Genomic DNA, 56,194 nt, shown 5'->3' with positions numbered 1-56,194 from the left:
TTTATGGAACATTCTGTTTCCAAGAATTCCAATCATGAAAAATGATTTTTAATTAGCCGAATTGTTCGGTATTTAGGTACTCCTATCGTGCTGCAGTCCGTCACCTGTGGCGGACGCGACGCCAGGGCATCGGGGGAATCATGAAGCTTCGTCATTGCGCTTCGTTACGCAGCGGTTCCAGTCTTGCGGGCGGGGGCTTGCGGTCCATGCTTCTCGCCGGCGTTTCGGCGCTGGTGGTGAGCCTTGCCACGGATCCGGCAGCCGCCCAGACCGTGTGGCAGGGCGGTACCGGTTCCTGGAACGATGCCGGCAACTGGAGCGCCGGCGTACCCGATGGATTGTCGATCGTGCAGATGGAGAATGCCGCGACCGCGGGAACGCCGGCATTGCTCGACACCGGCGCCGGGGCGGCGTCCTCGATCCACATGGGCATGGGCAACAGCGCTGTGGTCAGCGGCGCGAGCACGCGACTGGACGTGACGGATCTCATCAGCATCGCCAGGCAGGGAACGGCGTCCGAAACCAGTTTTCTCGTCCAGTCCGGCGCGAGGGTCACCGCCAGGCGCGTCTTCGTGGGCGATGGCCCCGGACCGGGATTGCTCTTGGTGACCGGAGCGGGATCGAGCCTGAGCGTCGCACCGAGCGGGGGCATCTTGGAACGCTTCCTCGTCGGCGGTCTGGGCAGCGGCCGGCTGGTCATCGCTGATGGCGGTGCGGTCAATGTCGGCGGATCGCAGGTGCTCGAGCTGGGCTATAGCGATACCAGTCCTGCCGGGCAGTTGGCCATCGGCGCAGGCGGCGATGCGGGCACCCTCAGCGCCGTCGAGGTGCGCATGAGCAATGCCGTCTCGAACGTCCTGTTCGACGTTGCGACGGACAGTGGCTTCAACACCAGGATCACCGGTAGCGGCTATCTGCGCAAGACCGGTACCGGCACCGTCACGCTGACGGGCATGAACACCTATACGGGCGCGACGATCATCGATCAGGGCACGCTGGCGCTGTCCGGGCAGGGACGCGTCAATGCGTCGAGCGGGGTCGAGGTGACCGGCACCTTCGACGTTTCCGCCGCTTCCGCTCCCGGGGTCACCGCGCTGACGGGCACCGGCTCCGTCGTGCTTGGCGCAAAATACCTCGACATCAACAACGCCTCCGGGACCTTCTCCGGCGTCATCGACGGTAGCGGCGGCATCAATGTCAATGGCGGCACCCAGGTTCTGACGGGGGCCAACACCTATTGGGGGGGTACGGGCATCGGTGCGGGCGCGACCCTGCGTATCGGCGATGGCGGCGCCAGCGGCTCCGTTGAGGGCGACATCCTCGCCGATGGTAGTCTGATCTTCGACCGTTCGGATGCCTACACCCATGCCGGCATTATCGCCGGCAATGGCCCGGTCCGGGTCACCGGCGGCGGCACGCTTACCCTGACAGGCAGCAGCGGCTCCGGTGGCACCATCACCATCGACGCGGGCAACACGCTACGGCTGGGCATTGGCGGCACCAGCGGCTGGATCGGCGGCTCCGGCCTTTCCAGCGGCGGGATCACCAACAACGGCACGCTCGTCTATAACCGGTCGACCAACGTCACTTATCTTGGCCCGATCAGCGGATCGGGCGATCTCGTCAAGGAGGGCAGCGGTTCGCTGCGCCTGTCCGGCTGGCACACCTATACTGGCACCACGGATATCACCGCGGGTAAGCTCATCGTGGATGGAACGTTTGCCGGCCCGGGCCTGACGACCGTCCGCTCCGGCGCCGCGCTTGCCGGTACGGGCACTCTGGGCAGCACACGCGTCGAGACCGGCGCCGTCCATGGTCCGGGCAACTCGATAGGAACCCAGACCATAGCCGGCGACTACACGAACTACGGAACGCTGGCTATCGAGGTAACGCCTGCGGCGGCTGATCAGGTGATCGTGCAGGGCGCCGTTGACATCACTGGCGCCACATTGGCGCTGACCGGCACGCCGCTTTCCTCGTCGGACTGGCCGGTTCTCAACGGTCCCTACATCATCCTCGACAATCAGGGTGCCGGCGCGGTCACAGGCGCGTTTGCCACCGTCACGAACAACCTTCTGTTCCTCGACGAAACGGTCGATTACGCCGGCGGAGACGGCAACGACATCGCGCTCCAGCTCTTCCGCAACGACGTGTCCTTCGGCGATTTCGCCCATACGCCCAACCAGGCCGGCGTCAGCTCCGCCGTCGAGGCGCTGGGCGTCGGCACTCCGCTCTGGCTGGCGATCGTCGGCCTTGCCGATCCCGAAGCGGCGCGCCAGGCCTTCGACGCGCTTTCGGGCGAAGTGCATGCCTCCTTCCAGGGCGCGCTCGGCCGCAGCGGCGTGTTCCTGCGCAACGCCGCCAATGACCGCATCCGCACCGCCTTCGCAGCCGCCGGCACCGCCGCGCCGCTCGCCTACGGGCCGGCCGGCCGCGCTTCGGGCGAGGGCGGCCACGGTCTCTCCTTCTGGAGCGAGGCCTATGGCGCCTGGGCGGATGTGGACGGCGACGGCAACGCCGCCGCCATGGACCAGTCCGCCGGCGGGATGCTGTTCGGCGCCGATGCGCTGGCCGCCGGCTGGCGCGTCGGCCTGCTCGGCGGCTATGGGCAATCATCGCTCGACGTGGCGGGACGCGCCTCCTCGGCCGACAGCCGGGATTATCATCTGGGCCTCTATGCCGGCACGGAGATGGGCCGGCTCGGGATCCGGACCGGCCTCGGCTACACCTGGCACGATATCGAGACGGCGCGCGCCGTTTCCGCTGGCGGGTTCACCGACACGCTGCGCGCGGACTATGATGCCGGCACCTTCCAGGCCTTCGGCGAGGTCGGCTATCGCTTCGACCTGCCCGCCGCCAGCATCGAACCCTTCGCCAACCTGGCGCATGTGCGCCACCGCACCGGGGGCTTCACCGAGCAGGGTGGTGCCGCGGCGCTGACGGTGGAAGGCCAGACCATGGACACGAGTTTCGCCACGCTCGGCCTGCGTCTCGAAAGCACCTTCCAGTTCGCCTCGATGCAGGCGACGGCGAAGGCCATGCTCGGCTGGCAGCACGCCTTCGGCGATGTGACGCCCACTTCGGTCCACGCCTTCGCCGGCGGAACGGGCTTCACCGTCGCCGGCACGCCCATCGCCCGCGACACCGCGCTCATCGAGGCCGGGGTGGATTTCGACCTGACGTCGAAGGCGGTGCTCGGCATCTCCTATCGCGGCCAGATCGCCGGCGATGCGCGCCAGCACGGCGTCAACGGCATGCTGAGCGTCCGGTTCTGACCTCCTTGCAGCTGGGCAGGGGCGCCTGACGTCCGCATCGGCGTCGGGACCTGGAAGACGGAGCGGGGCTTGCCCGCTCCGGTCGCCGGCGCCGGCCGGAACCCGCCTTCGCGGGGGCTTTCCTTTGCAGTCAAGCGGCGTAAACTCCGGGCCATGCGCGCTGTTCTCGCCCTTCTCTGCCTTGCCTGCGCCAGCCTGCCGGCGCGGGCGGAATGGCGTCTCGAGAACGGCGTGGCCATGGCCACGCCGGACGGCGGCAACAGCAACATCACCCGTCTGCTGATCGAGTGCGGAACGCCGTTCAACCTCCTTGTCTATGCCTCGGGCGGTCCGGTCCTGCCGGTCGCGGGCGGTGGCGGCGAGGCGGACTATTTCTACCAGCCGCACCGGATCGAAGCGGAAATCGACGGTCAGCGCTTCCCGCTGGCCGCCGCCGGTTCCGACGACGCCGTGGTGCTGACGGGGCAGGGGGCGGAGGCCAACGGCTATCTTGCCGATCTCGACCGCGCCCTGCTCGACCTGCTGCGGCAGGGCCGCCACCTGACGCTCGCCTTCGACGTCACGCCGGAGCCGAACGCGGAGACCGATTCGCCCTTCGAGACATTCGCCCGCTTCTCGCTCGACGGCGCGGACCCCGTCATCGGATCGGCCCTGCGGGATTGCCCTGGCTCCTGACAGCCTTCTGTCAGGATCGGCCGGGACCGGCGGATTCGTCCCGGCGCACCCCTTTCCATTTGCCGCGGGCGGTTCCATATTCGCTCCATGGCCAAAACACCCGATCACAAGAATGGCGGCTTCGCCGAAGCCCCCCAGCCCGAGCTTTCGGGCACGCCGCTCTCCGGCTCGATCGCCGGTTGGGCCGACGAGATCGCGCGCGAGGCGGAGAAGCCCGCAAAGCCCCGGAAGGCGAAGATCCCCGAGCGTTCCGCCGCGGCCTCGAAGACGGCGCGCGGCACCTCCATGGGCGGGGCGGCCTCCGCCCGCGAGCGCGCCGCCGCCGGCCTGATGCCGGTCTCCGGCCTCGACGTCACGCTGGAGGAGGCCGAGGGCCTGACATCCTCCGGCGTCACCGCCACCGTGGCGGCGCTGTCAAAGCTGATCGAGGGCGGCGACCCGAACCTGAAATCAGCCTGGACGCCGCACCGCCCGGCGCGGCCGGAAAAATCCGAGGGCGGCATCGCGCTCAGGATGACGACCGAATTCGCGCCGTCCGGCGACCAGCCGACTGCCATCGCCGACCTCGTCTCCGGCGCCAGGGAGAACGAGCGCACGCAGGTGCTGCTCGGCGTCACCGGCTCGGGCAAGACCTTCACCATGGCCAAGGTGATCGAGGAGACGCAGCGCCCGGCGCTGGTGCTTGCCCCCAACAAGACGCTGGCCGCGCAGCTCTATGGCGAGTTCAAGTCCTTTTTCCCCGACAACGCGGTCGAGTATTTCGTCTCCTATTACGACTACTACCAGCCGGAGGCCTACGTCCCGCGCTCCGACACCTATATCGAGAAGGAATCCTCCATCAACGAGCAGATCGACCGCATGCGCCACTCGGCAACGCGCGCCCTGCTCGAGCGCGACGACGTCATCATCGTCGCCTCCGTCTCCTGCATCTACGGCATCGGTTCGGTCGAGACCTACACGGCCATGACCTTCCAGATGCAGATCGGCGACCGGCTCGACCAGCGCCAGCTTCTCGCCGACCTCGTCGCCCAGCAGTACAAGCGCCAGGACATCAACTTCGTGCGCGGCTCGTTTCGCGTGCGCGGCGACACGATCGAGATCTTCCCCGCCCACCTGGAGGACCGCGCCTGGCGCATCTCGCTGTTCGGCGACGAGATCGAGACGATCACCGAGTTCGACCCGCTGACCGGCCAGAAGACCGACGACCTGCAATCGGTCAAGATCTACGCCAATTCGCACTACGTCACGCCGCGCCCGACGCTCAACCAGGCGGTCAAGGGCATCACCGGCGAGCTGAAGCAGCGCCTCGCCGAGCTGGAACGCGCCGGCCGCCTGCTGGAGGCCCAGCGGCTCGAGCAGCGCACCCGCTTCGACCTCGAGATGCTGGAGGCCACCGGCTCCTGCGCCGGCATCGAGAATTATTCGCGCTATCTCACCGGCCGCGCGCCCGGCGAGCCACCGCCGACCCTGTTCGAATACATCCCCGACAATGCCCTCGTCTTCGTCGACGAGAGCCACGTCACCATCCCGCAGATCGGCGGCATGTATCGCGGCGACTTCCGCCGCAAGGCGACGCTTGCCGAATACGGCTTCCGCCTGCCATCCTGCATGGACAACCGGCCGCTGCGCTTCGAGGAATGGGACGCCATGCGTCCCGCCACCGTCGCCGTCTCGGCCACCCCCGGCAACTGGGAGATGGAGCAATCGGGCGGCGTCTTCGCCGAGCAGGTCATCCGCCCGACCGGCCTGATCGATCCGCCCGTCGAGGTGCGCCCGGCCAAGAGCCAGGTGGACGACGTGCTGGGCGAGATCCGCGCCACCACCGCCAGGGGCTACCGCACCCTCGTCACCGTGCTCACCAAGCGCATGGCCGAGGATTTGACCGAATATCTGCACGAGCAGGGCGTTCGCGTCCGCTACATGCATTCCGACATCGACACGCTGGAGCGCATCGAGATCCTGCGCGATCTGCGCCTCGGCGCCTTCGACGTGCTGGTCGGCATCAACCTCCTGCGCGAGGGCCTCGACATTCCCGAATGCGGCATGGTCGCCATCCTCGACGCCGACAAGGAAGGTTTTCTGCGCTCCGAAACCTCGCTGATCCAGACCATCGGCCGCGCCGCGCGCAATGTCGACGGCCGCGTCATCCTCTACGCCGACCAGGTCACCGGCTCGATGAGCCGCGCCATGGAGGAGACCAACCGCCGCCGCGAAAAGCAGCTCGAATACAACGCCGCCCACGGCATCACGCCCGAGAGCGTCAAGAAGAACATCGGCGACATTCTCGGCTCGGTCTACGAGCGCGACCATGTGCGCGCCGACATCGGCGGGGCCGGGGCGAAGGGCGAGGACCTGAACAACCTCGTCGGCAACAACCTCGCCGCCCATCTCGAGCATCTGGAAAAGGCGATGCGCGACGCCGCCGCCGATCTCGACTTCGAGGAGGCCGCCCGCCTGCGCGACGAGATCAAGCGCCTGCGCGAGACCGAGCTCGCCATCATGGACGACCCGCTCGCCCGCGACACGGGCGTCGACAACACCCAGCGCTCCCGCCGCGACAAGGCGCGCGGCCGCAAGGGACAGGGCGAAGGCGCCGGGCGCAAGCCGCTCTCCCCCCTTGAGGGGGAGATGCCCGGCAGGGCAGAGGGGGGGGCGCAGGAGCGCGACGGCTCGGCCTCGTCCCTGTTCCGCAAACCCGATCTCGACGAGATGGGCACCTCCGGCGCCCACGCGGTTCCTTCCGGCGGGGGGCTGTTCCGCAAGAACGATCTGGACGAGATGACCGTCGGCCGCACCGAGAAGCCGGTGCGCAAGCCCCTGCCGCAGAAGCCGGACGCCGCCGCCGCGCCCGTCCGGCGCGGCAAGATCGGCGTCGGCTCCTACGAGGACCCCGCCGACGAACGCCGCGCCAAGCGCCGCCCGGGCAAGACGGGACGGCCGGGGCGCTAATCGCCATCCCCGGCGTCATCCCGGAAGCCCGGCAGGGCTATCCGGGACCCATTGGAAGAACGCCATGGAGCGTGGCCCGATCCCTGCTTGGCCGACAGGAATGACGGGAGGGTCTTGTCTGATGCAACCATTGCGCGCATATTTCCGGTTATGGGCGGATATGTGTACATCCTCGCATCGCGCAAGAATGGGACGCTTTACACCGGCGTCACCAGCGATCTCGAGCAGCGCATGTGGGAGCACCGGGAGGGCATCACCGGCGGCTTCGTCAAGCGATACGGCGTTCACAGGCTCGTCTGGTACCGGGATTACGCTGATATTCGCGATGCCATAGAAGACGAAAAGCGCATCAAGCGCTGGCGCCGAAAATGGAAGCTGGAACTCATCGACGGGATCAATCCCGAGTGGGACGATCTCTACGACATCCTCAACCATTAGCCCCACATCATACCAGCACCTGCTTTGCGCAACGATGACGTTGCGTGGTGGCGCTTCCCCCAAATCCGTCATCCCGGCCGACCGTAGGGAGCGCCGGGACCCATTGAGATGCACGGCCGATCTCCGCAGAACGCGCCATCGGCGTTGCCGTGCGCCATGCCGAGAACCGGGCCGTGCTCCATGGCGCTCGTCCAATGGGTCCTGGATAGCCCTTCGGGCTTCCGGGATGACGCGCTGGGGGGCGGGATGGTGCTTACAGGCATGGCGCTTGCCGGCACCCAACTCACACGCCGCCACTGCCCCCGCCGGGACCCATTGAGATGCACGGCCGATCTCCGCAGAACGCGCCATCGGCGTTGCCGTGCGCCATGCCGAGAACCGGGCCGTGCTCCATGGCGCTCGTCCAATGGGTCCTGGATAGCCCTTCGGGCTTCCGGGATGACGCGCTGGGCGGCGCGCCGGCTTGCGGGGAAAGACAGCAGCCGGTTCCAGATGTCTCCATACGCGGCACGACGCACCGGCGCTTCGTCATCCTCGGGCTTGACCCGAGGATCCATGCCGCAACCTTGGAGCGCAGCGTCTGCTTCGCGCGTTCATCTCGACGTTCGTACCACTAGGCCGCGATCGTGAAAACTGCTGGGCCGCCACCGCGACGCCTATGTCTCAGATGGGGGTGGTTTGGGGACCGGCAGGTTTCGGGGCACTGGTCCTGCAAAACAGACATTGAGCGAGGCGGATGTATTCCGCGATGGATTTTTCGTTGCGACGGAAAGAGGTTTACTAATGTATTGTCGGTCTAGAGAATCGAAGACGTCCGCAACAAGATAACCGAGTTGTATCAGGTATGCGCATCAAGAAATTGCAGCTTAAGAACGGCTATAAACGTTTCCACGACCTCACAATAGATTTGGGCGATGACCCCGCCAGAATAGTAGCACTGGTGGGCCCCAACGGCTGCGGCAAGAGTAGCGTTCTCGACGGGCTTCTGTTTCACGCCGGGGCGTATGGGCAAGTCGGTGCAGGGAGCCGCCGGGACAATACCTATCACTCTATGATGGGTTTGCCATTGAGCCACGCGGACATCGACATTGAATTCACTACTGGAAAATACGATGCAGTCCGTGCGCTGAGGCAGCCTACCGGCAGGGAGAATACTATTTTCTCCTTTCGGAGTCCCTACCGCTACAACAGCAAACTGAAAATCAAAGAAACCAAATCGGTACCCGAAATCTGGCGCAATTCTTATGGCGCAGGAGACGCTTCAAGCCTCGATGCAAAAATGGAGGACAACTACAGACGGCTCTATGGCGCATACAATCGCTATCGAGATGACAACGACCTCAAGCCTAGCGAGGCAAAAGCTAAAATAATCGGCGACTTGAACGCTTCAATCAAGAAATGTCTTGATCTAGAGATATCGAGCATCGGTAACGTCGAGGGTGATCAAGGCACATTGTATTTCAAAAAGACCGACCACCCAAAGGATTTCGAATTCAATGTGCTATCCTCAGGAGAGAAAGAAGTAGTCGATCTGCTACTGGATCTCTATCTTAGGAAAGACGATTATTCGGAGACCATATTTCTTATCGATGAGCCTGAGTTGCACATAAACACTGCCATTCAAGGCAATCTCTTGGTGGAGATTGAACGGCTCGTTGGGCCGGAGTGTCAAATATGGCTCACCACACACAGCATCGGCTTTCTCAGGAAGCTGCAGACCACGATGCGAGATAAATGCCAGATCATCCAGTTCCGGCCCGAGTTCAATCTCGCATCCGAAGCGCATACGTTAAAGCCAGTGACGGTTGGCGCAGGAACTTGGCGCGATATCTTTGCAATCGCACTGGACGACTTAGCTCACCTGGTGAGTCCTTCGACGATCATTTACTGTGAGGGCCGCGCAGAATCAGGCCCAGGCGGACAAGAACGGGGCATGGATGCACAGGTGTTCAACAATATCTTCGCCAATTCTTATCCTGATGTACTTTTTACTTCAAGCGGTGGAAACACAGAACCTGACCAACGCAGTACGATAGCCATGGCCGTACTAAGCAAGGTTTTTCCTACGGTGGAGATTTGGGTCCTGAAGGATCGAGACATGGCGTCGGGGAAGGTCACTGATGAGAATGATCGCCAAATCTATCTTCGAACTAATTCAAACAACCATAGAGTTTTAAGGCGGTGGGAGATCGAGAACTATCTATATGACAAGGCAGTTCTGAAGAATTATTGCGAGTGTGAAGGGATTGAATTTGATGAGTCTAGATACGATGCTTTTGTAACCGATATTTTCGATCAAGATCTAAAATCGGATACGGCACGCATTAAGAAAATCTGCGGTATTAAAGGGAGTATAAACAACGATGTTTTCAAGGTAGAGTTATCTAGATACGTCAAGCCAAATATGACCGTGTATCGAGAGCTCGAAGACTGCATTTTTGCTCGAAAATGATAGATGTGGAGAATGTATGTTGGAGGTGGTCGGGCAAGATACTGCCTCTCACTACTTTTTACGGCGAGCACCTGATGAAGCCCGATCATCGATGTCTGTTTCTGTCTTTTGGCGAAGAACGCCGGATGACCGCAATGAGGTCGGAAGCAGTCATAGGCTTCGCTGGGCGGCTGAGCGACAGCTTTCACTGTTTGGAGGCAGCCTGCCTAGCGTCCGGGTCAAACCATCCAGTCAGATACACGTAGGGCAGTTTCCCTGTTTGGTCGCTGATAGATGCTCGCAACGCGGAGAAAGCCGGCCCCCATCCTCCCCGTCAACCCCCTGCAAACCCTGCCTTTCCCAATCCCGCCCAAAAAATCTCCCGCGATTTTATCCCCGCTTCCACAACCGCCCCCATAATCCCCGGACCGCCCTCGCGGGAACCCGGTCCGGACCGGGGGTCGGGGAGGGCGGCGGCAACCTCCCTCCCCGGGAAACGGTATCCGGGGACTTGTGAGGGCCCGCGACAGGCCGGAATTTCCGGCCGGCCGGACCGGCGTTCCCGCCGCAAGCGGGGATGAAGGGCCGGGCGGCCGGGATGCGGAGAAGCCGCGGGGGAGCGTGCCGGGCAGGCGTGGAAGCCGCGGGTCAGGACCCGGGGCGGAAGCGCCGGGCGCGGTGACGGTCCTTCATGACCGGCCGACCGGCGGGACAGCGGCCGGCGGGGCGCATGGGTCGCGCCATGCACATTTCCATCGAGAGGCACGGCCCATGCGCCCCGCTTCCCGGTGCTTCAATGGCCAGACGCTGCGGCGGGCGTGGCGCCGCCGGCGGCCGGGCTGGCCCCGGCGGACCCAGGTCGGCGCAGCCGGCGCCGACGGAGAAAGGACGGAGAATGACCGACACGGTGACGACCCATCTGAACGACATGGTGCTGGCGCTGGAGGCGGCATGCGAGACGCTGCCGGAGCGCGCGGTGCCGGTCGACCTCCTGTTCCGCCCGCCCGAATGGCCGCGCGACGAACTGCTGGTGATGTTCCGCTTCCTCGCCAACGAGATGGAGCTGCCGCGCCGCTGCTCCGGCCGGCGCTGCCGCCGCCTGGAGCGCTGCTGCGGCGGCCCTGGCCGGCACGACGCGTCCTACTGCCTGCCGCACTGGGACGCGGCGGCGATCGACCGGTTGCGGGCGGCCTCGGCCGCCGTGATGCTCTGCTGGATGCGGCGGAGCGCCGAGCATCACGCGCTGATGGGCGGGGAGACGCCCGCGTGACCGTCGATAACGGGAGTTTGCGCGGCGAAACAATTTGTTCCTGCGAGGGCGCGTCTTCCGGCGGCCGGAACGCCGCCCGGATGGCGTTGCGGCGATCGCCGGGCGCGGGGACGGGCGGTTGTCCTCGCCGGCGGGAATGCACTACGACATCGCGCCCGTCCACCGTCCGCCGCTGGGAGTTCTCATGAAAACTGTCCTCATCCTTCTCGCCGTCCTCGCCTTCGCGGCGCCCGTCCTCGTCTGGGCCGCGCTCGATTCGGCCATGTGCGGCCATGCCGGGCGCGTCCGTTGCGGCATCGGCCTGACCGATTTCATGGACGATGAATTCTTCATGATCGCGGCGCTGCCCTGGCTGCTGGCGGCGGCGCTCGGCCTGCTGGCGTGGCGGGTGGGGCGGAAGCGCTGAGACGCGCGGGATGCCGTCCGGCCCGGTCCGTGTTCCGGGGTGGTGTCGGGGCGGCGCGCCTTGCGCCGCAAGGGTTTCTTTCCGTGCGTTGCGGCCTAGGCGTCGAGCCGGGTCCCGCCGTCGAGGCCCGCCTGGACGAGGTTCAGCGGCATGCGCCGCCCGTCGGCCCAGGAGCGCATCACGTGGCCGGCGACCCGCTCGCGGGTCTTGCGGTCGGTTCGCCGCACGCCCAGCTCGCTGCACACCGCGTCGATGGCGTTGCGCATCGCCGTCATGTCGTCGGCATTGTATATGCCGGTACGGATATGTGGTACTCGGGACTTTGCCATCATCCGGCCCTCCTCTGCCGTGCGAAGCCGCGATGGGGTTTTTCTGCTCCCGTGCCGCGCGTCCATCGCGCCTCGCAAAGCCACGGTAGCACGGTTATCTCGGCTTTTCATTATGGCAAATCTTTGTTGCAGCCGTGTAACGTGCGGATTTCGCGGCGTTTCCCGCGTTCTGCGAAAAAATTTCGCCCCTTGCTTGAACCAATCGGCGGCGTGCCGCGACCCATGGTCATCGGACGGCCGGGGTGGCCGGCCAGGTTCATCACAAGGAGGATGACATGACCATCAAACGCACCATCGCCACCGGCCTGCTGGCCGCCACCGTCGCCGTCACCGCGCTTGCGGGCGCCGTCAGTCAGAGCCGCGCCGGCAGCCTGTCGCCGGGCGAGGCCGCGGCCATCGCCGGCGTCGGCGGACTGATCGTCGGCGGGCTGATCGCCGATTCCCGCCACCGCTATTACGGCCCCGCCTATGCGCCGGCCCCGGTCTATGGCGGCGGCTCCTGGCAGCGGCACGTGGCGCGCTGCTATGCCCGCTACCGGTCCTACGACGAATACAGCGACACCTTCCTCGGCTATGACGGCTACCGCCATCCCTGCCGCCTCTGATCGCCCCTTTCCCGAAAACCGGACGAAAGGAGGTTGACCGGACGACGCAGACGCATCCGACGGGTGGCCGCTCCCCGCTCTCCCATATCCGTTGCGGTCATCCCAGGGCCGGCGCATCCCTCGCGCCGGCCCGCTTTCACGCGATGGGCCGGACGGTAACCGGAATTGACCGTCCCCGTCGCCCGCCGCTGCGAGTGAACGCGTTTCGTGATCGCTGTCCGGGGCGATCTGGGCGGGAGTGCAGCACGCCGCCCCATTCGCGCCACACCGGCCCCGCCTTGGCGGGCGCGCGGTTGGCGCGGGGCCTTGCCCGATTGCCGCCATGGTTGCCGGCCGTGGGGAGAATTGCGGCTTCGCTGGGGCATCGTTCGTGTTTGAAACGGTCATCCTGTTTGATTTGAGATCGGCCGGCTCCGCGCCCTACCTTCTGCCTGCCGGTCCGGTTCTCCCGGTTCCCCCAAGCCTCAACGGAGGGCTGGTCCGGCGTCTTGAAAGCCAAAGGAGTTCACTCGATGAAGACCATTCTTGCAGCCATCGCCGCGACCGGCATGCTCACGCTGGCAGCCTATGCGGCTGAGGTAGAAGGCACGGTACAGACGGTCGATCCGGCAACGCAGACCATCGCCCTCGACGACGGCACGGTCTACACCGCGGGCGCCGGCGTCGACCTCACCAGCCTCGCGGCGGGCGCCAAGGTCAAGCTGACGATCGACGACGCCACCAATGAGGTGACCGCCGTCGAAGCCGGGATGTAGCGCTTCTTTCCTCCAGCAGTGTGGGCCGGCTTCCATCGGGAGCCGGCCTTGCCGCGTCCCGCGCCATACTGTTTCGGAACAAACTGTCACAAATCTCTGTTAAGGGGTATTTCTCGAACAGATTCGACGGTTCCCCGCGACCGGAAGCAGATGTTCTTATCGGAGGCAGACACAAATGAAGATTGCAGTTCTCGGCGGCGATGGCTTCGTCGGCTGGCCGACATCCCTTCACCTGTCGGCGGGCGGGCACGAGGTGCATATCGTCGACAATCTGTCCCGGCGCTGGATCGACACGGAACTGGGCGTCCAGTCGCTGACGCCGATGGATTCCATCCAGGAACGCACCCGCATCTGGCACCAGGAAACCGGCCGGCGCATCAGGTTCCACCTGATCGACCTGGCGCGCGACTATGACGTCCTGAAAGCCTGGCTTGCCGAGCACCGGCCGGACGCCATCGTGCATTTCGCCGAACAGCGCGCCGCGCCCTATTCGATGAAGAGCGACCGGCACAAGAACTACACGGTCAACAACAACACGAACGCCACCCACAACCTGCTCAACGCGATGACCGAGATCGGCCTCGACGCGCATCTGGTGCATCTCGGCACGATGGGCGTCTACGGCTATTCGTCGGTCGGGGCGGCTATTCCCGAGGGCTATCTGCCGGTCGGCATCGCGACGCTCGCCGGCGAGACGGCGACGCAGGAGATCCTCTATCCGAGCAACCCCGGCTCGATCTACCACATGACCAAATGCCTGGATCAGCTCCTGTTCCAGTTCTACGCAAAGAATGACGGCGTGCGCATCACCGACCTGCACCAGGGCATCGTCTGGGGCACGCATACCGCGGAAACCCGCCTCCACCCGCAGCTGATCAACCGCTTTGACTATGACGGCGACTACGGCACGGTGCTGAACCGTTTCCTGATCCAGGCGGCGATCGGCTATCCGCTGACCGTGCACGGCACGGGCGGGCAGACGCGCGCGTTCATCCATATCCAGGATTCCGTGCGCTGCATCGACCTGGCGCTGAAAAGCCCGCCGAAGCGCGGCGACCGGGTGGAGATATTCAACCAGATGACGGAGACGCACCGGGTGCGCGATCTCGCTGAGCTGGTGGCGCGCATGAGCGGCGCGAAGGTCGCCTACCTGCCAAATCCGCGCAAGGAAGCGGCGGAAAACGATCTGGTGGTGAAGAACGACAAGTTCCTGGCGCTCGGCCTCAATCCGACGACCCTCGAGGAGGGGCTGCTTGCGGAAGTCGTCGATGTGGCGAAGAAATTCGCCTACCGCGTCGACCGCAGCCGCATCCCGGCCGTCTCCGCCTGGACCAAGGACATCGCGCCGACCATCGAGCGCGACCCGGAGGGCAAGCGGCTGAAAAGCGTCGGCTGAGCGGCGGCGCTCATGTCGAAAAATGCCTATGTGACGCTGGTCACCAATGCCGACTACGCCATGGGCGCGTTGGCGCTGGTGCGGTCGCTGAAACATACCGGCACCGAGGCCGATATCGTCGTGCTCCACACCGGCGGTGCGCCGGCGGAAGCGCTGGAACCGCTGTCGGCGCTCGGCGCGCGGCTCGTGCCGGCGGCGTTGCTGCCGACATCGGACGCGTTCAACGAGCGACACCAGCGGGCGCGGCTGCATGCCGATGCGCCTTTCACCAAGGGCAACAAGCCGGCCTTTCATACGCCGCTCGACAATTTCGCAAAACTCCGCCTGTGGCAGATCACCGGCTATGAGACGGTGGTGTTCATCGATGCGGATGCGCTCGCGGTGCGCAATCTCGACCGGCTGTTTTCCTATCCGGAATTCTCGGCGGCGCCGAATGTCTATGAGAGCCTTGCGGACTTCCATCGCCTGAATTCGGGCGTGTTCGTCGCCAGGCCCTCCGAAGCGACTTTCCAAAGGATGCTGGAACGGCTCGACCGACCCGACGCCTTCTGGCGGCGCACCGACCAGACGTTCCTGCAGGATTTCTTCCCGGCCTGGCACGGCCTGCCGGTGTTTTTCAACATGCTGCAGTATGTCTGGTTCAACATGCCGGCGCTTTGGGACTGGAAGTCGGTTCACCTGATCCACTACCAGTATGAAAAGCCCTGGGAGAAGGATCATCCCAAGGCACGGGAGCTCGCCCCGCTGATCGATCTCTGGAATGCCTATCACGTGGGAGACGGGATCCCGGACACCGACACGCTGGACAATCCCCCTTCGAACGATCCCGCACCATGACGCCGCCGCACAGCATCGTCTCGGGCGGGACCGGTCTCGTCGGACGCTTCATCGTCGGGGCGCTGCTGGAGGCGGGGCACCGGGTGACGGTGATGGGCCGGCAGCAGCCCGTCGATGGGTTTTTTGGCGGGCCGGTTGCCTTTGCGCCGCTCACGCTGGAGCCGCGGGTTGCCTCAACGGGTTTGTTCGAGGGCGGTGACTTTTTCGTCCATGCGGCCTTCGACCACGAACCCGGGAAATATCGCGGCGGCGAGGGGCAGGATGCCGAGGGCTTTCGCCGGCGTAATCTCGACGGCAGCGTGGCGCTGTTTCGCGCGGCGCGGGCGGCGGGCGTCGCGCGCACCGTGTTCCTGTCGAGCCGCGCGGTCTATGGCCCCCGTCCGGCGGGGGAGTTGCTGGACGAGCAGGATGAATGCCGGCCCGACACGCTGTACGGGACCGTCAAGCTGGAGGCGGAGCGGGAACTGGCTGGGCTTACCGGTGCGGATTTCACGGGCGTCAGCCTGCGCGTGACCGGCGTCTACGGGCCGGCCGGCGCCAGCCGGCGACACAAATGGGCGGACCTGTTCGGGGATTATCTTGCGGGTCGGGCCATCGCGCCACGCGTCGGGACCGAAGTGCATGGGCGCGATGTCGGCGCCGCAGTCCGGCTGGTGCTGGAGGCTCCGGCGGACACCGTCGCGGGGCGGGTGTTCAATGTCTCCGATCTTCTGCTCGACCGGCGCGACCTGCTGGCGCTCGTCGCGCGTGCAGTGGGGTGTGGGTATTCGCTGCCGGAGCCAGGTGATAAGGGCAGCGTCAATGCGATGACAACCGCGCGGCTTACCGCCCTTGGCTGGCAGCCAGGCGGGACGGCGCTGCTTCAGCAAACGGTCATACAGCTGTTGGCTTCGCGCCAGGCATCGTGACGCGTTGTGTCGCGTGTCCGTTTGGATGCCGGGATGCACGGGATGGATGAAGTGTTTGACCGTTCACGCATTGATTCAGATTCCTCATGCGCTGAATCGCCCTGTAACGATAACCGTATGAAAACACGGAAATAATCTCCGCCCCATGACGGCGTTCAAAGCGGCGTTTGCGTCATGTCCAGGTGTAGATGCGGTCCGTCATAGGGGTGTGCCTCGGCGACTGCTTCATCGAGTTCCACGCCGAGGCCCGGCTCCTTCGAGGGGATGACATAACCGTCCTCCCACTGGATCCTCGTCTTCAGAAGCGTTTCGTGAAACCCGTCGAAGGTGCGGATCGCCTCGAGGATGAGGAAGTTCGGCAGCGTGGCCGCGATCTGAATGTTCGCCGCGGCGACGATCGGCCCGCAATAGCAGTGCGGTGCGATCTGGATGTGATGCGCTTCGGCCATGGCGGCGATCTTCTTTGTTTCGAGGATGCCGCCGGCCCGACCGAGATTGGGCTGCAGCACGCCGGCTGCGCCGAGTGCGATCAGGCGGGCGAATTCGTAGCGCGTCGTTAGCCGCTCGCCGGCGGCGATGGGGATCGATGTGCCTCGTGCCACCTCGGCCATGGCCTCCGGCATGTCGGGCGGCACCGGCTCCTCGAACCACAGGGGATCGTAGGGTTCCAGCGCGCGCGCCATGCGACGCGCGCCCGAAGGGGTGAACTGGCCATGCGTGCCGAACAGGATGTCGGCGGCATCGCCGACCGCCTCGCGGACCGCGGCGACCATGCGGACGGACAGGTCGATGTCGGCGCGGCGCGGCTGCCGTCCGCCGAACACGGTGTAGGGGCCGGCGGGATCGAACTTGACGGCGGTGAAGCCCTGCCGGACGCAGGCCCGGGCGGCCTCCGCCGCGAGATCGGGATCGTTGTAGACGTTGCGGGGGCTGTCGGTTTCGCCCGGGTAGACGCTGCCGGTCGCCGGGTAGAGATAGGTATAGCTGCGCAACCGTTCATGCACCAGGCCGCCGAGCAGCTTGTGAACCGGTTGGCCGGCCTCCTTGCCGATAATGTCCCAGCAGGCCATTTCCAGCGCCGAGACGCAGCCCATCAGGGTCGGGTCGGGACGCTGGCTGAAGCCGGAGGAATAGGCGCGGCGAAAGAAGGTCTCGATGTCGTGCGGATCGTGGCCGATCAGGTAGCGCTCCGCCACGTCCTCGATCAGCCTTGCGGTGAGGTGCGGTCCGAAGGAAGCTGCATAGGCTTCGCCATAGCCCACCACGCCGCCATCCGTCACCAGCTTGACGAAGATGAAATAGCGTCCACCCGCCTGCGGCGGCGGGTTTGCGGTGACGAAGGTCCTGATCTCTCGAATCTTCATGAGAGCATCTTCAGTCAAAGACCAGCACGTTGCGCAGCGCCCGGCCTTGCTTGACGGCGGCGATAGCCTCGTTGATCTCTTCGAGCCGGTAGCGGGCGGTGACCAGCTCGTCGAGCTTCAGGCGGCCCTTTCGATAATGCTCGACGAGGATGGGGATATCGTGGGCGATGCGCGTCTCGCCCATTTTCGAGCCGATGATCTTCTGGTTCCAGGCGGCGAGCTTTCCGGGATCATAGGGAATGCGCACGCCGTTCGGCGGCATGCCGACGACGATCACCGCGCCGTTCCTGGTGATGTAGCGAGGGGCGCTGGCAAGGGCCGCCTCGACCCCGACGGTGACGAAGACGAAATCGACGCCGCGCCCCTGGGTCAGGTGCCTGATCTCCTTTGCATGATCCGGGTCGGCCGGGCTGAAGCCATGGGTGGCGCCAAATGTCTCTGCCGCCGCCAGCTTGTCGGGGCTCAAGTCGATGGCGATGACCGGGCTTGCCCCGGCCAGTGCCGCGCCCTGGATGCTGTTCAGGCCGACGCCGCCGCAGCCGATGACCGCCACCGCGTGGCCGGGCGCGACCTTCGCCGTGTTGGCGACCGCGCCGTAGCCGGTGATGACGCCGCAGGCGAGCAGCGATGCCACGTCGAAGGCGATGTCTTCGGGGATCTGCGCGAGCTGGCTTTCATGGACGACCACCTTCTCGGCAAAGGCGCCCGTCCGCAGCCCCTGTTCGCAGGCCTCTCCGGTTGAGAGGGTGAGCGGCCCCTTCTGGTCGAGCGGAAACACCTCCTCGCACATCACGAGGCTGTGGCGGACGCAATAGTGGCAGTGGCCGCAGGAGCGGATCAGCGTGACGACCACATGGTCGCCGGGTTTCGCCGTCCGGACGTCGGGACCGACGGCGGAGACGACGCCCGCCGCCTCGTGTCCGTAGACTGCCGGCAACGTGCCGCCCCAGTCGCCGTCGGCATAGGAAATGTCCGAATGGCAGATGGCGCAGGCCTTCACGTCGACCAGCACCTCGCCGCGACCGGGCGGCGCCAGGTCCAGGGTTTCGATGCTGAGAGGGCGGCCGAACTCCCGGCAAAGGGCGGCTTTGATCTGCATGAAGGCCTCGCTGGCATGGCAGGGAAGGGGATTTAAGCCGGAAAATCCGGTTCTGGGCAATGGAAAGCCGACATCCGCCATCACGCATCCGCCAGCGGCAGGCTTGCCATGCGTCGGGCATTGTTGACGCGCGGTGGGCTGCCAGCTAGGCCGGGATAACGACAACAAGGGAACATCCGCCATGAACGAACAGTCCGCGCAGCCCGCCGGAGACTTGACGCTGCGCACCCAGGCCATGCCTGGCGACGCCAATGCCGCCGGCGATATCTTCGGCGGCTGGGTGATGGCGCAGATGGATCTGGCGAGCGGCATTCGCGCCGCCGAGCGCGCGCGGGGCCGCGTCGTCACCGCAGCGGTGAAGGAGATGGCGTTCGCCAAGCCGATGAAGGTCGGCGACACGCTCTGCGTCTACACCCGCATCGAGGGCGTCGGCCGGTCATCGATCATGCTCAAGGTGGAGGCGTGGGCGCAGCGCTATCTTTCGCAGACCATGGAAATGGTGACGCATGCCGATTTCGTCATGGTGGCGCTGGATGGCACAGGAAAGCCGACGCCGGTGCCGCCGGAGTAAGGGCGGCCCCGTAGGGTAAGGATCAGTCCCCGGCAGTCTCTGCCGGCGCCACCGGTTTGGAGGCGAGCACCCGGTCGATCCGGCGACCGTCCAGGTCCATGATCTCGAAGTGCCAGCCCATCGCGTCGATGCTCTCGCCGGTCTTCGGCAGGCGGGTGAACTCGGCGAGCAGGAAACCTGCCAGCGTCGTGTAGCTGTGTCCGGGCGGCAGGGTGAAGCCGAGGTGATCGGCCATCTCGTCGGCGGGCATGGAGCCCGGCAGCAGCCAGGAGCCGTCGGAGCGCTCGACGATGTCGCGCTCGCCCTCGTCCGCGTCGGCGCGGAACAGGCCGGCAATGGCTTCGAGAATGTCCGAGGGCGTGATGATCCCCTCGAAATGACCATACTCGTCGTGGACGAGCGCCATCGGCACTTTCGCCTCGCGCAGCACGGACAGCACGTCGAGTGCTGCCGCGAAATCGTGCACGACGGGTGCCGGCAGGACATGAGTGCGGATGTCGAGCGGCTTGCCGGCAAGATTGGCGGCGAGCAGATCCCGCAGCTTGACGACGCCGGTGATCTCATCGACCGAGCCGTCGCCGGCGGGCAGCAGGGAGTGGCCGGACTCCGTCATTGCCGCCGCCAGCGCCTTCTCGTCGGAGGAGATGTCCAGCCAGTCGACGTCGGTGCGCGGGGTCATGATGGCGCGCGCCTTGCGGTCGGCCAGCCGCATCACGCCGGCGATCATGCGGCGTTCGTCGCTTTCGATGGTGCCGGAGCTTTCCGCCTCTGCGATCAGGGTGCGGATCTCCTCGTCGGTGACGCGCTGGCTGGATTCGGCGCTCTGGCCGAGCAGGGCAAGCAGGACCCGTCCGGAGACATCGAGCAGCCACACCAGCGGCAGGGCGATGCGCGACAGGAGCACCATCACCGGCGCGACCCTGATGGCGATGCCCTCGGCGTTCTTCAGCGCGATCTGCTTCGGCACCAGCTCGCCGACGATCAGCGAGACATAGGTGATCAGGGCGACCACCAGCCCGACGCCGGCCGGGTTGGCGATGCCGGGCGCGATGCCCTGCACGATCAGCCATTCCGAAAGGCGCGTGCCGAGCGTGGCGCCGGAGAAGGCACCGGAAAGCACGCCGACCAGCGTGATGCCGATCTGCACGGTCGACAGGAAGCGGCCGGGATCGGCCGACAGGGCAAGGGCGCGCGCCGCGCCGCGCTGGCCCTGGTCGGCGCGGGCCTTCAGCCGGGCGGGGCGGGCCGAGACGACGGCCAGCTCGGACATGGCCATGAAGCCATTGAAAACGATCAAGACGAACAGGATGAGGATTTCGACGAACAGCATGGCTGCTCTTTAGCATTCGCTGCGTGGCAACGCGACCCCGCGGAAGGCAGGAGGCTCTTTCCTACTTGCAGGCGCGGTAGCCGTTGCGGCGCCCCTTCAGGTCGAAGTGGAAATGGTCGCGGTGGTCGTAGTTGTAGCCGGGGCCGAGCACGGTGGTGAAGTAGTCGCATCCCTCGGCGCGGACGGAGTTCAGAAGGCCGCGCTGGCGGAAGGCGAAGAAGCCGGGCTTGCGGACATCGACCTCGCGTCCGTTCTTCAGCTCGATGCTCATCACATCGAGCGCGTTGCCCTTCGAATGTTCCGAGGCGACGCTGGTGCCGGCGATCTTCCGGCAGGAATAGCTCGAACCCTGGCGGATTTTGCCGATGCCGGTGAGGTAGCGGGTGCGGGCGGCCGGGGCGAGCTCGTTCTTCGTCCAGCGGGCGAAGGTCTCGGCCATCTGGCAGTTGAGCGTCGCGGCGGGCGACATGGCGATCCCGCCCGACAGGCCGCTGACCTCGACCGGCCAATCGACGCGGCAGGCGCCGCCATCGTTGATCGGCGCGAGATCGCGATAGGTGACGCCGAGCCGTTTCAGGCGCCGGCGGCAGGCGACTTCCTCTGCCGGCATGACCGCCGCGGCGGCGGGATCCTGTGGCGGCGTGAAACGCGGATAGGCGACCATCATCGGGTTGGAGGGCACCAGCGCCTGCATGCCGCGCGTCGGAACGGGGGCGGAGGGGGCGGGCGCGATGCGCGCGACCGGCACGGCGGCCGTGCTGAAGCCGACATCGATTTCGGGGCGAGGCGACATGACGTCGCTGACCGAGCAGGCGGAAAGGGCGACAAGGACGGCCGAAAGAAGCGCGGCGCGCGCGCTTCCCCGCCACGCCGGAACCGTGCGGTTCCCGTCAAGCCTTCCCGCCATAAGCTGCTCCCGTCGACCCAGACACTCCAGAGAGAGACGCCAGCCTAGAGGGATCGGGTAAAGGAAAGGTCAGCGGAGGGATTCAGACCTGTGGCGCGAATGAGGCGGCGGGGTCACTGGCAGAAGGCGTAGTCGTTGCGCCGCTCCTTCATGTCGAGGTGGAAGTGATCGGCATGGTCGGCGTCGCTGCCGGGGCCGAGGACGGTCCTGAAGGGACCGCAGGCGGCCGCGCGGAAGGCGTCGAGGAACTCCTGCGCCTTGCCGTTCCGGTCCTGCTGCTGCTCCACGGGAATCGTGGTGCCGTCGGACAGGATGAAGGCGCCGATGTCCAGGGCGTTGCCGTAGGCGTGTTCGGAGAGGTTTTCCGTTCCCCGGCGCGGGCGGCATACATAGGCGGAGGCGTGGCGCACGGACTGCACCGCCTGGCCGAGATGCTCCTGTGCCAGCGAAGGGACCTGCGCGACGAAGAAGTCGACCAGGGCGCGGGCGGTGCGACAATTGACCAGGGCCACCGGCTCGAGCGCGATCGCCGGCGATAATCGGGTGATCGTGATCGGATGCGGGATCGCGCAGCCGCCGGGCTCGGCGATGGGGGCGTGATCGGTGAAGTCGATGCCGAACGTGGTCAGCGCGGCGCGGCAGCTGCGCTCCTCCGCCGGCAGGCCGGCAGCGCCTGCCTTTCCGGCCGGGGATGGCTCCTCAGAGCGCTCGGGCCGCGGTGTCGGGATGGGAACGGGGACCGACATTTCGATCTGGCGGACCCGGCCGGGCGGAGGGAAGGCCGGTGCCTGCAACCGGCCCGCGCCGGCTTGCTGGCCGCCCTGCATTGCCGGTGCCGAAACGGGAAGGGCGGCGATGACGGCGGCAAGGAGAGCCGGCAGGAGCCGCCGCGGTGCCTGTGAGGGTGCGATCATCGCCCTTGCATGGCCGAAACGCGGTTGATGGGGAAATAAGGCAGGACGTGCCGCATCCGGCTCAGGCGACGGTGAGGGCGTCGAGGCCGGCATCCAGCCAGTCGCCCAGCATCGGCATGCCGAGCAGATAAGTGGCGACGCGCTTGCCGTTGTGCTGCCGGGCCTCGCCGACCGCATCCGCCCATTCCGCCGGCTCATAATCGCCGCGGCCGATCCAGGCGATGGCGATCAGCTCGGCGGCCTCGTCGACATTGAGATCGGCGATGAGCTCGCGAAATTCCTCCTCGGTGAGGTTCTCCTCCTCTTCCTCGGCAAGCCCGTCATGCTGGTGCCGGTCCCCGGCATCCCCGTCGATCTCGATCTCGTGCTCCTGCCCGTCCACATAGTCGTCGCTCAGGGCGGCGCTGATCGCGCGGGCCTTCAGGGCCAGGAGACGGACGGTATCGGGACCGATGGTCAGATCCCATTCCTTCTCGACAGGTTTCTGCACGTTCTTTCCTCCGGCAGTCTTGCCGGCATCTTAGCGCAGAACGGGGCAAAGTAGAGACCGGATTGTCCGCGCAGCGGTTCAGGAGGCGGCACTGCGGCGGGCGCGCAGCGCGGGGATGATCTCAACCGCCAGTATGGCGGCGAAGATCAGGGCGCAACCGGCCAGGCCCAGGGGCGGGAGGCGCTCGCCGAGGAAGAGGGCGCCGAACAGGGCGGCGAACACGGCCTCGGTGGAAAGGAAGATCGCGGCCTGCGGAGCGGTGGTGTAGCGCTGGCCGACCACCTGCAGGGTGAAGGCGATGCCGCCGGAGAAGATGCCGGCATAGAGGATCTCGGGCAGGGCGAGACGGATCGCCGCAAACTCGATCGGCTCGATGGCGAGCGCGATACCCAGCGCCAGGACGGCGGTGACGGTGAACTGGGTGACCGCGAGGGTGACCGGGCGGCCCGTATTGGCGGCGCTGCGGGCGATCATGATCACCTGCAACGCCCAGAACGCGGCGCAGACGATGGTCAGCCAGTCGCCCGGCTGGAAGGCGACGCTGCCCGCGCCCGACAGGAGCCAGATGCCGGCCAGCGCCGACAGGGCAGCAGGCCAGACCACCGCATGCGGCCACTGGCGGAACAGGATCACGGCGAGGAACGGCACCATCACCACGTAAAGCCCGGTCAGGAAACCGGAATTGGTGACCGTGGTCGTGAGCAGGCCAACCTGCTGGGCGGTCATGCCGGCGAACAGAAGCAGGCCGATGACGGCGAAGTTCCGCCAGTCGCGGGAACCGAGGGCGGCGGGGCTTCGGCGCGCTTCCCAGATGGCGAAGGGCAGCATGGAAATGCTGGCGATCGCAAACCGCAGGCCGATGAACAGGAGCGGTCCGATGACGCTCATGGCGGTCGACTGGGCGACGAAGCCCATGCCCCACATGGCGCCTGCGATCAAAAGGAGAAGATTGGCCTGGAAACGTGACATGGCGGACCGGAAATCTGATGTTGACCGGCTTCATAGTGACAGAGCGCGGCGGCGGCAAGGGCGCTCCTTCCGACCCACTCGCGCCGGGGTTGCGTTCAGTGCTTCGGTTCGAGGGGAAAGAATGTTATAAAGGGAAGCTACCAAGTCTACATCATTGATGGAGCATCGGAAGAACCGAAGGCCGGATTCCGCTTTTCGGTTCGAAGCTCCAGACCACAGGCAGCGGCTCCAGATTTCCGAACGAGGAGTATCGCGTGATGGCTTGCATTCTCAATCTGATCCTGATCACCGCCTTCTGCTTCATGCTGCTTTCAGGCAGCGCTCTGGCGCGGGAAGGCTATCCGTCCAAACCGGGGTGCGATCCCGAATGCGCGGCACCCGCATATCCGCCTGCCGGGGAACCGCCGCGTGCCCCCAGGATGAACCTTCTTCATGCCGGTCCGCGCGACCGCTGGCCCCGCCAGCCGGGCAAGCGGTGCTGCATCTTCACCTGCATCTGCGTCAATCCGTGGCTCGTGCAATTCGGATGATCGAGCCGTTGCGCTCGTCCGTCAGAAGCCAGATCGACCCGTCTGGCGCGACGGCGACATCGCGCAGGCGTCCGAACGCGCCTTCGAACAGGCGTTCCTCGCCGACGATGCCGCCGTCCGCGTTTCGATCAAGGCGCGCCAGCAGGTGATATTTCAGGGCGGCGACGAGGAAGTCGCCCTGCCATTCGGGGAACATGTCGCCCTCATAGACGGCGACGCCTGACGGGGCGATCGAGGGATCCCAGTAGTGCGCCGGCTGCTCGTAGCCGTCCGCTTCGCTGCCGACGCCGATCTTCAGGCCGCTGTAGTGGCGGCCATAGGAAATGACGGGCCAGCCATAATTGCGGCCCGCCTGCGGCTGGTTGACCTCGTCGCCGCCGCGCGCGCCATGCTCGACGGTCCAGAGCGAGCGGGTGACCGGATCGAACACCGCGCCCTGCGGGTTGCGATGGCCGATCGACCATAGTTCCGGTGCCGCATCGCTCCGCCCGGCGAACGGATTGTCTTGCGGCACGCTGCCGTCGGGATTGATGCGCAGGACGGAGCCCGCGTGATCGGACGGATCCTGCGCCCTGTCGCCCGCGCCGCGGTCGCCGATGGTGAAGAAGAGCGTTCCGTCGGGATGCACGACGATGCGCGAACCGAAGTGCTGGCCGCTGTTCGTCTTGCGGTTCATCGTGAAGATGGTGGCGGTGTCCTCGAGCCGGTTGCCGCCCGCATCGCGCACCAGCCGCGCGCGGGCGATCGCCGTTCCGGCTCCCGCCTCGCCGGGTTCCGAATAGGAAAGGAAGATCGTGCCGCTGGTGGCGAAGTCGTCAGCCAGCGCCACATCGAGCAGCCCGCCCTGACCTGCCGCCGCCACCTCCGGCACGCCGGCGATGGGATCGGACAGCACGCCGCCGGCAAACAGCCTCAGCCGGCCCGCCCGTTCGGTAACAAGCGCGCTGCCGTCCGGCAGAAAGGCCAGGCCCCAGGGATGCTCCAGTCCGCGCGCCAGCGTTTCGGCCTCGACGGTGAAGGCCTCGGTCTTGAAGGTCTGGGCCGCCGCCGCGCAGGCGGTGCCGGCGAGGAGAGCCGCCGTGGCGAGGATCGTCTTTCTCATCGATTGCACCTTTAGCGTTCTGCCGCCGGGTGGATCACGCGGCGTCCGCACGAATGCGGAGAATGAGGGGAAGGAGCATCGCCTGCGCATCCAGCAGGGCATTGCTCCCGTTGCTCGGTCCCTGTCGAAGATAGGCGCAAGCATGGGCAGGACAAGGCCCTCGGGGTTGCGCAGCGCGAGGGAGCCGGACGGACGGCAACGGCGGCTGCCTGACGATGAAGAATTTAGATGAAAATCGCCGCAGGCTTGTTATATTTGCCGGAGTCATACGAAACGGTTCCGTAGGCAGAAGCTTTCGGACCGTTTCTTTTTATGCGCGGTGGCGGTCAGACGATGCCGGAAGCGCTTCCCGCGCTGACGGTTGCATGCCCTGTCTCCAGGTCTGGAAGGTGAACTGAAATGAACAAGGTCCCGATGACGTCAGCCGGATCCGTGGCGTTGAAGGAAGAATTGCGCTGGCGCCAGCAGGAAGAGCGGCCGCGCATCATCGAGGCCATTGCCGAAGCGCGTGCCCATGGCGACCTTTCCGAGAATGCCGAGTACCACGCCGCCAAGGAAGCGCAGAGCCTCAACGAAGGCCGGATCGGCGAACTCGAGGACCTGATCGCGCGCGCGGAAGTGATCGATGTCAGCAAGCTTTCCGGCGATACGATCAAGTTCGGCGCGACGGTGATGCTGGTCGACGAGGACACCGAGGAAGAGAAGACCTACCAGATCGTCGGCGACCAGGAAGCCGATGTGAAGGCGGGCCGCATTTCCATCTCCTCGCCCATCGCGCGGGCCCTGATCGGCAAGGCGGTCGGCGATTCCATCGAGGTCAACGCGCCGGGCGGCGCGCGGGGCTACGAGGTCGTCGAAATCCGCTACGGCTGACGGCCGGCCCGTCATGTCCGACGCCGCGCGTCCAGGAGAAGCCAAGGGGCCGCGCCGCGTCAGCGACGTGGAAATTGTCGCTCCCAATTTCAAGAAACGGCTGTCCGGCGTCACCAGCACCATCGTGCAACTGGTGCCAGAGCAGGCGAAGACGCTGCGCATCGCCGCATTGGGGCCGGGATTGCCGAAGGACGTTCCGCAACTCGCATGGTGGCAGACGCCCGGGCTGCTTGCCCGCCCCGCGCGGCGTCCCTTCCGCATCTGGCATGCGCGGCGCAACATGGAGATGCTGGGCGGCATCGTCCTCAGGCATGTGCTGCGCGCGCCGGTGAAGCTCGTCTTCACCTCCGCCGCGCAGCGCCGCCACTCGCGCTACACGAAATGGCTGATCCGCCGCATGGATGCGGTGATCGCCACCAGCCGGCGCTCCGGCTCATTTCTCGACGTGCCGCACAGGGTCGTCATGCATGGCGTCGACACGGCGCGGTTTCATCCGCCCGCCGATGCCGAGGACGCATGGAGCGCCACGGGGCTGCCCGGCCGCTACGGGATCGGCTGCTTCGGCCGCATCCGGCACCAGAAGGGAACGGACCTTTTCGTGGAGGCGATGATCGCCCTCCTGCCGCAGTTTCCCGACTGGACGGCGGTGGTTCTGGGACGGGTGACAGCGGAGAACCGGGCGTTCGCCGACGCGCTGCGCCGGCGGGTCGACGAGGCCGGCCTCTCCAACCGGATCGTCTTCATGGGCGAGGTTCCCGACGCGACGCCGTGGTATCGCCGCGTCAGCCTCTATGTCGCGCCCTCGCGCAACGAAGGGTTCGGCCTGACCCCGCTCGAGGCGATGGCCTCGGCCACAGCGGTGGTGGCGAGCACTGCGGGGGCCTATGAGGAGATGATCCTGCCGGGGGAGACCGGCGCGGTGGTCCCGGCAGGCGACGGCGCGGCGCTGGAGGCTTCGATCAGGGCCTATCTGGCGGACCCGCAACTGGCCGGCGCGCACGGGCAGGCGGGCCTCGATCACGTGCGGGCGCGGTTCGCGCTCGCCAGCGAGGCAGAGGGTGTCCGGGCCGTCTACGACACCTTGTGGGCGGCGCCATGAGCCACGCGATCATCATCGCCCGCGACAATGCCTATGGCCTGACCCAGGACACCGCCATCCTGAAGGCGGCGCTGGAGGCAGGCGGCCTGACCGTTTCGACGGCGACGCCGAGGCGCAGCCTGATCGACCGCTTCTTCGGCGGCCGCAAGGCGGACCTGGCGATCCACATGGAGCGCGTCTTTCCGGCCTGGCTGGGCGGCGCGCGACGCACCATCCTGATGCCGAACCAGGAACGTTTCCCGCGGCGGCATCTTGGGCGGTTGAAGCGCGTGGACCTGGTGCTTGCCAAAACGCGCCACGCGGAGGCGATCTTTTCCGGTCTCGGGGTCGAGACGGTCTATTGCGGCTTCACCTCGCCCGACCGGTATCTGCCGGAGGTGGAGAAGGATTGGCGACGGTTCTTCCACCTGGCGGGCGGCAGCACGCTGAAGGGCACGGAGGACATCCTCGCGCTGTGGGAAAAGCACCCGGAATGGCCGGAACTCGTGCTGGTGCAGAAGGCCGACAACGCACCGAAATCCGTGCCGGCGAATGTCCGCCTGCTGGCCGGCTACACGGACGACGCCACCTTGAGGCACCTGCAGAACACCTGCGGCATCCATCTTTGTCCGTCGCGCTCGGAGGGGTTTGGCCACTACATCCTGGAGGCCATGTCGTGCGGCGCCGTGACCGTCACCACCGACGCGCCGCCGATGAGCGAGCATGTGACGGCCGAAACAGGCGTTCTGGTGCCCCACGCGCGGAGCGAGCCGCGGCATCTGGGGACGAATTATTTCGTTGACTGGGATGCGCTGGAGGTGGCTGTGGAAGACCAGTTGTCCCGGGACTTGCGCCAGCTTCGGCTTTCGGGCCAAAAGGCACGGCAGCGATATCTGGGTATGAAGTCCGATTATCGGCATCAGGTCGAACGAATCGTGCATTCACTGAAGGATTGAACCTTCTCTGCACCACGCGCGTACGGCCAGTGCCGTCTTGCGCCGAAGCATGGAAAAGGTCGGATACAGGGAAGGGGAACGGGGTGAGAAACTGGCGCAGCCTGATGAGCCTGAATGCTCTGCACAACTATCTAAGACTCAGACGGAAACGCTCAAGGCGGCGCATGAGTGTGTATATGGGCAACAACACGGTCCTGACGGAGACGTTCTTCGGATCGAAGATCTATGTCGATTCCGAAGACATCTCGCTGTCACCGCACATTATCAAGGGTGGCCACTGGGAACCCTGGGTCACGGAGTTTCTGATACGGGAATTGCGCGTGGGCGATGTTTTCCTCGATATCGGAGCCAATTGCGGCTTCTTCTCCCTGCTCGCAAGCCGTCTTGTGAAAGCCCGCGGTTTCGTTGTCGCCTTCGAACCGCAGGCAAAGCTTGCCGAGCTGTTGTCGAACAGCCTTGCCGTGAACGGCCACGCCGACACGTCGCGGGTCGTGGCCAAGGCGGTCGGTGAAACGGCCGGGACGGCTCATCTCGGGCAAGTCGGGAACTTTCGCGGGTCGGCGTCGCTTACCCCTGGCTTTGGTGAACCGCATCCGGATGCGACGGATGTGAGCGTTGTGACGCTGACAGAAGCACTGCACGAGATCGCTTCCGAAACGGGGCGGGAACTTAGACCAACTGTCATCAAGATCGATGTCGAGGGGTATGAGTTCAACGTCTGGAAAGGCATGCAGGGTGTTCTGGATGAAGCGGGCTCCATGGTCATCCTGATGGAGTTTTCTCCGATCAGATATGTCGATCAGGGACAGGATCCCCACACCTTCATCAAGGAAATGCGTGAAAAAGGTTTCTCGCTGTCTCGATTGAATTACCAGTCGATGGAGGAGGACTTTGATGACGCGTTCGTTGACGAGCTCATCGGGAACAAGGGCTATTTCGATCTTGTCATGAGAAGATAGTGGTTTGGCATCTATGACGGGCACTCAGGTTTCCAGAACGAAATCACCGACAGTCTGGCTGGATGTCACCGGCATCGTGCGCTGGGGCGCGCAGCCCCCGACCGGTATCCAGCGTGTCGAGACCGTTATCTGCAAGCACGGGATGGAGATCGGAACGGTCGGCTTTGTCGCGTTTGACGGGGTTATCGGGAAGTATCGGCGCCTGTCGCGGATGGATCGCGCATTCCTTGACTTCATCATAAAGGGAAAATGGGCAACCGAGACGGGCGGCTATTGGGCACGCCTTCGTTCGGCGTTCGCCTTCCTGCCGGTCCAGTTCAACTATCAGGACAATGAGACCTCGCGACGTCTCGCCCATGCGGTTACCGGCTTCAGGGGGCGATCAGGTCCGGCATACGTCTTCGCGAAGACGGTGATCCGCCTGATCCAGTGGTCATACCTTCTCGGCCGTTTCTTCGTGCTTGGTGCCCGCAGGCTCCTCGCGGCGCTCGGCATCGGTGTGGCGAGTACCACGTTCGATGATGGTGGCGTCCTTCTCGTTTCGCACGAAGTCAACAATCATGGGTCGATCTCGACCGCCCTGAGCGCATCGGGGCTGGCAGGGGTCAATATCGTGCATGATTTGATTCCGGTGCTGATGCCGCAGTTGACGTCGTCACGTTTTACGCGGCGCATGGATTCGTTCTTTCGCCGGATTCTTGACGAGCCGGAACCGATCATCGCGGTGTCCGAGGCGACGCGGGATGATTTGCTCTCCTGGAACCGGGACGTGGTCGGAGCGGCATATCCTTACCGGGTGAAGGTCTGTCCGCTCGGCTCGGCCCTGGTGTCGACGGAAGGCGACAACGATCCGATCCCAGGCTTGTCGGGGCGCCGCTTTGCCGTGTTCTGTTCAACCTTCGATATCCGAAAAAACCAGCATCTTCTGGTCGCCGCCTGGGCTTGGCTTGCGCGCAATATCCCGGTCGAGAAACTCCCGGATCTGGTTCTGATCGGCCGGCGAGGCAACGCCACCCCGCTTGTCGAGGCAGAGCTTGAGAAGGCACCGGAACTCGCCGGTCGCGTGCATATCCTTTCGGGGATCAGCGACAGGCAGTTGCGCTGGGCTTACCGGAACGCGCATCTGGGCCTGTTTCCGTCCAGCGCCGAAGGCTGGGGGCTGGGCGTTTCCGAATGCATGGCGAACGGTCTGCCGGTCGTGCACGCGGACGTGCCTGCGCTGAAGGAAGCGGCACAAAAGCTGATGCCGGTCCTGCCGGCCGGCGATTTCGATGCGTGGGCCGCCACATTGAAGGATCTGTTCGAGCATCCCGAGAAGATCGACGCCCTGCGCGATCTGGTGGCGGAGCGCTACGATCACGGCACGCCGGAAGGGTTCGCCGGTTGCGTGATCTCCTACCTGCAGGCGCTCGCGGATACAGGTCTCGAAGCGGCCCGCAAGGACGGCGGGCAGGCTTGAGGGCAGGGTGGCGTCAGGATGACCTCGCCTGGCCGTGGGAAAAAATCGCTCAGTCGACAGCGACCAGACCCTCGTCCTTCACTTGCCGGATGGTCAGCGCCGTGCGCACCGTGTCGACATTGGGGGACGAGGTCAGGTTCTCGATGACGAAGGTCTGGAAGGTGGTGAGGTCGGTGGCGACGCAGTGGAGGAGGAAGTCGGAATCGCCCGACACCATCCAGGCGCGCCGGACGATCGGCCAGCCGCGGGTGCGCTCGGCGAAGGTCTTCAGTTCGGCGTCGGACTGATAGTGCAGGCCGATCAGGCAGAAGGCGACCACGTCGTAGCCCAGCGCCGGAGAGTTCAGGAGGGCGCGGTAGCCCTTGATGATGCCGTTGTCCTCGAGCCGCTTGACGCGGCGCAGGCAGGGCGGGGCGGATATGCCCACGCGGCGCGACAACTCGACATTGGTCATCTTGCCATCGGCCTGAAGCTCGCGAAGAATCTTCCAGTCGATTGCGTCAAGATCGGCCTTGAGCGGCATTGTCGTCCCTATTCTGTTGCTGGCCTGTTCTTGTTGCTGGCGCGCGAGAATCTGTCGCCGGCGCAACCAGAAACTAGGCCAAGCGGGAGCACAAGCCAAGCAAGGCCGGCGGGCGGCAGAGGGTCTATCCACCGTGATTAGCATGCCGCGTGCCGGGCAAATCGCCGACAGCGGCAATCGGTAGCTGTTGGAAACCCATTCCTCGCCTTGCGCAAACGGGTGGTGAATACTTAGATCATGCCCTCCGGTTCGTCCGGATGGCGGCGCGCAGGCGCGGCCCTCCCGGAAACCGGCGCTGTGTGCCGGACGTTTCCGCCGGCGCGCGGGGATGAATGCGGAATTGCCGGCGGCTGCGCGGATGCGCGCCACCGGCCGACAGGCCAGGAAGAAAGGACCCAGTCTCATGACACGTCGTCACGCGCCCGTTCTCATCGTCGGATCGGGGCCGGCCGGCTACACGGCGGCGATCTATGCCGCGCGCGCCATGCTGAAGCCGTTGCTCGTCGCCGGGCTGGAGCAGGGCGGCCAGTTGATGATCACGACGGACGTGGAGAACTATCCGGGCTTCGCCGAGCCGATCCAGGGTCCCTGGCTGATGGAGCAGATGCGCGCGCAGGCGGAGCATGTGGGTGCGGAGATCGCCAACGACCTGATCGTCGAGGCCGACATCTCATCGCGTCCGTTCCGCCTGAAGGGCGATTCCGGCACGGAATACACCTGCGACGCGCTGATCGTCGCCACCGGCGCCAAGGCCAAATGGCTGGGGCTGCCGTCGGAACAGACTTTCATGGGTTTTGGCGTCTCGGCCTGCGCCACCTGCGACGGGTTCTTCTACCGGGGCAAGGATGTAGCCGTCATCGGCGGCGGCAACACCGCCGTCGAGGAAGCGCTGTATCTCTCCAACCTGGCGAAGTCGGTGACGCTGGTCCACCGCCGCGACACGCTGCGCTCCGAGCGCATCCTGCAGGAGCGCCTGCTGGCGAAGGAGAACGTCAAGGTGCTCTGGGACACGGTGATCGACGAGATCACCGGAACGCCCGCCAAGCCGCCGATGCCGCCCTCCGTCACCGGGGTGCGCCTGAAGAACGTCAAGACCGACGAAACCAGCGATCTCGCCGTCGATGGCGTCTTCGTGGCGATCGGCCATGCGCCGGCGGTGGAACTGTTCAAGGGCAAGTTGAAGCAGAAGCCGAACGGGTATCTGTGGACGGAACCCGGCACGACGCAGACGGATGTGGCCGGCGTGTTCGCCGCAGGCGACGTCGCGGACGACATCTACCGCCAGGCGGTGACGGCCGCCGGATTGGGCTGCATGGCGGCGCTCGAAGCGGAGAAATATCTGGCCGCCCTCGAAACGCAACGGGAAGCGGCGGAGTAAAAAAGGGAACGAACCATCATAGAGGCGACAAACGCCTCCTATACGGGACACACGCCTGACAGAGGAGAACGAGGCGTTGGACTGGGACAAGCTCAGGGTTTTTCACGCCGCCGCAGAGGCCGGCTCGTTCACGCATGCCGCCGAGACGCTGCATCTGTCGCAGTCGGCCATTTCGCGGCAGGTCAGCGCGCTGGAGCTGGAAGTGGGCGTGCCGCTGTTCCACCGGCATGCGCGCGGGCTGGTGCTGACCGAGCAGGGCGAAATGCTCTACCGGACGGCGCACGAGGTGCTGATGCAGCTCGAAAGCGTGCGCGTGCGGCTGACGGAGGCGAAGGACCGGCCCTCGGGCCTCCTGAAGGTCTCGACGACTGTGGGGCTCGGCACGGGATGGCTGACGGAGCGCCTGCCGGAGTTCGTCGAGCTGTTTCCCGACATCCAGTTGCAGCTGATCCTCGACAATGAGGAGCTGGACCTGACGATGCGGCAGGCCGACTGCGCCATCCGCATGCGCCAGCCGCAGCAGCCGGACCTGATCCAGCGCAAGCTGTTCACCGTGCATTTCCACCTGTTCGCCTCTCCCTCCTATGTCAATCGCTACGGCAAGCCGACATCGATCAGCGATCTCGACAATCACCGGATCGTCACCTTCGGCGAGGCGGTGCCGGCGCATCTGAGCGACATGAACTGGCTGGAGACGGCGGGGCGACCGGAAGGGTCGAAGCGAATCGCCACGCTGCAGATCAACAACATCCTGTCGATCAAGCTCGCCGTGCAGCGCGGAGCGGGCATCGCGATGCTTCCTGACTACATGGTGGGCAAGAGCAACGATCTTGTGCAGCTCATGCCGGAGACCGCCGTGCCCTCGTTCGACACCTATTTCTGCTATCCGACCGTGATGAAGAATCAGGCCAAACTCCATGCATTCCGGGACTTTCTGATCTCGAAATCGCGCAGCTGGGCGTTCTGAGGAAGGCCGGTCCCGCAGACATATGCATCGGCATGCATTTTTGCATGGGTGAGTTGCAAAAACACGTGGTTGTTATTTAGGCTGCCATTGCCCATATCAAAGGCACTCCCGGGGGCGTTCTCCTCCCATTTGCCCCCGCGAGTGTTCCCCTCTGGAGGTTTCGCCTTTATGGCACTTCCAATGACTTAAGCCGGGTCTTCGTGATCCGGCTTTTTTTTCGCCGGCGTTCCGCTGCCCGGCGACGGTCACCTGTAGAGCGCCTCGTCCTCCCTTCCCGCATAGAGAGCGGCCACTTCGGGGCCGTAGCCGTTGAAGAGCTGCGTCGGCACGGTTTCGCCCGTGTGGAGCACGCGCTCCTCTGCCTGGCTCCAGCGGGGATGCGGGACCTCGGGGTTCACATTGGCCCAGAAACCGTACTCGCCGGCGGCGATCTCCTCCCAGAAGCTCACCGGCTGCTCGTCCGTGAAGGTGATCCGGCGGATCGACTTGATCGACTTGAAGCCGTATTTCCACGGGAGGGCGAGGCGCAGCGGCGCGCCGAACTGTTTCGCCAGCGGCTTGCTATAGGCGCCGGTCACGAGGAAGGCCAGATCGTTGGCGGCTTCCTCCATGGTCACGCCCTCGACATAGGGCCATGGATACCAGACCTGCTTCTGGCCGCCCGCAACCCCCGGGTCGTTGAAGGTTTCGAAGCGGACATAGCGGGCGGCGGATGTCGGCTTCGCGAATGCCAGCAGCGCCGAAAGGGGAAAGCCGGTCCACGGCACGGTCATCGACCAGGCTTCGACGCAGCGGTGGCGGTAAAGCCGCTCCTCCAGCGGCATCTTCCTCACAAGGTCCTCGAAGCCGATCGTCAGCGGCTTTTCGACAAGCCCGTCGATCGCGATATCCCAGGGATGGGTGGCAAGCGCCTGGGCGGCGCGCGCGATCTGCTTGTGCGAGCCGAATTCGTAGAAATTGTTGTAGGCGCTGCTGACCTCCTCCGGCGTCAGCGGCCGGTCGATCGTGTAGGCCGCGTTGCGGGAGGCTGGGTAGAGACCGGCGGTGCGGGCGGCCGCGTCGCCGCCGTCCTGAGCCCGCCCGGATGGCGGGAGAACGGCCGCGCCTGCGACCACGCCGAGCCCTTTCAGGAGCGCCCTGCGCCCCTCGAAGGCGGCCTCGGGGGTTGACTGGCTCTCGGCAAGAGCCCAGCGCGGGCGGCGGTGAATTGCGGGCATCGGCTCTCCCTTTCGGCCAGGCATGGTCGGCCAGCCTACTGATAGCGCCTCCGCCAAACGGCGCAAATCACGCCGTTTCACGATTCTGTGCCGCGCCGGGCCGCCGTGTCAGGCGGCCTTGCCGTGCCCGTTCATCGCGTCGTCCGCCAGCCTGCCGGTGAGCTCGGCCATGTGGTCGAAGCCGGCGCGATAGCTGGCGACGCCGGCCGTCGCCGAGCGCAGCTCGATGATCAGGTTTGCCGTCTCGGCCTCCGGCATCATGGCCTGCACGACGTCCCAGCCGTTCCATCCGGGCCGGGCATCGAAGCCGAGGATCTGGCCGCGCCGCTGCGAGACGATGGCGGTGACGCGGGCCGTGGCATCGGACGGCGTGTAGATCTCGACCTTCAGGACGGGTTCCAGCAGAACCGAGCTGCAGGCGGGGAGACCTTCCTTCATGGCGAGCCGGCCGGCGAGCTGGAACGCCATGTCCGAGGAATCCACCGAGTGGTAGGAACCGTCCGACAGGTTGACCGCCAGATCGACCACGGGGAAGCCGAGCGGTCCGTTCTTCAGATAGTCGCGGACACCGGTCTCGACCGAGGGGATGTACTGTTTCGGCACCACGCCGCCGGTGATCGTGTCGGTGAATTCGAAGCCGCTGCCGCGCGGCAGGGGGCGGATGTCGAGCACCACGTCGCCGAACTGGCCGTGGCCGCCCGACTGCTTCTTGTGGCGGCCCCGCTGCGTTGTGCCCTTACGGATGGTTTCGCGGTAGGGGATCGAGGGGGCGGCGGCATCGACGGGTATCTGGTATTTGCCCTCCAGCCGCTCGCGGGTGACGCGCAGATGCATCTCTCCATGGCCCGACAGAACGGTCTCGCCGGTCTCCTGACGCTGTTCCATGGCGAGCGAGGGATCCTCCTCGACCAGCTTCTGCAGGGCTAAGGAGAGTTTTGCCTCGTCCTTGCGTTCGCGCGGGCTGAGCGCCAGCGCATAGACCGGCTGCGGCGCTTCGGCGGAAACGAGCGGGGAGGGCGCGGTCTTGCCGGAGGAAAGCGTTTCGCCCGTGCGTATCCCGTCAAGCTTGCCGAGCGCCACGGTGTCGCCGGCGGCGGCGTTCGGGCGCTTGGCCTGCTCGCGGCCGAGCAGGTCGTAGATGCCCGAGACCTTGCAGGAGGCCGTGGCGCAGCGCAGTTCCATCGCGTCCGTCACCGAGCCGGAGAGGATGCGGGCGACGGACAGTTTTCCGCCATGCGGCGTGTGGATCGTCTTCAGCACCTGCGCAACCATTTCGCCGGTTTCCGCAAGGCCAAGCCGCGTCCGTGTCGCGGCCACGTCCGGCGCATCGTGGCGAATGGCCTTCAGCAGGCGCAGGATGCCGTTTCCCTTTTCCGCCGAGCCGATCAGGACCGGCGTAACCGTGCCGTCCCGCAGGTCGGCGGCAAGGTCGTCGAACACGGCGTCGCGGGGCGGCTCGATCTCCTCGAGCAACTGCTCCATCAGCGCGTCGTCGTGATCGGCGAGCGTCTCCAGCATGGAGAAGCGGGCTTCGACCTCGCGCGCCTGCTCGTCGCCCGGGATGGGGGCGATCTCGCTTGGCGCGTGCTCGCGGTAGATATAGGCGCGCTCCAGCGCCAGGTCGATCGAACCCGTGACGATGCCATTCTGCCGCAACGGAATCTGCCGCAGGAGGAGGGGTGCGGCGCTTGCCGGCTGCAGCATCTTCAGCGTTTCGCGCACGCCGGTTGCCGCATTCTCGATCTTATTCAGGAACAGCATGCGCGGGATGCCGAGCGCATCGAGCTTGTGCAGGATGAGTTGCAGTGCGGCGGTCTTCTTGTCGTCGGGCTCCGTCACTACGATGGCGAGATCGACCGCGGCCAGGACAGGATCGGCCTCGGACGCGAACTCGACGGAGCCGGGGCAATCGACGAAGGTGAGGCTTTCGTCCATGAAGCGGGTCGTGGCGATGGTCGCCTCGGTGCTCATCTGGTGCGCCTTCGCCTCGGGCGAATGGTCGCCCACCGTGCCGCCGGAGCCGGTTCGCGCCTGTTTCGCTATGGCGCCGGTGCGCTCCAGTATGGCTTCAAGCAGCGTCGTCTTGCCGCTGGCGAACGGACCGACAATGGCAATGCACTTCGGCCCGCTGGCTCTGTCTCCTGCACGTTTTCCCATGGTTTACCGGCCTCCTCTCACGCGTTTCCATGAGCGGCGGCCGGCCTTGCGGCCGTCGCGCGGTCACGGCGCGGTGCGGATGGCCCGGGGCTTCATGCGGCCCCGATAGAGATCCGTGCGCGGCACGAGATGCCGATGCGCCGTCTTTCCCCGAAAAACATCGTCACACGGCTTTCGCTTTTCGGCAAGAGGCGGCTCAGGCGATGAGGGCGAGCTGGGGTTTGCCGGGTTCGCGGCGCGGCGCCTCGTCGTGGCGCGCCTCGTTGTGCCGCAAAGCCTCCGGCCGGCCGAGCAGATAGCCCTGGAAGCGGTTGCAGCCGGCGGCGCGGGCGAGCTCGAATTCCATCTCCGTCTCGATGCCTTCCGCGACGATGGTCAGGCCCTGGATGCGGGCGATCTGCGTCAGGGCAGAGACGAACACCTGGGCGATGCGGTCGTCGCCCAGATTGCGGATGTAGCTGCGGTCGATCTTGATGGAGTCGATGGGCAGCGTCTTGATGTAGTTGAAGCCGCAATGGCCGGTGCCGAAATCGTCGAGGGCGACGTGGAAGCCCATGGCGCGCAGCTTCTCGATGCGGCCGATCACCTCGGGCGTCGCGGCGGTGGCGACGGTCTCGGTGATCTCCAGAATGAAGCGCTCGGCCTGGCAGCCGGTTTCCTCGAGCACGCGGGCGAGCATCTGGACCACCCCATCGCGTTTCAGCTGCTCGCCGGAGATGTTGATGCTGACGCGGCAGTCGGCGAACTGGCCGATGTCCAGGCAGGCGCGACGGAACACCCATTCGCCCAGAAGATCGATCAGGCTCGAACGCTCGGCCACGGGAACGAACTCGCCGGGCGAGATCATGCCGCGCGCGGGATGCCGCCAGCGGACCAGCCCCTCGACGGCGAAGCGCGTGCGGTCGGCGTTGATGACGGGCTGGTAGTGCAGTTCCAGCTCGTTGAGGTAGATCGCGGCGCGTAGTTCCCGCTCCATGAAGCGGCGCTGGCGCTTCTCCGACAGCATCTCCGGGTCGAACACGGTGACGCGCCCGCGCCCGGCACCCTTGCTCTCATAGAGGGCGAGATCGGCCAGGAGCGGCAGCTCCTTGGCGCTGCTTGCATGCTGCGGGGCGATTGCGATGCCGATCGATGCGCTGAGCGGCACCTGGTGCCCCTCGCGGGAACGGCCGCGCTGCAGCATGTCGAGCAGTTTTCCGGCGCGGGTCCGGCAGCGCGCCAGATCGTTGCCATACATCAGGATGGCGAATTCGTCGCCGCCGAGGCGCCCGATGGTGCAGTCGGGAAAGCAGTGGCGGGCGCAGGCGACGAGATGGGCCAGCGCCTCGTCGCCGAACTGGTGGCCAAACCCGTCGTTCAGCTGCTTGAAATGATCGACATCGACCAGGAGCAGCATCACCCGCCGGGGCCGGGTCAGGGAGCCGATGCTGGTGGTGAGTTCGTCGAGGAACCGCCCGCGCGTCAGGGCGCCCGTCAGGAGGTCCGTCTCGGTCAGCTTGTGCCGCTCCGCCTCGACGCGTGCCGCATGGCGCAACCGGTGAATGACGTTGCGCCGCAGATAGTCGAGAAGGGCGACGCCGGCCGAGGTCAGGACAAGGCAGATGACGAGAAGCCAGCCGGTGAGGGTGTTCTCCTGCGGCGGCAGCAGCATGGCCAGCGCGGCGGTCGCGGTGCCCGATATCAGAAGCGTCTGAACGCCAACGTAGACCGGCCCGCCATGCTTATGGACGGTGGCGAGAATGCTCATGCCCCCACTTGCTCCTCGTATTTTCCGATAGGGAGAAAGCAGGATCAGACGTTAACGGGGCGTTAAGACTATTGCGCCGCAAAGCGTTTTTTGCGGCGCAATAGATTCTTCGCGCCGGAAGGCGCTATTTGAGCGAGGCGGTGAAGCGCTGAATGCGCTCACAGGCCTGTTCGAGGAGCGTTTCCGACGTGGCGTAGGAGATGCGGAAATTCGGCCCGAGACCGAAGGCCGAACCATGCACGACCGCGACGCCCTCGGCCTCCAGCAGCTCGGAGACGAAGTCCTCGTCATTGCCGATGACCTTGCCCGAGGGGGCGGTCTTGCCGATCAGGCCGGCGCAGGACGGATAGACGTAGAACGCGCCTTCGGGAACCGGGCAGTTGATGCCGCGGGCCTGGTTCAACATCGACACGACGAGGTCGCGGCGGCCCTGGAAGATCGCCTTGTTCTTCGCCACGAAATCCTGCGGACCGTTCAGCGCCTCGACCGCCGCCCACTGGGCGATGCTGCAGGCCCCCGAGGTCTGCTGGCCCTGGATCATGTCCATGGCCTTGAGGAGCTCGAGCGGACCCGCGGCGTAGCCGATGCGCCAGCCGGTCATCGCGTAGGCTTTCGAGACGCCGTTCATCGTCAGCGTGCGGCCGATCAGCTTCGGCTCGACCTGGGCGATGGTGTAGAATTTGAAGTCGCCATAGGTGAGGTGCTCGTACATGTCGTCGGTCAGGACCCAGACATGCGGGTGGGCGAGCAGCACGTCGGCCAGCGCCTGCAGCTCGTCGCGGGTGTAGGCGGCGCCCGAGGGGTTCGAGGGCGAGTTCATGATCAGCCATTTGGTCTTCGGCGTGATCGCCTTTTCCAGCGCAGCGGCGGTGAGCTTGAAACCATTGTCGATGCTGGTCTCGGCGAAGACGGGCGTGCCGCCGCACAGGGAGACCATTTCGGGGTAGCTCACCCAGTAGGGGCGGGGAATGACGACTTCGTCGCCGGCGTTCAGCGTCGCCATGAAGGCGTTGAACAGCACCTGCTTGCCGCCGGTCGCGACGATGGTCTGCTTCCAGTCGTAGTCGAGATCGTTCTCGCGCTTGAACTTGGCGGCGATCGCCTCGCGCAGCGGCTGGATGCCGGAAACCGGCGTGTACTTCGTCTCGCCGCGCCGGATCGCCTCGACGGCCGCGTTCTTGACGTTGTCCGGCGTGTCGAAATCAGGCTCGCCCGCGCCAAGTCCGATGACGTCGCGGCCCTGCGTTTTCAGTTCGCGCGCCTTCTGGGAGACCGCAATGGTCGCAGAGGGTTTTACGCGTGAGAGGGCATCGGCGAGGAAAGCCATAATGAAAGCTCCGGTTCCGGTGAGATTTACGCTGTGTCCAGCGTCGCCCTACATGTCCGATCGCGCCGAGAATCGCAAGGCGCAACGCGCATTCGGCGATTGAACCAGACCGTTAACGGCCAATAAAGGCGTTCGGTGCGAGTGTTGGGCGGATTGATTCATGACGATTAGGGAAGCGCAGCATGTCGCGCAGCATCGGCCTGGCCCATATCATTCGCCAGCCGGACGGCACGGCGGTCGGCGTCTGGGGCGCCTACACGCTGAAAAGCGCCTTTCAGCCGATCTTCTCCTTCCGCGATGGAAGACTGCTCGCCACGGCCTATGAAGGGCTGGTGCGGCCCTTTCGCGATGGCCAGCCGGTGTCTCCCGGCATCTTCTTTTCCAGCGTGCCGGAGGTGGACCGGTTCCATGTGGAGACGCTGGCGCGGACGCTGCATCTGCTCAATGCGGGCGCCGACGCGAACTCCGGACTGGATCCGGAGGCCGCGCTGTTCGTCAATTTCGACCCCTCGCACTTCACCGGGGCGGCCGCCGGCAAGAGCGCGCTGCGCGACACGCAGATCGTCCTCAAGGAAGCCGGCATTGAGCCGGGGCGCGTGGTCTGCGAGATCACCGAGCAGGAGACCCGCTCGGACGAGACGCTGCTCGACTTCGTCAGGGCGCTGAAGGACTACGGCCACAGGGTCGCGGTCGACGATTATGGCGCCGAGAGTTCCGACATGCAGCGCATCGAGGCGCTGGCTCCCGACATCGTCAAGTTCGACGGCGAGTGGACAGGACGCCTGCTCGGCTCCGCTCCCGGCATCGCTCTCCTGACCGACATGGTCCAGGCCTTCTCGAAGCGGAACATCCGGACCGTCTTCGAGGGGATCGAGGACGGCCGCCAGGTGGAGCTCGCGGAGCAATGCGGTGTCTCGATGGTGCAGGGCTTCGCGCTGGCACGCCCGCAACTGGCGCCCACGGCGTTCAACGAGTTCAGGGCGGCGCGCGAGGCGGTGCGTCGCGAGATCCTGGCACGTCCGGCACTGGTGGCGGAGCGCGTCGAGCCGGAGATGGCGCCGCCGCAGACGAAAGCGCCACGGGCTGGCCGGGTTTTCGGCCGGCGCGGAGCCTGAACCATGGCGGCATTCAAGGTACCCGGCCTGCCCGAGGGCTCCATCATCGTCGACGAAATCGGGCTGGAGACCGGCCTGCTGGGACCATACCGGCTTAGGACCATGTATCAGCCGATCTTCCGCCTGTCGGGGAACATGCTGATCCCGGTCGGCGTCGAGGGTTTCGTCCAGCCCTGGCTCGACCAGGAGGCCATGGCGCCCGACGCCTTTCTGGCGGGCCTCGCCGTGGAGCGGCAGGGGCCTGCGAAATCGCTGTGCCGGGCGCTGCATATCGGCAATTTTCATCATGTGGGCATGGACGATCTCCAGCTTCACCTGAACTGCGACGTCGGTGCGCGCGGGGACCGGGAGGACGCCATTGCGCAGATGCGCTTCATGGCCGGACTGATCGTCGATGCCGACCTGATGCCGGACCATGTGTTCTGCGGCTTCATCGCGCGCGACGTTCGTGACGAGGATGTCCCGCAGCGGCTGTTGGAGGCGCTGCGCGATGCCGGACTGATGCTGGCGATCGACGATTTCGGTCCGGGGCATTCGGTGCTCGACCGGATCCAGCGGATCGGGCCGGACGTGGTCAAGGTCGACGGCGGCTGGTTTCGCAGGATCGCCGGGATCGACGCGGCGACGCGGCTGCTCGCCAAGCTGATCGGCGGTTTGCAGCGCGAGCGCGTGCAGGTGCTGATCAAGGGCATAGAGACCGCCGAGCACCTGAACGTGGCGCGCACGGTGGGCGCCGATCTGGTGCAGGGCTTTCTGCTCGGCAGGCCGGTGCGGGCCGGGATCGCGATCGACCCGGAGCCGATCGACATCGCGCGCTTCTTCCGCGATCCAGGCGAGGTGATCGTGCCGCTGCGCGAGCGTGGCGGACGCGGCGAGTGAGCCGCGCCGGCCCCGCAAAGTCACCGGGGCGTCATATCGCCTGTCACGCGGCGGCGTTCCGCCCTTCGTCGGATGCTTCGTTCTCCCGATAGGCGGCGATGACGGACCGGAGATCGCTGCGCGGGCTGTCGTCGTGGCGCAGGAGGGCCAGAGCCTCGGATGCCTTCGGCGCGGCCATCTCGTCGATCATGCGCGAGACACGCTCGTTCTCCTGCATGGCCAAAGCGGCCCGGCGGGCCCAATCGTCGTCGAGCGCCTCGACACCCATGTCCACCGTCTCCGGAACGATGGCGCCGCCGGCGGCCCAGGACGGAATCCTGCCGGGTTCGCCGCCGACCTGACCGGGGTCGTGCGGCGCGGGATCTTCCACCTGACCATGACCGGGATCGCCCGCAGCATTGCCGGGATCGTTGCCCACCGGCGGTGCCGGTGTCGATTCCTGCGGCGGTTCCTGCGGTGGTTCTTGGCCGCGCGGCGGGATGACGGGATTGAGAATGCCGCCGATGATCGGCAGATTGACGATGGTGTTCAAAAGCACGACGCGCTCCCCCTGAAGGTCGTTTTGTCACATGCGAATGCAGATGGTTGCATTCGATGTGCGTATTCTACCTTGAGGGTGTGTCGATCAGGTGTTCCGCAGAACCGGGAATTAAGTCAAATGCGCGCGTTTGCCGCAATGCCGGCTTCACTCACGCGGCGGCGCGGTTCTTCCCGTCGCCCTGTGACTGGCGCTGGCTTTCGCTTGCGCCGGAAGTCTGCGCAGCCGGCTTCGGAAGCGCCCGGAGCACCGCGTTCAGAAGATCGACATCGACATAGAAGAGGCGGGACAGTTCCACGGCGACGCGGTCCCGCGGGACGCCCTTTCCCATAAGGCGCAGCACCTCCGTCATCATGGAGGTGGGGTCGATCAATCGATTCTTGATGCCGTTGTCGGCGGAGTGGTGCATGAGAAAATCCCTGCCGGATCTCATTTCCTGACGCGGTACACCAGACGCTGAACGGGAATGCCGCCGGCAAGATGGCTGGCTGACGGCAAGAATGTGTCGGTCCACGGAAAAGAGAACCGAACTCCGAATCATCTTTATTATGCGCTCTGAAAACTGGTGCGCAAGAGCCGCGATTCAACCAGCGCGCTAGAAGGCGAAGCTGGCCTGCGCAGGCTCGGCATCGGGCGAACGGGCGTTCTCCAGCGCCAGCATCTTCTGCTTGGTGGCGACGCCGCCGGGTGCAGAAAATCCACCGATCCTGCCGCCGGCGGCCAGCACACGGTGGCAGGGAATGATCAGGGGCAGGGGGTTGCGCCCCATCGCCATGCCGGTCTCGCGGGCGGCGTTGGGAAAGCCGGCCCGCGCGCACAGGCCGCCATAGGTGACGGTCTCGCCAAAGGCGAGCTTGCGCATGGCTGCATAGAGCGCCCGGCGGAAGGGATCGACGCCTGCCAGGTCGACCGGCACATGGGAGAAGTCTTCCCTGGAACCGCTGAAATAACGGCGGGCGGCATCGACCAGATCCGCCATGGCGCCCTCCGGCTCGGCGGCCTGCGATGCCGGCAGGTGTCTCGTGATCTGGCCCGTCACCATCGCCGGCTCCGCCATGGGCAGCGTGAAGCGGGCCAGCCCTTCGCTCGTCCAGCCGGCGCCGCAGAAGCCGAACGCGGTTTCGAACACATGATGGCCGGGTGCAGGCATGGGAATGTCGTCCGGAGATTGAGCAGCGTCCGAGGATAGCACCGATCCGCTCCGGTACAAAGAGTGAACGCCCGATCTGCTGACAATGATTGCCAGGATTGCCCGGGCAGGATAAAACCCGCGCGGGCGGAGGCATATCGATTGGATGGAACGGTCTTGGCCTTGTTTTCCCGGTTTTTCGCTTTCGGCGTACTGATCGCCCTGCCGCTCGGCGCGGGGTGCACGACAAATGCGGCTTCCGTTTCGGCGCCTGTCGCCGAGACGGCGGAGACGGAGCTGGCCGCCAACAGTCTCGTCGCGGAGCAGGATGCGGAGATCAACAACCCGGTCGTGCCCGACGCCTTCGCCGGGCAACGGCCGCCGTCGGCGGCCCTGACGGCGCTCGAGGCGGGTGCCGGTGTCGATCCGGTGGCACCGCGCAGCGCCGAGCTCGACGCGCTGATCGCCCGCTACGCCGCGCATTACGCCGTTCCCGAGCGCCTGGTGCGGCGCGTCGTCAAGCGCGAGAGCAATTTCGACCCCTCGGCGCGCAACCGCATCTACTGGGGCCTGATGCAGATCCGGCACGATACGGCGCAGACCATGGGCTATCGCGGACCCGCATCGGGGCTTCTCGACGCGGAAACGAACCTGAAATATGCAGTCAAGTATCTGCGCGGGGCCTATCTGACGGCGGACGGGAACGAGGATCAGGCGGTGCGGTTCTACGCGCGCGGCTATTATTACGACGCCAAGCGCAAGGGCATTTTGCGGGAGACCGGCCTGCGCAACTGACGCGGCAGGAAGTGTCAGGAAAGCAACCGGACCGGTTGCCGCCAGCTTCAAGAACCCGCCCAAGGTGGTGTATGTCTCCGCGCCAGCCTTGCTCCCCGGCCGCGTTTCGAGAGCGGCCCGGAACCATCGGCTGTCGGATTTCGAAAGGTCGAGGCGTCCTTGCGAGGGCAGCTTTCCTGGAGGTGGACCATGAATGATGCAACACCGGCGCGCGCGCTGTCGACCGTGGGCGAAGCCGTTCCGCTGGCGATTTCCGTGCGCGGGCTCGTCAAGCATTTCGCCGACGTCAAGGCGGTGGACGGGATCGATCTCGATGTGCCGCGCGGCATGATCTTCGCCATTCTCGGCCCGAACGGGGCGGGCAAGACGACGCTGATCCGCATTCTGGCGACGCTGCAGAAGCCCGATGCCGGATCGGCGCGGATCATGGACCACGATCTGGCCGCAGAGCCGCACGCGGTGCGCGGGGCCATCGCCATGACAGGTCAGTTCGCGTCGCTCGACGAGGATCTGACGGGGCGCGAGAACCTGATCATGCTGGCACGCCTGTGGGGCTTCGCCGGCCGGCGGGCGAAGGCGCGGGCCGATGAACTGCTTGCCGCCTTCGAGCTTTCGGATGCGGCGAAGAAGCAGGTCAAATCCTATTCCGGCGGCATGCGGCGGAGGCTCGACATCGCCGCCTCGCTGATCGTCACGCCGGGCGTCCTGTTCCTTGACGAGCCGACCACCGGCCTCGACCCGAAAGCGCGCCAGGGCGTGTGGAAGATGATCCGCGGACTGGCGGAATCGGGCGTCACGATCCTGCTCACCACGCAGTATCTGGAGGAAGCCGACCAGCTTGCCGCGCGGATCGCCGTCATCGATCACGGCAAGAAGATCGCAGAGGGGACGAGCCGCGAACTGAAGTCGACCATCGGCTCGGGCTTCCTGCATGTAGCGCTGGCGGACACGACACAGCTCGACGCGGCGGAAGCGCTGCTTGCCAAGCGACTGAACAACACCGTCCAGCGCAGCGCGGAAGGCGCGCAGCTCTCCATCGTCGCGGGATCGCCGAAGGAGGCGAACGAGGCGCTGGCAGCGCTGATCGCCGAGGGCATCGAGCTGTCCGATTTCTCCATGGGCTCGCCCAGCCTCGACGAGGTGTTTTTTGCCCTGACGGGACAGCCGCTGGAAGACGAAGCGAAGGAGGAGGAGACCCGATGAGCGAGACCAGTTCGAGCCTGTCCCCGGCGGCTCTGTCCCCGGCGACCCTGTCCAATGTGGCGCGTCCGCCGCAACCTTCCGGTTTCTCCAACGCGCTGGTGTTCGGCTGGCGGGCGATCCTGAAGTTCAAGCATGTGCCTGAACAGTTGTTCGACCTGATCATGACGCCGCTGATGTTCACGCTGCTGTTCACCTTCGTGTTCGGCGGCGCACTGGCGGGATCGACCGGCGATTACCTGCAGTTCTTCCTGCCCGGCATCCTGGTGCAGACGGTGGTGTTCAACTCGGTCTATTCCGGAATGGGCCTGTCCACAGACCTGTCGAAGGGGCTGTTCGAACGGTTCCGGTCGCTGCCGATCTGGTCGCTGGCGCCGTTCGCCGGACTGATGGTCGGCGATGTCCTGCGCCATCTGATCGCCGGTATGATCATCCTGTCGATCGGCCTCGTCATGGGGTTCCGGCCGGAGGCGGGGGTGCCGGGCGTGATCGCCTCGTTCCTGCTGCTTCTTGCGATCGGTTTCGGCACGGGCTGGATCTTCATCGTGCTCGGCCTCCTGATCCGCGCGCCGATGACCGTGATGACGATCGGCTTCACCTTCATCTTCCCGCTGGTCTTCGCCTCCAACATCATGGTGCGGCCTGAGACCATGCCCGGCTGGCTGCAGGCCTTCGTCAACAACAACCCCGTGTCGTACATGACGACGGCGCTACGCGGGTTGATGGCGGGTACCGCGACGGGCGGCGAGATCCTGCTGGCGCTTCTGGCGCCGGCGGTGTTGACCGTGGTGCTGGCGCCGGTGGTGCTTTGGCTCTATCGGCGCGACCAGGGGTGAGGCTGCGCAAGGCGCCGCTCTCAGGTGAGGCCTGAGGATAGCCTGACGGCGCGGCGGTATGCGGCCGGAGCCGTGGCCTGGTGCTTCTTGAAGACCCGGCTGAAGGCGGCTTCGGACCCGTATCCGACGCGCTCGGCGATCTCGATGATGGGCTCGCTCGTGCGCGCCAGAAGCTGGCGGGCAAGCTGCATGCGCCAATAGGTGACATAGGCCATCGGCGTCATGCGCATGCAGTGCGCGAAGCGGGAAACGAACGCGGTGCGCGACATGCCGCCGGTCCGCGCGAGCGCCTCCAGTGTCCAGCCGAACCCGGGGTTCTGATGGATCGCCGTCAGGGCCAGCGCGATGTGTGCATCCGCGATGCCGGCCAGCACGGGCCGCTCCGCCCCCGCTGTCGCAAGATAGGTGCGCAGGGCCTGCGCAAAGATGATCTCCGACAGTTTCAGGGCGATCAGATCGCCGCCCAGGCCGCCGCGTCCCGCCTCGGCTCCGATAACCTTCAGCGTCTCTGCCATCCATGAGCCCGCGGCTTCGCCGTAATTGGCGATGTGGATGTGGCTGGGAAGCGCGTCGAGCAGCAGGGTGCCGGCATCCGGGCCGAAGGCGAAGTGGCCGCAGACCAGTTGCGTGGCATGGTCCGTGCCGGTGGGGCCGTAGACCAGCGCGCCCTTGCCGGTGAAGCCCGATTCCCGCACGACACGTTCGAGCTGGACGGCCTCGTTCTCGGTCTTCGGGTCGCAGTAAAGCGTGTGGGCGGCGCCGCGCATGATGATGATCAGGTCGCCCTGCTCGAGCAGGACGGGCGGTTCGTCGGGAACGATCCGGACGAGGCAGCGGCCTTTGTGGGCGAAGTGGAAACGCGCGACGTTCTCGAACGAGGGCACGCGGACGCTCCACGGGGAGGTGAAGGCCGTCCGGAAATAGAGCGTTCCGGACAGGCGCATGTGGGAAAGGATGTCGCTCAGCAGGTCCATCGTTCGATCATTGGCCATGGTTCCTTACTGAAAGTCCATTGAAGAATCTTGGTATGTACGATCAATCAATTTTTCCGGACTTTTCGTCATTCATAGATCGGTTCTTTTGTCGTTCGATCCGTTTCAGCGGCGGCAATCGGCCTGCCGCAGCCGAATGGAGGAATGAACCGATGAACCATCTCAAGGCAATCCTGTTCGCCGGCATCGCCGGCTTCTGCCTTGCCGGCGCAGTACAGGCTCAGGAGCCCGCCGAACTCGACGACCTCGAAATCGCCCATGTGGCCTATGTGGCCGACAACATCGACATCCGTTACGCGCATCTGGCGCTGGCCATTTCCGACAATCCGGACATTCGCGCCTTCGCCGAAACGATGATCCGCGACCACACGGCGGTCAACGAGCAGGCGCTCGCCCTGCTTGCCAAGCTCGGCGCAGAGGCGAAGGACAACGCGCTCAGCCGGTCGCTCCTGGAGAACGCGGGCAAGTTGATCGACGAGATGAGCGGCCTGCGCGGCGCGGCATTCGACAAGCGCTATGCGGAGAACGAGCTGGCTTATCACCAGGCGGTGAACGATCTGGTGGAGAACAGCTTCATCCCCAACATCGAGAACGCCGAGGTGAAGGCGCTGTTCGAGGCCGGGCTGGCGATCTTCAAGACGCATCAGGGCCATGCCGAGATGATGGTCGGGAAGCTGCAATGAGCGGCTGGACCAGACGCTCCGCTCTTCGCCTTGCCGGGGCGGCCTTCGCCGCCATGGCGAGGCGGCCGGCGCAGGCGCATAACGGGCATGCGCATCACAGGGTCGAGATTCGCGGGCTGAAGTTCGTGCCCGACGTCCTGACCGTGCGGCCGGAGGACACTGTGACCTTCGTCAACCGCGACATCGCTCCGCATACGGCGACGGCGAGCGACCAAAGCTGGGATACCGGCACGCTTGCGAGGGATGCGGAGGCAACCATCACGGTCACGGCCGGGATGACACAAGCCTATTTCTGCAGGTTTCATCCGATGATGAAAGGAGAACTGCAGCCCGGATAGAGCAGTCAGGTGGAGACGTCTGACGTCCGCATGAATGCGGAAGAACGGGAAGATCGAGCGCCTCGTCCGGGATCGTCACGGGTCACGCGTCCGGCGGATGAAAGGCGTCAATGGCGGCTCGGGCCGAAAGCGCCGTCCTCATGCCCGATAGGGGGATGAGGACGGTGTGCGTTCGGCCTCAGAAATAGCTCTGAAGCGGCCTGACCTCGAGGCTTCCCGCCTTCAGCGCGGCGATCGCCTCGGCGACGGCCTCGGCGCCGGCCATGGTGGTGTAGTAGGGCACCTTCTGCATCAGGGTCGCGCGGCGGAGCGATTTGGAATCCGACACCGCCTTCTGGCCGTCGGTCGTGTTGAAGACGAGCTGGACCTGGCGGTTGCGGATGGCGTCCTCGATGTGCGGGCGGCCTTCCAGCACCTTGTTGATCTTCTCGGCCTCGACGCCATTCTCGCGCAGGAAACGCGCCGTGCCGGACGTGGCCAGCACGTGCCAGCCGAGATCGGCGAGGCGCTTGACGGCCGGCAGCACGCGCGGCTTGTCCTCGTCGCGTACGGCGACGAACAGCGTGCCCGAACGGGGCAGGTCGACGCCGGCGCCGAGCTGCGCCTTGGCGAAGGCGAGCGCGTAGTCGTAGTCGAGACCCATCACCTCGCCGGTCGATTTCATCTCCGGCCCGAGCAGCGTATCGACACCGGGGAAGCGGGCGAAGGGGAACACCGCTTCCTTGACAGCGATGTGGCCCGGATTGCGGATGTCGGGCATCGCGCCGTAATGGGCGAAGGCATTCTCCAGGCTCTCTCCCGACATGATGCGGGCGGCGATCTTGGCGATGGGCTTGCCGATGGTTTTCGCCACGAAGGGGACCGTGCGCGAGGCGCGCGGATTGACCTCGAGCACGTAGACCTCGCCGTTCTTGACGGCGTACTGCACGTTCATCAGGCCGCCGACGCTCAGCGCGCGGGCGAGCGCCGAGGTCTGGCGCTCCAGCTCGTCGACCAGCTCGGGCGCCAGCGAATGGACGGGGAGCGAGCAGGCGCTATCGCCTGAATGGATGCCCGCCTCCTCGATGTGCTCCATGATGCCGGAGACGAAGGTTTCCTTGCCGTCGGACAGACAGTCGACGTCGACCTCGATGGCCTCGGTCAGATAGGTGTCGAACAGGAGCGGGTTCTTCGACAGGAGCGTGTTGATCTGGCCGGTCTTGTCCGCCGGGTATTTCTGGCGGATTTCTTCAGGGACCAGTCCGGGCACGGTGTCGAGCAGATAGGTCTGCAGCATGCCGTCATTGTGGATGATCTGCATGGCGCGGCCGCCCAGCACATAGGACGGGCGCACGACCAGCGGGAAGCCAAGCTCGCCGGCGACGACGCGGGCCTGCTCGACGGAATAGGCGATGCCGTTCTTCGGCTGCTTCAGGCCGAGCTTGATGAGCAGCTTCTGGAAGCGGTCGCGGTCCTCGGCCAGGTCGATCATGTCGGGCGCGGTACCGAGGATCGGAATTCCGGCCTTCTCCAGCGCCTCGGCGAGCTTCAGCGGGGTCTGGCCGCCGAACTGGACGATGACGCCGTGCAGCGTGCCGGCCTGCTGCTCGGCGCGCAGGATCTCCAGCACGTCCTCCGGCGTCAGCGGCTCGAAATAGAGGCGGTCGGATGTGTCGTAGTCGGTCGAGACCGTTTCCGGGTTGCAGTTGACCATGATCGATTCATAGCCGGCGTCGGCCAGCGCGAAGGCGGCGTGACAGCAGCAATAGTCGAACTCGATGCCCTGGCCGATGCGGTTCGGGCCGCCGCCGAGGATGACGACCTTCTTGCGGTCGGAGACGCGGGCCTCGTCGGCCGGCGCGCCGGCGAAGGGCGCTTCATAGGTCGAGTACATGTAGGCGGTGGGCGCGGCGAACTCGGCGGCGCAGGTGTCGATGCGCTTGAAGACGGGATGGACGCCAAGCGAATGGCGTTTCTTTTGAATCTCTTCCGTCTCTTTCTTCGTGAGGGAGGCGAGGCGGGCGTCGGAGAAGCCCATGGCCTTCAGCATGCGCAGGTTCTGCGCGTCCTCGGGCAGGCCGTGCTCGCGGATGCGGGCCTCCATGGCGATGATGGCGGCGATCTGCTCCAGGAACCAGGGGTCGATCTGGCACATGGCGTGGACGTCTTCCAGGCTGGTGCCCATGCGGATCGCTTCGGCCACCATGCGCAGCCGGTCGGGCGTGGCCGTGCCGAGCGCGGCTCGGACGGCGTTCTTGTTCTCCGAGGGATCGCCATCGGCGGCGTAGCCGGGGATCTCGATCTCGTCGAGGCCGGTCAGGCCGGTTTCCAGACCGCGCAGGGCCTTCTGGAGCGATTCGGCGAAGGTGCGGCCGATGGCCATCACTTCGCCGACCGACTTCATGGCCGTCGACAGGACCGGTTCGGAGCCGGGGAATTTTTCGAAGGCGAAGCGCGGGATCTTGGTGACGACGTAGTCGATGGACGGCTCGAAGGAGGCGGGGGTGGCGCCGCCCGTGATGTCGTTCTCAAGCTCGTCGAGCGTGTAGCCGACGGCGAGCTTCGCGGCGACCTTGGCGATCGGGAAGCCGGTCGCCTTCGAGGCGAGCGCGGAGGATCGGGAGACGCGCGGGTTCATCTCGATGACGACGAGCCGGCCGTCGGCGGGATTGACGGCGAACTGGACGTTCGAGCCGCCGGTCTCGACGCCGATCTCGCGCAGCACCGCGATCGAGGCGTTGCGCATCACCTGATATTCCTTGTCGGTCAGCGTGAGGGCCGGCGCGACGGTGATGGAATCGCCCGTGTGGACGCCCATCGGATCAAGGTTCTCGATCGAGCAGATGATGATGCAATTGTCCGCGCGGTCGCGGACGACCTCCATCTCGTATTCCTTCCAGCCGAGGATCGATTCCTCGATCAGCACCTCGGTGGTGGGGGAGGCGTCGAGGCCCGACTGGACGATGTCGAAGAATTCCTGGCGGTTGTAGGCGATGCCGCCGCCCGTTCCGCCGAGCGTGAAGGAGGGGCGGATGATGGCCGGCAGGCCGACATGGTCGAGCGCCTGGGCGGCGATGCCCATGGCGTGGTTCATGTAGCGCTGCTTGCGGTCGCCTTCGCCGAGGTTCCAGTCGTTCTCGAGCTTGTCGAGCGCGGTGTCGAGCGCATCGCCCGACAGGGCGGATTTCAGCTCCTTGCGGCGCGCCTCGTGCTGCTGGCGGTCGGCGTTCTTCACGTCGGTGGCGTTGGCCAGCATCGAGCGGGGCGTCTCCAGGCCGATCTTGGCCATGGCCTCGCGGAACAGGGCGCGGTCCTCGGCCTTGTCGATGGCGTCGGGCTGGGCGCCGATCATCTCGACATTGTAGCGCTCGAGGACGCCCATGCGGCGCAGCGACAGCGCCGTGTTGAGGGCCGTCTGGCCGCCCATGGTGGGCAGCAGCGCGTCCGGCCGTTCCTTGGCGATGATCTTGGCGACGACTTCCGGGGTGATCGGCTCGACATAGGTGGCGTCGGCCAGTTCCGGATCGGTCATGATGGTGGCCGGGTTGGAGTTGACCAGAACGACGCGGTAGCCCTCCTCCTTCAGCGCCTTGACGGCCTGGGTTCCCGAATAGTCGAACTCGCAGGCCTGGCCGATGACGATGGGGCCGGCCCCGATGATCAGGATCGACTTGATGTCGGTGCGTTTTGGCATGCGAGGTTCCGTTCGTGGTGCGTGCGCAGGGCGCCCCCTCCACGCGTGCGGGAGGGCCAAGCGAAAATTGTCAGGCTAAGCGCGCCTTATAGGGAATGGTGACGGGGGACGGAACCCCGAAAATGACGTTCGGGCGAGGTGACGCGGCCTGTGGACGATTTCGCGGCCGCCATGCCCTCGATTCAGGGCTGGAAGCGGCCGGTTGCGGGCCGCGCTGGACAGGGGATGCCGTTCCGCGCGATAGATGCGTATGGACAGGTCGGCCGGGAGCAACGACACGCGCACGCGCATCCTCGCTGCGGCGGAGGCTCTGTTGCGCCGGCACGGACCGGCCAAGACCAATGTGGTCGACGTGGCGCGGGCGCTCGGAATGAGCCATGCCAATGTCTACCGGCATTTCGCCAGCAAGGCGGCGCTGATGGACACGCTGGTCGATCGCTGGCTCAAGCGCGGCGTCGACGAGCTGACGGCCATCGCCGAGGGGCCGGGCGCCGCCGACGAACGCCTGGCCGACTGGGTGCTTGCCCAGATCGCCATCAAGCGGGCGCGGGTGCTGGACGACCCGGAGATGTTCGAGGCCTATCACGCGGCCGCCGAGGCGCGCAGCGCGGTGGCGCAGGCCTATGTGGACGGACAGCGCGGGGTTCTTGTCGGAATGATCCGCGAAGGGGTCGAAACGGGGGTCTTTCCGAAACTCGATCCCGAAGCGGCGGCCGATGCGCTGGTGGCCGCCATGACCCGCTTCTTCCATCCCTATTTCCTCAAGCTGGACGGCGATGCGCCGAAGGAGGCCGAGGCGCGACGCGTGCTGGCAATCATGATCGCGGGAATGAAGGCCGGCGCGGTCTGAGGGAAACGGCATTTTTCCGGCTTGCGGGCCGGGGGAACTCATGTCAGCTTCCCGGCATGGCAACCGACGTTCATCTCCCCTTGATCCTGCTCGCCGCGCTGATCGCCACGTGCAGCCCCGGACCCGCGACGCTGACCATCGCGGGGACCTCGATGATGCATGGCAGGCGGTTCGGACTGGCACTCGCCGCCGGGGTGATGACGGGATCGCTCATGTGGTCGGTGGCGGCGGCCCTCGGCCTTGGCGCGCTGATGCTGGCGAGCGGCTGGGTTTTCGAGGTGATGCGCTATCTCGGCGCATGCTACCTGCTCTATCTTGCCTACAAATCGGCTCGCTCGGCGCTGACGCCCGGCCGGATGGAGGCCCGGCGGATCGCCACGCCGACGCTCCGCTCCGCCTTTGGCAGGGGACTGGCGCTGCATCTCACCAATCCCAAGGCCATCCTGTTCTTCGGCGCGCTTTATTCGCTCGGCCTGCCGCAGGACGCATCGGGATCGGCGCTGGCGCTGGTGATCGTCGCCGTCGGGCTGCAGAGCGCCTGCGTCTTCTTCGGCTACGCGATGCTGTTCTCCACGCCGCCGATGGTGGCGGGCTATGCACGGCTGCGCCGCTGGCTGGAAGCAGCCTTCGCACTCGCCTTCGGCGCCGCAAGCCTGAAAATCCTCACCGCACGGCTCGGCTGAGGCAGATTTCCGCCTCAGTGGCCCGAGGTGAGCTTCAGCCCGATCATGCCGGCAAGCAGCAGCCCGGCGCTCAGGAGGCGGCCGGCGGTGACCGGCTCGCCCATCACGACGATGCCGACCAGTAAGGCGCCGACCGCACCGATGCCCGTCCAGATGGCATAGGCGGTGCCGAGCGGCAGGGAGCGCATGGCGACCGCGAGCAGCCAGAAGCTGCCGATCATCGCGACGACCATGATGGCGGTCGGCACCAGCCGGGTGAAGCCCTCCGATTCCTTCATGAAGCTCGCCCAGACGACTTCGAGAAGTCCGGCGACGCCGAGATAGAGCCAAGCCATTGGGTATCGGTCCTTTTCTGGGGAACGGTCCTGTCGCAGACCGGGGAACTCAGGTGGCCGCGGCGGCGCGTTTCTCGGGCGGCGGCAGGGTGACGGCCGTGGCGATGATGCTGTCGAGCAGTCCGGGGAAACGCGCGTCCAGATCGTCGCGGCGCAGGGTGATCAGGCGCGACGTGCCGCTTGGCTCCACGCGGATGATGCCGGCCTCGCGCATCTTGGCGAAGTGGTAGGACAGGTTCGACTTCGATGCGAGATCGATGAAGTTCGAACAGGTCATCGCCTTGCCTTCCCGGCGCGCCAGATCACCCAGGATCGCCAGCCGGGTCTGGTCGCCGAGAACGGCAAGCACAGTGGGAAGGCTGATCTGGTCTATGGTCGGGTGCGGCGGCATGGTGCAATGAAGGTAAGAGATTCCGCCGGCAATGCAAGGTACCGGGCAAGGTGTCTGGCAAGGTGCCGGCGGAGCAGGCCGCGCAGCCCGCATTGCCCTTGAATGCGGAGTGCCGACAAGAGCAGGGAGCCGCCTCATGTATGTGCCGCCCGCATTCAAGGAAGAGGATCAGGCCGCGCTCCACGAGGCGATGCGGACTGCCCGGCTGGCCAGTTTCGTGACAGCCACGGCCGAGGGCCTTATGGCCACGCCGCTGCCGCTGTTCCTCGACCCCGGCGAGGGCGCGCATGGGGTGCTCTACGGGCATCTGGCGCGCGCCAATCCGCAATGGACAGTGCCGCCGGTCGGCGAGGCGATGGCGCTTTTCGCGGGTCCCGATGCCTATGTCACGCCATCCTGGTATGCGACCAAGCAGGAGAGCGGCAAGGTGGTCCCCACATGGAACTATGTGGCGGTGCATACCTATGGCGAAGCGGAGTTCTTCGACGATCCCGAACGGCTCCTGGACGTGGTCCAGCGCCTGACCGTCCTGCATGAAGGCGCGCGACCCGATCCGTGGTCGGTGACGGACGCGCCGGAAACCTTCATCAAGGCGCAGTTGCGCGGCATCGTCGGCCTGCGCCTGCCGATCAGCCGCATCGAGGGCAAGCGCAAGATGAGCCAGAACCGCAACGCGGCAGACCGAGGCGGAGTGGCGCGAGGCCTCGCCGAAAGCGACCGCGCCAGCGACCGGGAGGTGGCCGCGATGATCCCGACACAGGGCTAAAGGCGCGGTCCGCGCCGCGTCGGAATGCTCCGCCTGACAGGAGCAGGCAGGAGCTCTTCCGGCCGAGCCACAAACCGATTGACAGAGCGACCTTAAGGTTCGATTGTTCAAAAACTTTTGAACAAAGGATCTTTCCAGTGATGGACAGACGTCTTTTCCTTCTGGCTCTCGGCGCTTTCGCCGTCAGCACGGTCGCTTTCGTCTTTGCCGGACTGTTGCCGCTCGTCGCCGTCGATACGGGTGTCACGGTGGCGCAGGCGGGCTATCTCATCTCGGCCTATTCCTTCGCCTATGCCATTGGCACGCCGATTCTCTCCGCGCTGACGGGCGCCATGGACCGGCGGCGGGTGATCGCCCTGGCGCTGGCTCTCTTCGTCCTCGGCAATCTTGCGGCGGCTTTCAGCGGCGGCTTCCTGCCGCTGTTTGGCGCGCAGGTGGTCATCGGCGTGGCGGGCGGCCTGTTCGCGGCGACCGCCCAGGCGGCGGCGGTGACGCTGGCGGGCCCGGAACGGCGCGCCGCGGCGATCGCCGTGGTGGTCGGCGGGACGACGTTCGCCGTGGCCTTCGGCGCTCCGGCCGGCTCGCTCCTGGCGCATCTCGTCGGCTGGCGCGGAACCTTCCTCGGCCTGGCGGCGGTTGGCACGGCCTGCGCCGCGGCGCTTTGGCTGCGGCTGCCGCGCGACATGACCGGTTCGCATGCGACGCTCGGCGAAAGGCTGATGGTGATCCGCCGGCCGGGCATTCTGCCCAGCGTGACGATAACGCTGCTCTATCTGACCGGTGGTTTCACCGTGATCGCC

The 56,194-nt window shown here is 65.7% G+C and carries 51 protein-coding genes and 1 pseudogene (1 of these 52 only partly in view); 31 read left to right on the top strand and 21 right to left on the bottom strand.

Annotation, left to right across the window (positions count from 1 at the left end):
* Positions 1-206 precede the first annotated feature (206 nt).
* The 7 genes from NA2_RS15395 (at position 207) to NA2_RS15365 (ending at position 11,444) form a co-directional block, all read left to right on the top strand.
* Positions 207-3,275 (top strand): autotransporter outer membrane beta-barrel domain-containing protein, encoded by a 3,069-nt coding sequence (locus NA2_RS15395; protein WP_008597931.1) that lies wholly within the window; start codon positions 207-209, stop codon positions 3,273-3,275.
* A gap of 153 nt (positions 3,276-3,428) precedes the next feature.
* Entirely contained in the window at positions 3,429-3,950 is a 522-nt protein-coding gene (locus tag NA2_RS15390) for a hypothetical protein (RefSeq protein WP_008597930.1), read from the top strand.
* 87 nt (positions 3,951-4,037) lie between these two features.
* Positions 4,038-6,899, top strand: a complete 2,862-nt coding sequence (gene uvrB, locus NA2_RS15385; protein WP_008597929.1) for an excinuclease ABC subunit UvrB — start codon at positions 4,038-4,040, stop codon at positions 6,897-6,899.
* Positions 6,900-7,049: 150 nt separating this feature from the next.
* A complete protein-coding gene (locus tag NA2_RS15380; RefSeq protein WP_008597928.1) occupies positions 7,050-7,337 on the top strand; it encodes a GIY-YIG nuclease family protein in 288 nt (95 codons plus the stop codon).
* Positions 7,338-8,181: 844 nt separating this feature from the next.
* Positions 8,182-9,789, top strand: coding sequence for an AAA family ATPase (locus NA2_RS15375; protein WP_008597927.1), 1,608 nt, complete (start codon positions 8,182-8,184; stop codon positions 9,787-9,789).
* A gap of 874 nt (positions 9,790-10,663) precedes the next feature.
* Positions 10,664-11,038, top strand: coding sequence for a hypothetical protein (locus NA2_RS15370; protein ID WP_008597926.1), 375 nt, complete (start codon positions 10,664-10,666; stop codon positions 11,036-11,038).
* Positions 11,039-11,222: 184 nt separating this feature from the next.
* Positions 11,223-11,444 (top strand): hypothetical protein, encoded by a 222-nt coding sequence (locus NA2_RS15365; RefSeq protein ID WP_157188255.1) that lies wholly within the window; start codon positions 11,223-11,225, stop codon positions 11,442-11,444.
* Positions 11,445-11,539: 95 nt separating this feature from the next.
* On the opposite strand, the gene NA2_RS15360 is transcribed toward NA2_RS15365, so the two are convergent.
* Complete coding sequence (locus NA2_RS15360) at positions 11,540-11,773, bottom strand: hypothetical protein (protein WP_040678132.1); 234 nt, start codon at positions 11,771-11,773, stop codon at positions 11,540-11,542.
* Between the two features lie 275 nt (positions 11,774-12,048).
* Between NA2_RS15360 and NA2_RS15355 the strand changes: the two genes are divergently transcribed.
* The 5 genes from NA2_RS15355 to NA2_RS15335 all read left to right on the top strand — a co-directional run bounded on the left by NA2_RS15355 (position 12,049) and on the right by NA2_RS15335 (position 16,274).
* Positions 12,049-12,378, top strand: coding sequence for a BA14K family protein (locus tag NA2_RS15355; protein WP_040678131.1), 330 nt, complete (start codon positions 12,049-12,051; stop codon positions 12,376-12,378).
* A 512-nt stretch (positions 12,379-12,890) separates the two neighbouring features.
* Positions 12,891-13,133, top strand: a complete 243-nt coding sequence (locus NA2_RS15350) for a DUF1344 domain-containing protein (protein WP_008597922.1) — start codon at positions 12,891-12,893, stop codon at positions 13,131-13,133.
* A gap of 175 nt (positions 13,134-13,308) precedes the next feature.
* Positions 13,309-14,529, top strand: a complete 1,221-nt coding sequence (locus tag NA2_RS15345; protein ID WP_008597921.1) for an NAD-dependent epimerase/dehydratase family protein — start codon at positions 13,309-13,311, stop codon at positions 14,527-14,529.
* Positions 14,530-14,541: 12 nt separating this feature from the next.
* Entirely contained in the window at positions 14,542-15,366 is an 825-nt protein-coding gene (locus NA2_RS15340) for a glycosyltransferase (protein ID WP_008597920.1), read from the top strand.
* Positions 15,363-16,274, top strand: coding sequence for an NAD-dependent epimerase/dehydratase family protein (locus tag NA2_RS15335; RefSeq protein ID WP_008597919.1), 912 nt, complete (start codon positions 15,363-15,365; stop codon positions 16,272-16,274). The genes NA2_RS15340 and NA2_RS15335 overlap by 4 nt, the downstream gene beginning before the upstream one ends.
* A 155-nt stretch (positions 16,275-16,429) precedes the next feature.
* Here the strand turns inward: NA2_RS15335 and NA2_RS15330 are convergent, their stop codons facing one another.
* Both NA2_RS15330 and NA2_RS15325 read right to left on the bottom strand, forming a co-directional pair.
* Positions 16,430-17,638, bottom strand: coding sequence for a mandelate racemase/muconate lactonizing enzyme family protein (locus tag NA2_RS15330; RefSeq protein ID WP_008597918.1), 1,209 nt, complete (start codon positions 17,636-17,638; stop codon positions 16,430-16,432).
* A 10-nt stretch (positions 17,639-17,648) separates the two neighbouring features.
* On the bottom strand, positions 17,649-18,737 hold the full coding sequence (locus tag NA2_RS15325; RefSeq protein WP_192814186.1) for a Zn-dependent alcohol dehydrogenase: 1,089 nt from the start codon (positions 18,735-18,737) through the stop codon (positions 17,649-17,651).
* A 181-nt stretch (positions 18,738-18,918) separates the two neighbouring features.
* On the opposite strand from NA2_RS15325, the gene NA2_RS15320 reads away from it, so the two are divergent.
* Positions 18,919-19,308: an acyl-CoA thioesterase gene (locus NA2_RS15320; protein WP_008597916.1), complete on the top strand. Its 390-nt coding sequence runs from the start codon at positions 18,919-18,921 to the stop codon at positions 19,306-19,308.
* Positions 19,309-19,330: 22 nt separating this feature from the next.
* Here the strand turns inward: NA2_RS15320 and NA2_RS15315 are convergent, their stop codons facing one another.
* The 6 genes from NA2_RS15315 to NA2_RS15285 all read right to left on the bottom strand — a co-directional run bounded on the left by NA2_RS15315 (position 19,331) and on the right by NA2_RS15285 (position 25,550).
* Positions 19,331-20,638 (bottom strand): hemolysin family protein, encoded by a 1,308-nt coding sequence (locus NA2_RS15315; protein WP_008597915.1) that lies wholly within the window; start codon positions 20,636-20,638, stop codon positions 19,331-19,333.
* A gap of 61 nt (positions 20,639-20,699) precedes the next feature.
* The gene (locus NA2_RS15310) at positions 20,700-21,545 is read right to left on the bottom strand and encodes an extensin-like domain-containing protein (protein WP_008597914.1); all 846 of its coding nucleotides are present in this window, start codon (positions 21,543-21,545) and stop codon (positions 20,700-20,702) included.
* A gap of 113 nt (positions 21,546-21,658) precedes the next feature.
* Complete coding sequence (locus NA2_RS15305) at positions 21,659-22,459, bottom strand: extensin-like domain-containing protein (protein ID WP_008597913.1); 801 nt, start codon at positions 22,457-22,459, stop codon at positions 21,659-21,661.
* 61 nt (positions 22,460-22,520) lie between these two features.
* The gene (locus NA2_RS15300) at positions 22,521-22,949 is read right to left on the bottom strand and encodes a DUF3775 domain-containing protein (protein WP_008597912.1); all 429 of its coding nucleotides are present in this window, start codon (positions 22,947-22,949) and stop codon (positions 22,521-22,523) included.
* A 78-nt stretch (positions 22,950-23,027) separates the two neighbouring features.
* Positions 23,028-23,918, bottom strand: coding sequence for a DMT family transporter (locus NA2_RS15295; RefSeq protein ID WP_008597911.1), 891 nt, complete (start codon positions 23,916-23,918; stop codon positions 23,028-23,030).
* A 501-nt stretch (positions 23,919-24,419) separates the two neighbouring features.
* Positions 24,420-25,550, bottom strand: coding sequence for a PQQ-dependent sugar dehydrogenase (locus NA2_RS15285; RefSeq protein WP_008597909.1), 1,131 nt, complete (start codon positions 25,548-25,550; stop codon positions 24,420-24,422).
* Between the two features lie 399 nt (positions 25,551-25,949).
* On the opposite strand from NA2_RS15285, the gene greA reads away from it, so the two are divergent.
* The 5 genes from greA (at position 25,950) to NA2_RS15260 (ending at position 30,875) form a co-directional block, all read left to right on the top strand.
* Entirely contained in the window at positions 25,950-26,423 is a 474-nt protein-coding gene (gene greA, locus NA2_RS15280; RefSeq protein WP_008597907.1) for a transcription elongation factor GreA, read from the top strand.
* Positions 26,424-26,436: 13 nt separating this feature from the next.
* Positions 26,437-27,522 carry a glycosyltransferase family 4 protein gene (locus NA2_RS15275; RefSeq protein WP_008597906.1) on the top strand — a complete coding sequence of 362 codons (1,086 nt, stop codon included), beginning with the start codon at positions 26,437-26,439 and terminating at the stop codon, positions 27,520-27,522.
* Positions 27,519-28,457: a glycosyltransferase gene (locus NA2_RS15270; RefSeq protein ID WP_040678127.1), complete on the top strand. Its 939-nt coding sequence runs from the start codon at positions 27,519-27,521 to the stop codon at positions 28,455-28,457. Before NA2_RS15275 ends, NA2_RS15270 begins: the two co-directional genes overlap by 4 nt.
* 176 nt (positions 28,458-28,633) lie before the next feature.
* The gene (locus NA2_RS21295) at positions 28,634-29,416 is read left to right on the top strand and encodes an FkbM family methyltransferase (protein ID WP_008597903.1); all 783 of its coding nucleotides are present in this window, start codon (positions 28,634-28,636) and stop codon (positions 29,414-29,416) included.
* A 13-nt stretch (positions 29,417-29,429) separates the two neighbouring features.
* A complete protein-coding gene (locus NA2_RS15260) occupies positions 29,430-30,875 on the top strand; it encodes a glycosyltransferase (protein ID WP_008597901.1) in 1,446 nt (481 codons plus the stop codon).
* 49 nt (positions 30,876-30,924) lie between these two features.
* Here NA2_RS15260 and NA2_RS15255 read toward each other — a convergent pair whose 3' ends face one another.
* Positions 30,925-31,398 (bottom strand): Lrp/AsnC family transcriptional regulator, encoded by a 474-nt coding sequence (locus NA2_RS15255; RefSeq protein ID WP_008597900.1) that lies wholly within the window; start codon positions 31,396-31,398, stop codon positions 30,925-30,927.
* Between the two features lie 403 nt (positions 31,399-31,801).
* Here NA2_RS15255 and trxB point away from each other — a divergent pair, with 403 nt between their 5' ends.
* A complete protein-coding gene (gene trxB / locus NA2_RS15245; RefSeq protein WP_008597899.1) occupies positions 31,802-32,776 on the top strand; it encodes a thioredoxin-disulfide reductase in 975 nt (324 codons plus the stop codon).
* Between the two features lie 76 nt (positions 32,777-32,852).
* The gene (locus tag NA2_RS15240; protein ID WP_008597898.1) at positions 32,853-33,743 is read left to right on the top strand and encodes a LysR family transcriptional regulator; all 891 of its coding nucleotides are present in this window, start codon (positions 32,853-32,855) and stop codon (positions 33,741-33,743) included.
* Positions 33,744-33,988: 245 nt separating this feature from the next.
* Here the strand turns inward: NA2_RS15240 and msrP are convergent, their stop codons facing one another.
* The 4 genes from msrP to NA2_RS15220 all read right to left on the bottom strand — a co-directional run bounded on the left by msrP (position 33,989) and on the right by NA2_RS15220 (position 40,191).
* Entirely contained in the window at positions 33,989-34,960 is a 972-nt protein-coding gene (msrP, locus tag NA2_RS15235) for a protein-methionine-sulfoxide reductase catalytic subunit MsrP (protein WP_008597897.1), read from the bottom strand.
* Positions 34,961-35,068: 108 nt separating this feature from the next.
* Positions 35,069-37,117 carry an elongation factor G gene (locus NA2_RS15230; RefSeq protein ID WP_008597896.1) on the bottom strand — a complete coding sequence of 683 codons (2,049 nt, stop codon included), beginning with the start codon at positions 37,115-37,117 and terminating at the stop codon, positions 35,069-35,071.
* Between the two features lie 196 nt (positions 37,118-37,313).
* The gene (locus tag NA2_RS15225; RefSeq protein ID WP_008597895.1) at positions 37,314-38,864 is read right to left on the bottom strand and encodes a putative bifunctional diguanylate cyclase/phosphodiesterase; all 1,551 of its coding nucleotides are present in this window, start codon (positions 38,862-38,864) and stop codon (positions 37,314-37,316) included.
* 124 nt (positions 38,865-38,988) lie between these two features.
* Entirely contained in the window at positions 38,989-40,191 is a 1,203-nt protein-coding gene (locus NA2_RS15220) for a pyridoxal phosphate-dependent aminotransferase (protein ID WP_008597894.1), read from the bottom strand.
* Positions 40,192-40,373: 182 nt separating this feature from the next.
* Here NA2_RS15220 and NA2_RS15215 point away from each other — a divergent pair, with 182 nt between their 5' ends.
* On the top strand, positions 40,374-41,306 hold the full coding sequence (locus NA2_RS15215; protein WP_008597893.1) for an EAL domain-containing protein: 933 nt from the start codon (positions 40,374-40,376) through the stop codon (positions 41,304-41,306).
* 3 nt (positions 41,307-41,309) lie between these two features.
* Entirely contained in the window at positions 41,310-42,185 is an 876-nt protein-coding gene (locus NA2_RS15210) for an EAL domain-containing protein (RefSeq protein ID WP_008597892.1), read from the top strand.
* A gap of 43 nt (positions 42,186-42,228) precedes the next feature.
* Here NA2_RS15210 and NA2_RS15205 read toward each other — a convergent pair whose 3' ends face one another.
* The 3 genes from NA2_RS15205 to NA2_RS15195 all read right to left on the bottom strand — a co-directional run bounded on the left by NA2_RS15205 (position 42,229) and on the right by NA2_RS15195 (position 43,873).
* The gene (locus NA2_RS15205; protein WP_040678114.1) at positions 42,229-42,723 is read right to left on the bottom strand and encodes a hypothetical protein; all 495 of its coding nucleotides are present in this window, start codon (positions 42,721-42,723) and stop codon (positions 42,229-42,231) included.
* Between the two features lie 151 nt (positions 42,724-42,874).
* Entirely contained in the window at positions 42,875-43,132 is a 258-nt protein-coding gene (locus NA2_RS15200) for a hypothetical protein (protein WP_008597890.1), read from the bottom strand.
* 186 nt (positions 43,133-43,318) lie between these two features.
* Complete coding sequence (locus NA2_RS15195) at positions 43,319-43,873, bottom strand: methylated-DNA--[protein]-cysteine S-methyltransferase (protein ID WP_008597889.1); 555 nt, start codon at positions 43,871-43,873, stop codon at positions 43,319-43,321.
* Positions 43,874-44,287: 414 nt separating this feature from the next.
* Here NA2_RS15195 and NA2_RS22505 point away from each other — a divergent pair.
* From NA2_RS22505 to NA2_RS15180, 3 genes and pseudogenes are all read left to right on the top strand, one after another.
* Positions 44,288-44,647, top strand: a pseudogene (locus tag NA2_RS22505) (transglycosylase SLT domain-containing protein); the annotation flags it as partial.
* 189 nt (positions 44,648-44,836) lie between these two features.
* On the top strand, positions 44,837-45,850 hold the full coding sequence (locus NA2_RS15185) for a daunorubicin resistance protein DrrA family ABC transporter ATP-binding protein (protein ID WP_008597886.1): 1,014 nt from the start codon (positions 44,837-44,839) through the stop codon (positions 45,848-45,850).
* Positions 45,847-46,683: an ABC transporter permease gene (locus NA2_RS15180; protein ID WP_008597885.1), complete on the top strand. Its 837-nt coding sequence runs from the start codon at positions 45,847-45,849 to the stop codon at positions 46,681-46,683. Before NA2_RS15185 ends, NA2_RS15180 begins: the two co-directional genes overlap by 4 nt.
* 20 nt (positions 46,684-46,703) lie before the next feature.
* On the opposite strand, the gene NA2_RS15175 is transcribed toward NA2_RS15180, so the two are convergent.
* Positions 46,704-47,675: an AraC family transcriptional regulator gene (locus tag NA2_RS15175; protein WP_202803249.1), complete on the bottom strand. Its 972-nt coding sequence runs from the start codon at positions 47,673-47,675 to the stop codon at positions 46,704-46,706.
* A gap of 152 nt (positions 47,676-47,827) precedes the next feature.
* On the opposite strand from NA2_RS15175, the gene NA2_RS15170 reads away from it, so the two are divergent.
* Both NA2_RS15170 and NA2_RS15165 read left to right on the top strand, forming a co-directional pair.
* Positions 47,828-48,358, top strand: a complete 531-nt coding sequence (locus NA2_RS15170; protein ID WP_008597883.1) for a DUF4142 domain-containing protein — start codon at positions 47,828-47,830, stop codon at positions 48,356-48,358.
* Positions 48,355-48,696 carry a cupredoxin domain-containing protein gene (locus NA2_RS15165; RefSeq protein WP_008597881.1) on the top strand — a complete coding sequence of 114 codons (342 nt, stop codon included), beginning with the start codon at positions 48,355-48,357 and terminating at the stop codon, positions 48,694-48,696. The genes NA2_RS15170 and NA2_RS15165 overlap by 4 nt, the downstream gene beginning before the upstream one ends.
* Before the next feature lie 178 nt (positions 48,697-48,874).
* Here NA2_RS15165 and carB read toward each other — a convergent pair whose 3' ends face one another.
* Positions 48,875-52,369 (bottom strand): carbamoyl-phosphate synthase large subunit, encoded by a 3,495-nt coding sequence (gene carB, locus NA2_RS15160; protein ID WP_008597880.1) that lies wholly within the window; start codon positions 52,367-52,369, stop codon positions 48,875-48,877.
* Positions 52,370-52,619: 250 nt separating this feature from the next.
* On the opposite strand from carB, the gene NA2_RS15155 reads away from it, so the two are divergent.
* Complete coding sequence (locus NA2_RS15155) at positions 52,620-53,219, top strand: TetR/AcrR family transcriptional regulator (protein ID WP_008597879.1); 600 nt, start codon at positions 52,620-52,622, stop codon at positions 53,217-53,219.
* A 56-nt stretch (positions 53,220-53,275) separates the two neighbouring features.
* Positions 53,276-53,902 (top strand): LysE family translocator, encoded by a 627-nt coding sequence (locus tag NA2_RS15150; protein WP_008597878.1) that lies wholly within the window; start codon positions 53,276-53,278, stop codon positions 53,900-53,902.
* 14 nt (positions 53,903-53,916) lie between these two features.
* Here the strand turns inward: NA2_RS15150 and NA2_RS15145 are convergent, their stop codons facing one another.
* Together NA2_RS15145 and NA2_RS15140 are read right to left on the bottom strand one after the other, a co-directional pair.
* Complete coding sequence (locus NA2_RS15145; protein WP_008597877.1) at positions 53,917-54,237, bottom strand: DMT family transporter; 321 nt, start codon at positions 54,235-54,237, stop codon at positions 53,917-53,919.
* Between the two features lie 49 nt (positions 54,238-54,286).
* Entirely contained in the window at positions 54,287-54,628 is a 342-nt protein-coding gene (locus NA2_RS15140; protein WP_008597876.1) for an ArsR/SmtB family transcription factor, read from the bottom strand.
* A gap of 136 nt (positions 54,629-54,764) precedes the next feature.
* On the opposite strand from NA2_RS15140, the gene NA2_RS15135 reads away from it, so the two are divergent.
* Both NA2_RS15135 and NA2_RS15130 read left to right on the top strand, forming a co-directional pair.
* On the top strand, positions 54,765-55,394 hold the full coding sequence (locus NA2_RS15135; protein WP_008597875.1) for an FMN-binding negative transcriptional regulator: 630 nt from the start codon (positions 54,765-54,767) through the stop codon (positions 55,392-55,394).
* A 140-nt stretch (positions 55,395-55,534) separates the two neighbouring features.
* A protein-coding gene (locus NA2_RS15130) for an MFS transporter (protein WP_008597874.1) crosses the window boundary here: on the top strand, positions 55,535-56,194 show its 5' portion. Its footprint extends 519 nt past the window's final position; the window shows 660 of its 1,179 coding nt (coding positions 1-660); its start codon is at positions 55,535-55,537; its stop codon lies beyond the right edge, outside the window.

It is taken from the genome of Nitratireductor pacificus pht-3B (assembly GCF_000300335.1).
Lineage (GTDB): Bacteria > Pseudomonadota > Alphaproteobacteria > Rhizobiales > Rhizobiaceae > Nitratireductor > Nitratireductor pacificus.
This window is presented reverse-complemented; position numbering and strand designations above follow the sequence as displayed.

What these genes read in the sequence shown, in the direction of transcription:
- NA2_RS15395 (WP_008597931.1), top strand. Translation starts at nt 207, where the DNA reads ATGCTTCTCGCCGGCGTTTCGGCGCTGGTGGTGAGCCTTGCCACGGAT.
- NA2_RS15390 (WP_008597930.1), top strand. Translation starts at nt 3,429, where the DNA reads ATGCGCGCTGTTCTCGCCCTTCTCTGCCTTGCCTGCGCCAGCCTGCCG.
- uvrB (WP_008597929.1), top strand. Translation starts at nt 4,038, where the DNA reads ATGGCCAAAACACCCGATCACAAGAATGGCGGCTTCGCCGAAGCCCCC.
- NA2_RS15380 (WP_008597928.1), top strand. Translation starts at nt 7,050, where the DNA reads ATGGGCGGATATGTGTACATCCTCGCATCGCGCAAGAATGGGACGCTT.
- NA2_RS15375 (WP_008597927.1), top strand. Translation starts at nt 8,182, where the DNA reads ATGCGCATCAAGAAATTGCAGCTTAAGAACGGCTATAAACGTTTCCAC.
- NA2_RS15370 (WP_008597926.1), top strand. Translation starts at nt 10,664, where the DNA reads ATGACCGACACGGTGACGACCCATCTGAACGACATGGTGCTGGCGCTG.
- NA2_RS15365 (WP_157188255.1), top strand. Translation starts at nt 11,223, where the DNA reads ATGAAAACTGTCCTCATCCTTCTCGCCGTCCTCGCCTTCGCGGCGCCC.
- NA2_RS15360 (WP_040678132.1), bottom strand. Translation starts at nt 11,773, where the DNA reads ATGGCAAAGTCCCGAGTACCACATATCCGTACCGGCATATACAATGCC.
- NA2_RS15355 (WP_040678131.1), top strand. Translation starts at nt 12,049, where the DNA reads ATGACCATCAAACGCACCATCGCCACCGGCCTGCTGGCCGCCACCGTC.
- NA2_RS15350 (WP_008597922.1), top strand. Translation starts at nt 12,891, where the DNA reads ATGAAGACCATTCTTGCAGCCATCGCCGCGACCGGCATGCTCACGCTG.
- NA2_RS15345 (WP_008597921.1), top strand. Translation starts at nt 13,309, where the DNA reads ATGAAGATTGCAGTTCTCGGCGGCGATGGCTTCGTCGGCTGGCCGACA.
- NA2_RS15340 (WP_008597920.1), top strand. Translation starts at nt 14,542, where the DNA reads ATGTCGAAAAATGCCTATGTGACGCTGGTCACCAATGCCGACTACGCC.
- NA2_RS15335 (WP_008597919.1), top strand. Translation starts at nt 15,363, where the DNA reads ATGACGCCGCCGCACAGCATCGTCTCGGGCGGGACCGGTCTCGTCGGA.
- NA2_RS15330 (WP_008597918.1), bottom strand. Translation starts at nt 17,638, where the DNA reads ATGAAGATTCGAGAGATCAGGACCTTCGTCACCGCAAACCCGCCGCCG.
- NA2_RS15325 (WP_192814186.1), bottom strand. Translation starts at nt 18,737, where the DNA reads ATGCAGATCAAAGCCGCCCTTTGCCGGGAGTTCGGCCGCCCTCTCAGC.
- NA2_RS15320 (WP_008597916.1), top strand. Translation starts at nt 18,919, where the DNA reads ATGAACGAACAGTCCGCGCAGCCCGCCGGAGACTTGACGCTGCGCACC.
- NA2_RS15315 (WP_008597915.1), bottom strand. Translation starts at nt 20,638, where the DNA reads ATGCTGTTCGTCGAAATCCTCATCCTGTTCGTCTTGATCGTTTTCAAT.
- NA2_RS15310 (WP_008597914.1), bottom strand. Translation starts at nt 21,545, where the DNA reads ATGGCGGGAAGGCTTGACGGGAACCGCACGGTTCCGGCGTGGCGGGGA.
- NA2_RS15305 (WP_008597913.1), bottom strand. Translation starts at nt 22,459, where the DNA reads ATGATCGCACCCTCACAGGCACCGCGGCGGCTCCTGCCGGCTCTCCTT.
- NA2_RS15295 (WP_008597911.1), bottom strand. Translation starts at nt 23,918, where the DNA reads ATGTCACGTTTCCAGGCCAATCTTCTCCTTTTGATCGCAGGCGCCATG.
- NA2_RS15285 (WP_008597909.1), bottom strand. Translation starts at nt 25,550, where the DNA reads ATGAGAAAGACGATCCTCGCCACGGCGGCTCTCCTCGCCGGCACCGCC.
- greA (WP_008597907.1), top strand. Translation starts at nt 25,950, where the DNA reads ATGAACAAGGTCCCGATGACGTCAGCCGGATCCGTGGCGTTGAAGGAA.
- NA2_RS15275 (WP_008597906.1), top strand. Translation starts at nt 26,437, where the DNA reads ATGTCCGACGCCGCGCGTCCAGGAGAAGCCAAGGGGCCGCGCCGCGTC.
- NA2_RS15270 (WP_040678127.1), top strand. Translation starts at nt 27,519, where the DNA reads ATGAGCCACGCGATCATCATCGCCCGCGACAATGCCTATGGCCTGACC.
- NA2_RS21295 (WP_008597903.1), top strand. Translation starts at nt 28,634, where the DNA reads ATGGGCAACAACACGGTCCTGACGGAGACGTTCTTCGGATCGAAGATC.
- NA2_RS15260 (WP_008597901.1), top strand. Translation starts at nt 29,430, where the DNA reads ATGACGGGCACTCAGGTTTCCAGAACGAAATCACCGACAGTCTGGCTG.
- NA2_RS15255 (WP_008597900.1), bottom strand. Translation starts at nt 31,398, where the DNA reads ATGCCGCTCAAGGCCGATCTTGACGCAATCGACTGGAAGATTCTTCGC.
- trxB (WP_008597899.1), top strand. Translation starts at nt 31,802, where the DNA reads ATGACACGTCGTCACGCGCCCGTTCTCATCGTCGGATCGGGGCCGGCC.
- msrP (WP_008597897.1), bottom strand. Translation starts at nt 34,960, where the DNA reads ATGCCCGCAATTCACCGCCGCCCGCGCTGGGCTCTTGCCGAGAGCCAG.
- NA2_RS15230 (WP_008597896.1), bottom strand. Translation starts at nt 37,117, where the DNA reads ATGGGAAAACGTGCAGGAGACAGAGCCAGCGGGCCGAAGTGCATTGCC.
- NA2_RS15225 (WP_008597895.1), bottom strand. Translation starts at nt 38,864, where the DNA reads ATGAGCATTCTCGCCACCGTCCATAAGCATGGCGGGCCGGTCTACGTT.
- NA2_RS15220 (WP_008597894.1), bottom strand. Translation starts at nt 40,191, where the DNA reads ATGGCTTTCCTCGCCGATGCCCTCTCACGCGTAAAACCCTCTGCGACC.
- NA2_RS15215 (WP_008597893.1), top strand. Translation starts at nt 40,374, where the DNA reads ATGTCGCGCAGCATCGGCCTGGCCCATATCATTCGCCAGCCGGACGGC.
- NA2_RS15210 (WP_008597892.1), top strand. Translation starts at nt 41,310, where the DNA reads ATGGCGGCATTCAAGGTACCCGGCCTGCCCGAGGGCTCCATCATCGTC.
- NA2_RS15200 (WP_008597890.1), bottom strand. Translation starts at nt 43,132, where the DNA reads ATGCACCACTCCGCCGACAACGGCATCAAGAATCGATTGATCGACCCC.
- NA2_RS15195 (WP_008597889.1), bottom strand. Translation starts at nt 43,873, where the DNA reads ATGCCTGCACCCGGCCATCATGTGTTCGAAACCGCGTTCGGCTTCTGC.
- NA2_RS15185 (WP_008597886.1), top strand. Translation starts at nt 44,837, where the DNA reads ATGAATGATGCAACACCGGCGCGCGCGCTGTCGACCGTGGGCGAAGCC.
- NA2_RS15180 (WP_008597885.1), top strand. Translation starts at nt 45,847, where the DNA reads ATGAGCGAGACCAGTTCGAGCCTGTCCCCGGCGGCTCTGTCCCCGGCG.
- NA2_RS15175 (WP_202803249.1), bottom strand. Translation starts at nt 47,675, where the DNA reads ATGGCCAATGATCGAACGATGGACCTGCTGAGCGACATCCTTTCCCAC.
- NA2_RS15170 (WP_008597883.1), top strand. Translation starts at nt 47,828, where the DNA reads ATGAACCATCTCAAGGCAATCCTGTTCGCCGGCATCGCCGGCTTCTGC.
- NA2_RS15165 (WP_008597881.1), top strand. Translation starts at nt 48,355, where the DNA reads ATGAGCGGCTGGACCAGACGCTCCGCTCTTCGCCTTGCCGGGGCGGCC.
- carB (WP_008597880.1), bottom strand. Translation starts at nt 52,369, where the DNA reads ATGCCAAAACGCACCGACATCAAGTCGATCCTGATCATCGGGGCCGGC.
- NA2_RS15155 (WP_008597879.1), top strand. Translation starts at nt 52,620, where the DNA reads ATGGACAGGTCGGCCGGGAGCAACGACACGCGCACGCGCATCCTCGCT.
- NA2_RS15150 (WP_008597878.1), top strand. Translation starts at nt 53,276, where the DNA reads ATGGCAACCGACGTTCATCTCCCCTTGATCCTGCTCGCCGCGCTGATC.
- NA2_RS15145 (WP_008597877.1), bottom strand. Translation starts at nt 54,237, where the DNA reads ATGGCTTGGCTCTATCTCGGCGTCGCCGGACTTCTCGAAGTCGTCTGG.
- NA2_RS15140 (WP_008597876.1), bottom strand. Translation starts at nt 54,628, where the DNA reads ATGCCGCCGCACCCGACCATAGACCAGATCAGCCTTCCCACTGTGCTT.
- NA2_RS15135 (WP_008597875.1), top strand. Translation starts at nt 54,765, where the DNA reads ATGTATGTGCCGCCCGCATTCAAGGAAGAGGATCAGGCCGCGCTCCAC.